Source organism: Maribacter taeanensis (assembly GCF_047345145.1).
Lineage (GTDB): Bacteria > Bacteroidota > Bacteroidia > Flavobacteriales > Flavobacteriaceae > Maribacter_C.
The window spans coordinates 57,672-115,342 of record NZ_JBLFER010000007.1 but is presented as its reverse complement, the minus strand read 5'-3'; the positions used below and the strand labels follow the sequence as shown (position 1 = coordinate 115,342).

Genomic DNA, 57,671 nt, shown 5'->3' with positions numbered 1-57,671 from the left:
ATCGTGTTACTTGTTATTACTTTATTTCAGGGTAACTCTGTAGATGGCACGAATGCTAGTAGGTGGATTCGTTTGCCTTTTGTTAGATTTCAAACATCGACTTTGGCGGCTGTTGTTCTTATGATATATGTAGCCAGGTACCTTACTAAAATCAAAGATGAGCTTATCACTTTTAAAGCAAGTATAGTACCGCTGTGGCTTCCTGTTTTTGCGGTGGTTGGTTTGATTTTGCCTGCAAATTTCTCCACAGCTGGCATCATATTTTCAATGGTACTAATGCTTTGTTTTATCGGGGGATATCCTCTAAAATATTTAGCAGGAATTGTTGGGTCCGGATTATTAGCACTTACCTTTTTCATTCTTGTTGCAAAAGCCTTTCCCGATGCCTTTGCAAACAGAGTAGATACTTGGGAGAATAGATATGAAAATTTCATTAATGGAGAGGATACTGAGGCGGACTACCAAATTGAAAGAGCAAAAATTGCAATAGCTTCTGGAGGAATTGTGGGAAGAGGGGCTGGAAAAAGTGTTCAAAAGAATTTCTTGCCACAGAGCTCATCTGATTTTATTTATGCCATTATCGTAGAAGAATATGGATTGGCGGGAGGAATAATACTCATGTTGTTTTTTCTCTTTCTTCTATTTCGAATAGTAGTAATTGCAAACGGAAGTGCAACAACCTTTGGAACGCTTTTAGCTCTCGGAGTAGGCTTACCCATAATATTTCAGGCGTTGATAAATATGGCAGTTGCGGTAGAATTGTTTCCGGTTACGGGGCAGAATTTGCCTCTAATTAGTAGTGGAGGGACTTCTGCATGGATGACCTGTTTAGCGATCGGAATTGTGTTGAGTGTGAGTAATAAGATGCATAAAAAAAGTAAAGCGAATTTGAATATCGATGAAACCAATCCTTTAGAAATACTAAGTGGGCAACTATAAGTTTATTCTTTCTGGAGGAGGTACAGGCGGGCATATTTATCCCGCGATAGCGATAGCAAATGAATTGAAAAAGAGATACTCTGATGCTGAGTTTCTTTTTGTAGGAGCTGAGGATCGAATGGAGATGGAAAAAGTACCCCTGGCGGGTTATAAAATTGTTGGATTGCAAATTTCAGGGCTTCAACGCAAGCTGACCTTGAAAAATTTGTCATTCCCAGTTAAAGTAATTAAGAGTTTGAGAAAAGCTGGTAAAATCGTTTCTGAATTTAAACCTGATGTTGTTATCGGCACAGGTGGCTATGCAAGCGGTCCAGTTTTAAAAGTGGCATCGGATAGAGGAATTCCATGCGTTTTACAAGAACAAAATTCTTATGCGGGAATGACCAATAAACTTTTGAAAAATAAGGTTGCAAAAATATGCGTGGCTTATGATGGAATGGAGCAGTTTTTTCCTGCAGATAAAATTGTGAAAACGGGTAATCCTGTTCGTGGTAATCTTACGGATATAACCGCCGATAAACATCAAGCTTTAGGGTTTTTTAGACTTAACCTTAGAATGCCAACGGTGTTGATTTTGGGCGGTAGTCTTGGTGCAAGAAAGGTCAATCAACTTATTGAAAATGAACTTCGTTTTTTTAAGAAAAACGGAATCCAGGTTATTTGGCAATGCGGCAAATTATATTATGAGGAGTATAAAAAATACAGCTCAGAAACGGTGAAAGTGGAGGATTTTCTTCATCGAATGGATTTCGCTTATACTGCGGCTGATATAATCATATCCCGTGCAGGGGCAGGTTCTGTGTCAGAATTGAGTATAGTTGGTAAGCCGACAATATTTATACCCTCACCAACAGTAGCCGAAGATCATCAAACGAAAAATGCTAAGGCTTTAGTCAATGAGAATGCGGCGATTATGATTAAAGAGAAAGATTTGGAGGCAACTTTCAAAAGTGTTTTTACAGAAGTTTTTGAATCAGAAAGTAAGCAACAAGAATTAAGTAACAATTTTAAAAAAATGGCCCTACCAAAGGCTACGGAACATATTGTTGACGAGATTGAAAAGTTATTGAATTAAGCGATGAGTTGGTTGCACCTTCCTGGCCCCAAGGGAAGGTAGCTTCTGACTTAGAAAATAGTGCAGAACACTTGATTAAATGAATTTGAAAAATATACATAAGGTCTATTTTATTGGTGTCGGAGGCATAGGTATGTCCGCTTTAGCCCGCTATTTCAAATTCATTAATAAACAAGTTGCTGGTTACGACAAAACGGAAACTCCCCTAACTAGAGATTTGGAACAATTGGGTATTGCGATTCATTATGAAGATAATATTAAGTTGATTTCTTCGGATTATTTTGATCCCAATAGCACTTTGGTCATATACACGCCAGCAGTACCTCAAAGTCATTCCGAATATCAATATTTTTTAGACCAAGGTTTTGCTATCAAAAAAAGATCGGAAGTCTTAGGATTAATTACAAAAGACACATTTTGTTTTGCTGTTGCAGGGACGCATGGTAAAACAACGACCTCTAGTATTTTAGCGCATTTATTAAAAGAAACAGGAACTCCTTTGACAGCATTTTTAGGTGGAATTTCTGAGGATTTTGATTCTAACTTTTTATTAGAAGGGACTGATTTTTCAGTAGTAGAAGCAGATGAATTTGATAGATCCTTTTTACAATTATCTCCAAACGTAGCTTGCATTACCTCAATGGATGCGGATCACTTGGATATTTATGGTAATGGTGATGCGTTGGATAAATCTTTTAGAGATTTTGCAAATCGTCTTAAACCAGGGGGAAAACTATTTATTAGAAACGGATTGCCTATTGAAGGAACCACCTATGGTATTGAAGACGGCTCTGATTATTGTATTGAAAATTTAAAGATTGAACATGGCACCTACATATTTGATTTAAGGACTCCTGAAGCTACCCTATCAGGAGTTAAATTCAACAAGCCAGGAAAGCACAATTTGCTGAATGGTCTAGTAGCTTTTGCGATGGCGGTGGAATCTAATTCCCCCGTACACCGCCTAGCCAAAGCACTCGAAACATTTAAAGGTGTGCAGCGTAGATTTTCCTATAAAATCAAGAACGATGATTTTGTTTTTATAGACGATTATGCGCATCATCCAACGGAAATTAATGCGGTTTACGATGCAATCTCTGAGATGCATCCCGGTAAAAAAGTCTTGGCTATTTTTCAACCTCATTTATTTTCAAGAACAAAAGACTTTGCGGATGACTTTGCAGAAAGCTTATCCAAATTTGATGCAATTGTCTTGTTAGATATTTATCCTGCGAGAGAGTTGCCAATGGAGGGAATTACTTCGGAGTGGTTGTTGGAAAAAATTACAAATCCAAAGAAAAAAATATCCAAAAAAACGGAATTAATAGAAGAAATTAAAAGGCAAAGTCCTGAAATTCTGGTTACTATGGGTGCTGGGGATATTGGGTTAGAAGTACCAAAAATAAAAAGAGAACTAGAGTATGCGAATTAATTGGAATTATATAAAGATAATTGCCTTGCTATTAATAGTGACGGGGCTTTATGCATTTTCAAATCACAGAAGTGAAGGCAAGAAAATTGACGAAATAAACATAGAATTCGTTGGAGATCAGAACCTTTACATAACTGAAGCTATGGTTAATAAATTGTTAATACAAAATTACGGTAGCCTAAAGAATGTGCCTAAAGAAAAATTAGTTTTGAATAAGATTGAGAAGGTCATCGAGACCAATGAAATGGTGAAAAATGCGCAAGTTTATCTTACAATTAATGGTGAGCTTGAAGCTAGGATAGTGCAGCGTAAACCTATCGGACGAATAGAAGGAGATTCAAAATTTTATTTGGACGAGGAGGGAAAACGCATGCCTTTATCTATGAGTCATTCAGCTAGAGTACCCATTATTACGGGTAATATTACAGGTGAAAGTTTAGAGGATGTTTATGAAATTTTGAAGTATATCAATGAAGATCAGTTTCTTAGAAAGAATGTAATTGGAATTCATATTGAGGACATAAACAAGTATCAATTGCGATTTCGTATGGAGCAGTTTGTAGTGAATCTCGGCGGAATTGATGGCTTGGAAGAAAAGTTTAACAATTTTAAAGCTTTTTATACCAAAGCGAACAGAGATAAAACTTTAGACAATTATAACGTCGTTAGCTTAGAATTCAACAACCAAGTAGTGTGCACTAAAATATAAATCAATCAAATGGAACAGGGAAAATATTCAGTCGGTCTTGACATAGGAACTACCAAAATCGTCGCCATCATCGGTAAAGAAAACGAGTATGGCAAAATTGAGGTTTTGGGTATTGGTAAATCCAAAAGTTTAGGAGTTCACCGTGGTGTAGTAAATAATATTACGCAGACGATTAAATCTATTCAACAGGCTGTTGAGGAGGCAGAGATCAATTCTGGATTGAAAATAGGTTCTGTTGTTGTTGGTATTGCCGGGCAACACATAAGAAGTCTGCACCATAGCGATTATATCACTCGTCCAGATTCTGAAGAAGTAATCAATGAAGATGATTTAGACAAATTGTGTAATCAGGTGTATAAACTGGTAATGCTTCCTGGGGAGGAGATTATTCATGTTTTACCACAAGAATATAAAGTTGATGGCCAGGCCGAGATCAAGGAGCCAATAGGGATGTATGGTGGCAGATTGGAAGCAAATTTTCATGTAGTTGTAGGCCAAGTGTCTTCCATTAAAAACGTGGGGAGATGTATTAAAAGCGCTGGATTAGATTTAGGAAATATCACTTTAGAGCCTTTAGCATCATCTGATGCAGTTTTGAGTCAAGAGGAGAAGGAAGCGGGAGTTGCTTTGATTGATATAGGAGGTGGTACTACGGATTTAGCCATTTTTAAAGATGGAATCATTCGTCATACGGCGGTTATTCCATTTGGAGGAGGAGTTATTACGGAAGATATTAAAGAAGGCTGCTCTATAATCGAAAAGCAAGCAGAATTACTTAAAATTAAGTTTGGTTCTGCATGGCCAGGAGAAAATAAGGATAACGAGATTGTTTCTATTCCAGGCTTACGTGGAAGAGAGCCGAAAGAGATTACACTTAAAAATCTTTCGAAAATTATACACGCTCGAGTTGTTGAAATTATCGAACAAGTATATGTCGAGATTAAAAACTACGGGCACGAAGAGCAAAAGAAAAAATTAATTGCAGGTATTGTTTTAACTGGTGGAGGAAGCCAATTGAAGCACCTAAAACAATTGGTTGAATACATCACAGGAATGGATACACGTATCGGTTATCCCAATGAGCATTTAGCCGGAGATTCTGATGAGGTAGTTGCTAGTCCTTTGTATGCAACGGCAGTAGGACTCTTAATGAATGCAGTACGAAGTGGAGCCAAAGGTCAAGTTGAGGAAGAAGAACAGGAGTCATTCGAACAAGAGGCAGTTTTTGCAGGCCACGAAGAAGATACAAGAGGAAATACGAAAGTTAGACAAGAACGCAAATCAGTATTTGACAAATGGTCAGAAAAGTTGAAAGACTTTTTAGATAACGCTGAGTAAATAAAGCATAATAAAAAAGATTCACCATAAACCAGTAATATAAATAGTATGAGCAACAACACAGAATTTGAAGGAATCGCTTTCGATCTGCCCAAGAATCAAAGCAACGTAATAAAGGTCATCGGAGTCGGTGGTGGTGGTAGTAACGCCATCAATCACATGTTTCAAGCAGGAATCAACGGTGTTGATTTTGTAATCTTGAATACAGATTCTCAAGCATTGACGAATAGTTCTGTACCCAATAAAATTCAGTTAGGTGTTTCCCTAACGGAAGGTCTAGGTGCTGGTGCAAATCCTGAAGTGGGTGAGCAAGCAGCGATCGAGAGCACAGAAGAAATAAAAGGAATGTTAGATGTTACCACGAAAATGGTATTCATTACTGCCGGTATGGGTGGGGGAACAGGTACTGGTGCTGCTCCCGTTATCGCTAAGATGGCAAAAGAGATGGATATCTTAACTGTGGGTATCGTTACCATGCCATTTCAGTTTGAAGGAAAAATGCGTTGCCAACAAGCTCAGTTGGGAATCGAAAGACTTCGAAACAATGTGGATTCTTTAATTGTAATAAATAACAACAAGCTTCGGGAAGTTTATGGAAACCTAGGTTTTAAAGCTGGATTCTCAAAAGCGGATGAAGTATTAGCTACCGCTGCTCGCGGTATTGCTGAAGTAATTACGCACCACTATACGCAAAACATAGATTTACGTGATGCTAAAACTGTACTTTCTAATAGTGGTACAGCAATAATGGGTTCTGCAATAGCTACAGGTTCTTCAAGAGCAAACGAAGCTATTATGAAAGCTTTAGATTCTCCTCTTTTAAATGATAATAAAATTCAAGGCGCTAAAAATGTATTGTTGTTAATCGTTTCTGGTTCTCAAGAAATTACCATTGACGAGATTGGTGAGATTAACGATCATATTCAAACGGAAGCTGGTCACGGAGCTAATATTATTATGGGTGTTGGTGAAGATGAGGATTTAGGTGAATCTATTGCAGTGACTGTTATTGCAACTGGTTTTGATGTTGATCAACAAGATGATATTGTAAATAGCGAAGCAAAGAAGATAATTCACACTTTGGAAGAAGGTCAAAAAGCGGTACAAAATTTGACCCCTAAAAATGTAGTTCACCAACTTGTGGAAGATGAAGAGGTGAAAGAGCCAGTTCTAAAACATACTTTGACCGATGATTTAGATGATTTCGATTTAATTCCTACCACTAATTACATAAGAAACTTCAATGTTTTCTATGAAGAAGTTGTTGAAGAGGTAGCAGCAGAAAATGTTTCTGAAGATGATTTTATAATTGTCGATTCATCAGAAGCCATGGATATCGAAGTGGTAGATCCGCAAGTAGTATCTTCTAAGGAGATAGAAGAAGACCAGTTCGCCATGAGTTTTGAGTTGCCTATTGTTACACCAAATGAGGAAGAAGAGGAGAGTGAAAATGTAATTATGTTTGATCTGACGGAAGATGTTAGTGAGATGGATGTAAAAGATCATATTGAAGTGATTCCTGTTTTGGAGTATAATAAGGAAGGGGAAACACGCTACAGTTTGGATGATTACATGGAGTTGGAAAATCAATTGACAGGCGCCAAATCAAAGGCTGAGGAATTCGAGCCAAAAATTGTTGAAGATGAATTGGTTTTTGAAAAGCGGACAGTAGCTGAGAAGCCGAGTGCAGTTCAAAATGAAATCGATCCTATGGAAACTCCGTTGGAGGAATTACTAAAGGAAAGAGCTGATGAAAGAAGAAGAAAGTTAAAAGACTTTAACTATAAGTTTCAAAATAGTTTAAGCAATATTGATGAAATTGAGAAGGAGCCAGCATACAAGCGTCAAGGTGTAGATTTAGATAATACACCTGCGGAAAAAAAGGTCTCAAGAACAACATTAAGTGAAGATAGCAATGATGAGATTCAATTGCGATCTAATAACTCTTTTCTACATGATAATGTAGACTAACTCGACAATTGCTTATTAGTAAACCCGAAAATAGATACTATTTTCGGGTTTATTTTTTATCTTCGCAATCCGAAAAAATAGTAATAACATGAGCTTACAACAGCAAGTAATGGAAAAGATGAAAGAGGCTATGAAAGCTAAAGACAAAGTAGCTTTAGAATCTTTACGTGCTATCAAATCTGCCTTATTGTTAGCAAGCACTGAATCAGGTTCTGATGGAGAAATGAGTGAAGAAGCGGAGATTCAGTTGGTTCAAAAGTTGGTCAAACAACGAAAGGATAGTGCTGCTATCTTTATCGAGCAAGGAAGACAAGATTTAGCCGACCCGGAATTGGCTCAAATCGCGGTCATCGAGCAGTTTTTACCAGAACAGATGTCCGAAGAGGAAGTTGAAAAAATAGTGATTGAAACCATAGCTTCAACTGGCGCAGAAGGCATGAAAGATATGGGTAAGGTGATGGGGATCGTTTCCAAAAAGTTAGCCGGACAAGCTGATGGGAAGACGATTTCTACAATAGTTAAAAGTAAATTGATGTAGAGCATATTTAGTAATTTGTACTGAGTGAAAATTTATTTTTGATTACTGATTACTGATTACTGATTACTGATTACTGATTACTGATTACTGATTACTGAAAATAAGGCCGCGTGGCGCAACTGAATAGCGCATCAGATTTCGGCTCTGAGGGTTGGGGGTTTGAATCCCTTCGCGGTCACAAAAAGGTCTTGCTTTTAGCAAGACCTTTTTAATTTCAGGTAGATGTTTTACGTTAATGTTTTAAGAAACTGGTCGAAGTTCATTCAATTTTTGAAACTTAAAGTCCTCCCCTGCCAAGGGGAGGTGCCCGCAGGGCGGAGGGGTTAGCGTAGGGACACGAATCTTAAATTATTTGTTAGCTATTTTGTGAAAACCCCTCCGGCTATCGCCACCTCCCCTTGGCAGGGGAGGACCCCATGGTTTTGAGCTATTGTTGAAGAGTTAGAATGGGTGTTCCTAGGTTACCCACCCCGCCTGTCGGCACCCCTCCCTGAAAGGAGGGGACTCTATAAAACCCACTTCTTAGAAAACAAAAAGCCTCCTATTTCCAGGAGGCTTTTAACCAAAATAATTAACAACCAAATAGTCCCTTTTGTCATCCTACTGTCAAAAGGGTGATGCTTTAATTCTATAATTTTAACTTTATAAACACTTCATGTGTTCCTTGAGAAGCTGCCTGTACCGGACTGTCATAGGCTGATTCATAGGCATAGCCTAAATCTACCCAATCCGCAGCATTGAAAAGGAATAGTCCTCCAAAGCCTTCATCCAGTCTGTACATTCCACCTAGTTCGATGCGGTCTTTGATTCTAAAGGCGGCGGTAAAGTTGAGCGATAGGGGAGCGTCTTGTACATATTGCAACATCGTGGAAGGTTTGAAGACCAGATTGTCACTGATGTTGAAATCATAGCCAGCGGCAAGATAGATATGTGTTCTACTTTGTCCCAATTTGGCTACCCCGTCATTTTGTTCCAGACGATCTGTGGTGAGGAAGTTGGGAATGGATAGTGCCAAGAAGTAGCTTTCGCCTTTGATATAGGCTCCTGCTCCCACAGTGGGTATGAACCCTCCATCGATACCTGAAAGGGATGGGTCCGACATGATATCGAAAGTTACCAGTCCTGCAGTATTCACGTTATAGGAAGTTGCTCCTGCTTTGATTCCCAAATAGAGATCGGAGTTAGTTCCGAGCTTCAATCGATAGGAGAAATCAGCTGCAATGGCGGTTTGACTCTCGACAAAGGTTCTGTCGTTGATGACGGAGATTCCGAGTCCGACGTTTTTCTTCATTTGTGTGGAGAAGAAGGCACTTTGTGTTTCAGGTGCGCCTTGTACGCTCACCCACTGGGTTCTGAAGTTTACTCCTATTTCAGAACCGTCATGGGCTCCAGCATAAGCAGGATTTACAAGATTCATGTTGTACCTGTAAAAGGCACGGTTAGGGTCTTGCTGAGCAAAAGTGTTGAGGGAACTCAACATAAGTAATGCAAGTATGATTTTGATACTCTTCATGTTTTAGATTTTAGATATTAGTGTTTGGGTTTTATTTATAACAATTTTGACTAAAGCTCTACTCTGGTTAGAAAATGCTGTCTAAAAAGTTGATTTTGTCGTCTTTGCGAGGCACGAAGCAATCTGTAACTTTTTGGTAATAAACCGACGGATTACTTCACTTTGTTCGTAATGACGTTTTGATTTGACTTTTTAGACAGCTTTATTCCACAATTGTTTTAAAAGATTATTTTTCTGTCTTTTTTAGTAATTAATGAACATCCATCCATCTAGAGGTTCTGAACCATCACCAAGGTTGATTACATAGTAATAGGAACCTGGTGGTAGCATTTTGCTATTGTCTTTATAATTTCCACCCCAGTTGTTCTGGTAGCCTTTGGCACCAAATACTTCATGGCCATAGCGATTGTAGACTTTTACAAGGGAGTTCGGGAAGTTCTCGATTCCTTGAATTACCCAAGCATCGTTCATACCATCACCATTAGGTGTAAATGCCGTGGCTATGTTTTTAGCACTTATGCTACATGCATCACCATCCAAGTAATTAGGTACACCGTCATTATCACAATCATCATTGGTAAGGTCACCGTCACCGTTGGCATCTTCCTCATTATTTGGAACACCATCTCCATCATCATCTGAATCTAGGTAATCAGGAATACCATCACCATCTGTGTCACGACAGTTCGGGAAGTCCGGACATTCTTCTGAATCAGGAACACCGTCTCCATCGGCATCTTGGTTTGGTTCACAATTGTAATCACAAACTCCATCACCATCAGTATCAACATTGGTGTCAGGTTCTCCATCACCATCTGTATCACAATTCAGTTCGCAATTTCCATCACCATCATCGTCACAATTCAAGTCACATTGTCCATCTCCATCCGTGTCACAGTTTAGATCACAATCACCATCTCCATCTGTATCACAATTCAAATCACAACTACCATCTCCATCTACGTCGCAATTAATATCGCAATCACCATCTCCGTCAGTATCACAGTTCATGTCACAATCGCCGTCACCATCTATATCGCAGTTCAGGTCACAAGCGCCATCTCCGTCAGTATCACAGTTCAAGTCACAATTACCATCACCATCACTATCGCAATTTAGGTCACAATCGCCGTCACCATTAGTATCACAATTCAGGTCACAGTCTCCGTCACCGTCAGTATCACAATTCAGATTGCAGTCACCATCATCATCAGTGTCACAATTCAGAAGACATACTCCGAACTCGACATCTGCGGTATTTTGAATAGCAACTCCATCAAGTTGACCTGTAATGGTAATTATTTCTTCTACGGTATTGTTAACCGTTGCGGTGTAAGTTCCATCGCCATTATCGACAACAGATGAAATCATTGCCGTTGCACTTGTGGTTGCCAAAGTAACTGTACCACCGCTAGCGGTCAAAAGATTACCATTGGCGTCTGCCAATTGCACTGTAATTGTACTATTTGTCAAACCATCGGCTGGCACAGTACCAGTGGTAGTAATTGTAGTATTTGTATTATATACATCAGGATTTGCGTTGTCAGGTTCAAAAACTACTAGCGCTTCATCTGTTAATGCTACCCCATTTAGTTCTCCGGTAAGTGTTACCGTTTCAGCTGTAGTATTGCTAACCATAGCTGTATAGGTACCATCGCCATTATCCACTACTGATATAACTTGTGCGTTACCAGTGCTCATTATCACGATTGACCCACCACTTGCCGTCAAGGCATTACCATTGGTATCCGCCAAGCGAATGTCTACCGTCGAAGCCGAAGTACCATCTGCTAGTATAGGTGAGGTTGCATCTAAAGTTGTATTGTTATTTGTTGGGTCAGGATTCGCATTATCAGGCGCGAATACAACTTGAGCCGGACTTCCACTTGCTACCATGACTTCCGGAGTTGTACCTCCGTCATTATCCGTATCTACTGTTGCAGTCACATCTACTGTTTCCGCAGCTGTATTGGTTATGGTAATTGTAGCTGTTCCATTTACGTCTGTAGTTGCCGTTGCACTTGAAAGCATTGCACTTCCGGTTACCGCAAATGTTACATTTATACCTGCTCGTTTTACATCAAGTCTATCATCGTCTTTTAATTGTACTGTTATGATTTCCATATCAGCTCCATCGGCAATTCCAGCACCATCAGCAGCGGCTATTGTTGTTCCAGTACCATTTGTACTAATATCGTCGTTGACTAAAGTCACGTCAACGGTTTGATTCGGGAAACCTGTAAAGGCCCCATCTGAAGTAGGATCAACAGATACAGTAATTACTGTTGTGTCCCCTGTCAAAGCACTATCATCAATACCTGTAACAGTAATGGTCTGGGGTTTATCCCAGTCAGTACCATTGAAAGTGAGTTGCGCTATATCAACCGTTGCTTCTAAAACATCCCCAGAAACTAAATTTATCAGTACGTCAGTCGCTGGTTGTGAACCAAGTACTACGGTAAAGGTTGCGGTTCCGCCATTTTCATCGATAACCAATGCTGTATTGGAAACCATTGCTCCAATGGCGATATCGTCATTGTTCAAGGTCACATCAACCATTTGGTCCAAAAGGGGATCAAAGGCATCATCGGAACCTGCATCATTGACTGCAACCGTGAGAGCAACATTATCCGTTGCAACTGTGATATCATCTACTCCTGTTACTGTAATGGTTTGTGGCGTATCCCAGTCAGCGCTTGTAAAAGTCAACTGCGCATTATCTACAGTTGCTTCGTTGGTGTCCGCTGAAGTGATATCAAGCACCACATCGCTAATTGGTTGTGCTGTTAGCACGACCGTAAAGGTATCCGTTCCTCCATTTTCGTTGATGGCCATTGTGGTAGGTGTTACCGTAAATCCAGCGGCATCATCATCAACAATGTTTCCGTTGGCTATGTTGGCTGTTGCGTTTACTGTTCCTCTACTTGGGGCAGATATGGTTGCAATCAGGGTTTCTGTGCCTTCTACCTCTGTATCATCTAAAACGGGAATGTTTATCACTGCAGAACTAGCTCCGTCAGCAATTACAAAATTGGTCATATCAGTATAGTCATCTCCTGCCGTTGCCATACCTGACAAGGCAAGTGTACCCGTAATATCAGCTCCTGTACCATTGATAAGTCCACCATCGATACTTACTGTAAATACAGCCGCCGTTGCCGGTTCTGCACCATCGGATGTTGCAGCAATAGAGATTACCGGTTCATCGTCATCGGTAATGGTATACTCAAATGTTGGGGTAACCGAGGTATCTCCGTTGGCATCTTCTTCACTAAGGCCGTTGGACGGATTCGTGATTTCGAAAACCACCGTTTCATTAGCTTCAATCAACATATCGTCATTCAGACTAAAACCGGTGAGGTTTAAAGCTGTTGCAGTTGTACCATCGAAAGCAGTATTTGCAGGAATGGTTACCGTGGTCGGTGAGGTAAACGTATAGTCTGTTCCACCACCTATTGCCGTTCCCGCTACAGTAACCTGTAAATCAAAAGTAAGGGCAGTAGTACTCTCACCATTGACTAGAAATTGTACAAAGTTGTCAGCAGTGGCCTCGTCGTTAGAAGCTCCTGTGGCCGTTGCAAATTCAATCCCAACTGTATCATCATTGGTTATGGTATACACATGATTATCGATTAGGGCTCCACCAATAATTTCTTGAATTGTCAGACCAGATTGTGCATTTGAAAGTGTCAAATCGATAGTTTCATCGGCTTCGACCAAGTTTTCATCTGTGATGGCAAAATCAATTGGCACTAGGTATTCTAGGTTCATCGTTACATTAGTCATGGTAGTGCCACCTCCTGCTAAACTATACACGTAATACGTCGTGCCTGCAATTAATATAACGTCATACGTTTTTGAGGGTGTTCCGGTATCAATTCGATCTGTACTTCCATTAAACACATCAGAAGATCCATCCGTTACTCCTGAGGTAGTTCCAATTCTCGGAAAACCATTTGGCGTTCCAGCGCTAGAGAAAGTTTCTGCAGCGTAGGTTAGTTGATACGTACCTGAAAACTTTGGTACAAAGGTTTCTTCTCGTTGCGTAGTAGGACCATTGGCAAGACTCGGATAGCTACTACGCAGTCGATCTCCAAAATTCAGACTAGATAAGGCAACTGGTGTTGTTGACGTATAGGTGCCTGCTGGTATATTTACCGAAATTGTTTTAGGTAATGGTGGAACTTCTCCACCTAAGGTATAATCTGTTCCTATTGTGGCAGTCCCTGTTGCATTAATTATGACATCAATTAAAGTATTTTCGTTTAATGTTCCATCGATTAATAGATTTGGAAGATTACCTCCTGTAGCTTCTACATCATTCGCAGTTGCCAATTCAAACTCAATACTAGTAGCTTTTTGTGCAAGCGTAAAATAGGTCGTTCCAGGTAATGCCAAGGCTACCGTTCCCGTTGCGGAAAGGGCTGTTTCTGTGGTTCCTGTTGCAGCACTGAAATCGCCATCCGTGGTTCTGGTCAACAGTACCCAACTATCATCATACCCATCAAACTGAAGGTTCATAGCACCTGCTATGGTTCCCATGTTAACGGACTTCCATTCCCTTGCTGTTCTTGTAAAATATTTACTATCCAAATCAGTACTAATGGCATCGGCAACAGCACCACTGGCACCATCATTACCTATCAATAAATACTGCCCGTCGGTCAGTGAGGTATGTGTGCCATTAGCGCCTGTGAAATTTGTATCTGTGGATACTGTAAGAATAACTTCATCATTAATGGATCTTGAGATTTGTTGGTTCAACGCTTGCTTGGCATCATTGGCAATACCAAAAATATCGCTAGTGTAAGTGGCATCTACTGGCCAAACGTTGTTGCCTTGAGAATCTAGATATGCCGTGGCACCATCGTTTAGCGTGACACCGTATTTGATGGCGAGGTAGGATTCTACTTGTTGCCTTTCTGTTCCTGATAAGGATTTGTTATATGCAATAATTTCGGTAATATCACCAGCATACGCCCGTGAGAAACCAAGTGCAGCCTGAGCGCTGTTTTGACCTATCTCATATAGTAGTGGAGTACCAGTTGATACAGCGGTCGTTTTAGTTCCATCTGATTCGCCGTTAGCGAACAGTTCTAAGCTTGTACTTGTATTAATCAATGAATTTAGAAGTGGCCCAGTATTCGTTGCGGTAGGGTTCGTTCCTGATATCTGTCCGGTTACACCTGATACCGAAGTGGGTCCAGTTGCGCGTATTTCCCGATTGTCACTACCAAGACCAAGCCAATAAGCCGCTGCCATAGATGTGGCACCCCAAAACTCTTGTGATGCGAATGCCGCTCGATATGTTGAATTCCCAGCAGCCTGCGCCGGTCGTGTAAAGACGGTGAATATAGATGCATTATCTGAGAGGCTCAATGTATTCGAGGTTGTTAGTATATCAGCTGTTGCCTCGGCTGTATCTCCCGAAAACGTAATAGACGGGTTAAAGTTTACCATATTGACTGTAGCATCCGGCTGTTTTGCAGCGTCAGCCTGAACTGCATTATTACTATTACCCGAGCGATCATCCCACTGTGAAACAGCACTACCACCAGTTACTCCATCATCTGCTTTTAACCAAAGTGCCAAACTTGGTGCCACTGCTCCGGGAGCTACTTGCGTAAATCCAACACTAAAAATATCACCATCTGACAGTGTAACTCCTGCAAATTCTACGGAGGTACCATTTACAGTACCTGCAATACTACTTGCCGCTCCATTAATAATTAATTCGTAGGTTCTTAGTGTAGAAGCATTGATGTCAAAGCTTAAGTTTACAGCGCCTACGCTTCCTGTATTGGCAGCTTTCCATTGACGTTCGTACCTTGCATCTAAGGTGGCAGGAACGCCTGTAGCTACTGTAGTAGTTGTGCTACCTGCATCATTACCCACTATTAAAAATTGTCCATCAGTCAAGGATACGTGGGTACCATTTGCTCCTGTAAAGTTGGTGTCGTTAGAAAGGGTTAATACCGCTCCTGTATTTACAGATTTTGAGATTTGTTGGTCTAAAGATGAATCATCATCTTTGGCAATACCAAAAATATCACTATCGTAAGTGGCATCTACTGGCCACACGGTTGAACCATCAGAAGCCAAGTAAGCTGTGGTACCACTATTTAAGGTGATTCCGTATTTTATGGCTAAATAACTTTCTATGCGTAATTCGTCTGTACCCGATGGATTATCAGTTCCGTAAACGATGAATTCTGCAATTCTTCCTCCAAAACCTCTCCTTTGTCCACCACTATTGGCACTAGTCCTACCCAACGATACAGACCCTGTTCCGAAATTTACTGTTTGCGTATCTGAGTTAAGCGTTTCCGCGTTGACACGTAAATTTCTAGTTCCTGCTGCAGATATATCTGACGTATACAAATGTGGTATTTCCAAATCAAATGTTGGATCAAACACAAGCCTTCCAGTTTCTCCACTAGTTCTACTTCCAAAACCTTCGTATAGATTACTATCTGAAAACAATACCGTCTCGTTACCCAAGCCCCAGTATCCTCCTTCAGCGTCTGTAACAGCTGGGTCATTATTGTGTACTTTAACAATATAAGCTTGTCCCTCTGTATATGCAGAAGTAAAGTTGACCCATTCCAAATAGTCAGTTGCATCGTTTGCTGTTCCTGGATCAAACACTACTGATGGGTTGAAATTAATCGTATTATCTTCAAATGTTGGTGTTCCTGTTATTGTTTCTGTTCTTATATTTCCACTTTGATCATCCCAACCTGTTACTGTTGTGCCCGTAACTCCAGAATCAGCTTTTAACCAAAGGGCTAAGCCTGGGGCTACATCACCTGGAGAAATTTGAATGACTCCTAAGGTAAAGTTATCGCTATCATTAAGGGTTACGTTGGTAAATTCTATGGTGTTTCCATTTACGGTTCCTGTAATAGGCGTAGCCGCAGAAAAATCTGTAGAATTATTTACTTTTAATAATGAATAGGTTCTTATGGTAGGATCGCTGATTTCAAAACTTAAGTTAACAGCACCCACACTTCCTGTATTTTGTGCTTTCCAAATTCTAGCAATTTGTGCATTTAACCCTGTAGGGATTTGTCCTGCTGCTAAACCTGTAGCACTTTCACCATTGTTTCCTACTACCAAATACTGTCCACCTGTCAAAGAAGCATGTGTACCATTAGCGCCTGTAAAATTCGTATCGTTTGATAATGTTAAAACACTTCCTGTATTTACAGATTTTGAGATTTGTTGGTCTAAAGATGAGTCGTCATCTTTGGCAATACCAAAAATATCACTATCGTAAGTGGCATCTACTGCCCAAACTGTTGCTCCATCTGAACTTAAATAAGCCGTTGCTCCATTATCTAGCGTAATCCCGTACTTAATAGCTAAATAGGATTGTATTTGTTGTTTATTGGTTGCACTATTATCCGTGTCATAGGCGATAAATTCTGCAATGTCTCCGTTAAAGTATTGGAAAGTATCATTATCGGCAGTACCAATACGGGTCTCACCAAGTGCTTGAGACTCTCCACTAGTATCAGACGCAACGTTTGCGCCATTGATGTCTATTGCTTGGTTGTTACCACTGACACTGTTGAAGTAACCAGCGACGTGTGGTGACCCAATGGCAAGCCCAGAAGGACCAGATACTCGATCATCCGTACTAGGATTACCTCCATCAAAGTAGACTGTTCCATCAGGATAAATGTGATGACTCTGATACCTATTTCCGGTTCCATTTCCAGGATTAAACCCAAAGATTGAGTTATTCTGTCGTGCGTCTTCACGTGCTACGAAGAAGATGTTTGTTTCGTCCGACACTCCAGAAGCAAACGGAGATGCGGGATTGGTCATTTGATCATCTGTACCATCAAAGTCCATCACCGGGTTAAAGTTAAGGCTGTTTGTCTCTAGTACTGGTTGTTGTCCTGCCACCGCAGTCACGTAGTGATCGTTTCCGGATTGATCGTACCAAACCTCAGCAGCTTCAGTATCTAAAACAGGATCTTCTATTGCAGGAACTATGGTTACCTTAAAAACAGCATCAAGAGAAGTTGCAAAAGGACCAGCATTACCATACACCCTACCTCCTGCATAGACATCTGTACTAGTAGATCTAAGCTGGGCAGATCCTGAACTAGGAATATATTTAAAAGAATACACACCACTAGTCGTACCTGTAGTGGTAACGGCTTCAGGATTAAAAGAAACGGCATACGTTCCTGCGCCTGCCATAGTAAATGTTTGACTTTGAAGCATCGTTCCTGCACCCGCGCCAGAAAATGGGCCTTCCCAAATCTCTAAGATAGCGCTACCCGTTGGACCATTATTTGTAACGATCTCTACGCCAACTATTTCACCATCTGCTAAAACGGTAAACGTTTGACCAATCTCACCACCACTATCACTAACCGCTGAGCTATTAGTGGTTTGCGCTATACTTGATAATTTTCCAAGCCCACTATCAGCTTTTAGCCAAAGGGCTGATCCTGCAACTCCTCCTGGATCTTGTGCAAAAAGTTTAGAGCTTGCCAGCAAAAGAAGTAGCAAAAATAGAATTCCATTTAAAAAGGTAATTTTTTTCATAGTTTGGGTATTATTTTGTTGGTATGTAGTGCTATGCATTGAAATGTCTGGTTTTGTATAGTTGTGCAATTACTTACTTTTAAATAAGTATTTTCCTACAATTGTTGTGAATCAAATGAAAATTGTTGTGAAATCATCGATTATGTGGGTTGTTGTGTCGGTGAAAGGGTTGGTGGAAGGGTAAAGGGTGAAAGGTGAAGGGTTGTTGGGTGTTTGATGCTTGGTGTTTGATTGTTGGATTTTTGGAAGCCTGTGAAAAGTCCCCTCCCTAGCCCTCCCCGAGGGGAGGGGATAGAATTACGTTGGCGATTTTTTTACTTCCCTCCTTTGGAGGGATTAAGGGAGGTGTTTTTTGTTAATTGGTTTGGGGTTTGTTTTGGAGTTTCGGTTTTTACACACCCCTGACCGCAAGTGGTCGTCCCTCTTTCTAGAGGGGAATTTTATTAGGGGGATGTTGGATGCTCGATGCTTGGTGTTTGAAGTAGGGTGAAGAAAGGAATTAAAGCTCTCCTCCTAATTCTAGGAGGGGAATGAATCCGCCAGCTGGCGGAGAAAGGGGTGGTTACTTCGTCAAGCGGAAGGGTGCCTTTTACTAAGATGGTTGTAAGCGAGAAAAAAAGTACAAAATTGGGTTTGGTTGCTGGGTTAAATTAAACCTAAAAATAAGAATTCAACTCCCGAGTTTACCACCCCGTATTTCATTTCGTGACCTCAATGAAATTGCCAACGCTACAGCTCGCCCACTGCTCTCGCAGCGTCGCCTTGAAAAAGGAGGACCCATGATTTGAGCTATTGCTGAAGAGTAAGAATAGATGTTCCTAGGTTACCCACCCCGCCTGTCGGCACCCCTCCCTGAAGGGAGGGGACCCTATAAAACCCACTTTTTAGAAAACAAAAAACCTCTTATTTCTAGGAAGTTTTTCGCTCATTATTTTCTGGAAAGAATTTCTTAAAAAGCCCTCCCTTTAGGGTTGGGGTAATGACTTTTTTAGTGATACTTTATTTTTATAATTTGAGTTTTATAAACACTTCATGTGTCCCTTGAGATGCAGCTTGCACGGGACTGTCATAGGCTGATTCATAGGCATAGCCTAAATCTACCCAATCCGCAGCATTGAAAAGGAATAGTCCTCCAAAGCCTTCATCCAGTCTGTACATTCCACCTAGTTCGATGCGGTCTTTGATTCTAAAGGCAGCGGTAAAATTGAGCGATAGGGGAGCGTCCTCTACATATTGTAGTATGGTAGATGGTTTGAAAACAAGATTTTCACTTATATTAAAGTCATAGCCAGCTGCAAGATAGATGTGCGTTCTGCTTTGTCCCAATTTGGCTACCCCGTCATTTTGTTCCAGACGATCTGTGGTGAGGAAGTTGGGAATGGATAGTGCCAAGAAGTAGCTTTCGCCTTTGATATAGGCTCCTGCTCCCACAGTGGGTATGAACCCTCCATCGATACCTGATAGGGAAGGGTCGGACATTATATCGAAAGTTACCAGTCCTGCAGTATTCACGTTATAGGAAGTTGCCCCTGCTTTGATTCCCAAATAGAGATCGGAGTTAGTTCCGAGCTTCAATCGATAGGAGAAATCAGCTGCAATGGCCGTTTGATTCTCTACGAAGGTCCTGTCATTGATCACAGAGATTCCGAGTCCGACGTTTTTCTTCATTTGTGTAGAGAAGAAGGCACTTTGTGTTTCAGGTGCGCCTTGTACGCTCACCCACTGGGTTCTGAAGTTTACTCCTATTTCAGAACCGTCATGGGCTCCAGCATAAGCAGGATTTACAAGATTCATGTTGTACCTGTAAAAGGCACGGTTAGGGTCTTGCTGAGCAAAAGTGTTGAGGGAACTCAACATAAGTAGTGCAAGTATGATTTTGATACATTTCATGTTTTAGATTTTAGTGTTTGGGTTTATGTATTCTATTTTTCTCTACTGTCAGTTCGAGTACCTCGGCTGCGCTCGGTATAAACTCCGTCTTATTGTAAATCTCGACGGAGCCTGTCTTGAGCGAAGCCGAAAGGCTCGATGTGACAGATTAGATATTTTAGTAATTAATGAACATCCATCCATCGATAGGCGGTGAACCATCACCAAGGTTAATTTGATAGTAGTATGAACCTGGTGGGAGTTTATCGCCACTATCTTGATAGCCACCTATCCAATCATTTTGATAGCCTCTAGCTCCAAAGACCTCATGACCGTATCGGTTGTACACTTTGACCGTATTAAATGGATAACCTTCAATGCCTAGAATGGTCCAAGTATCATTGATGCCATCACCATTTGGTGTGAAGGCTCCTGCTGAGATAGCACCACAAGGGTCCGTATCTATAAAGTTAGGTATGCCATCTTCGTCGCAATCATCGTTGAACAAATCACCATCATTGTCAGTATCTTCAAACCTATTGGCAACACCATCACCATCATAATCCGCATCTGGGTCGTATGGTTCTAAGAAGTCAGCCATTCCATCACCATCACTATCATCATTGTAAGGGTTTCCATCACCATTAAAATCTTCTATGTAATTTGGAATACCATCCATATCATCATCAGCATCTGGGTCGTATGGTAGTAAAGGTTCTAAATCATCTTCATCAAGAATACCGTCATCATCGGCATCTTCATCGCTATTGTCGCCTTCACCATCACCATCGGTATCCGTATCTTCTGTTTCATCTAATGGGAATGCATCTTCTGCGTCAGGAGTGCCGTCGTTGTCATCATCATCATCTTGACAATCAGGAATACCATCTCCATCGGTATCTAAAGCTGTGTCTGAGCTATCTAATGGATCTGATCCACAGGCAAGCTCATCGAGGTTAGATTGACCATCACCATCATTATCATCATCAAAAACATCTAGAATGCCATCGTTATCGTTATCGTCATCCGCGCAATTCGGAATTCCATCCAAATCATTATCTGGAGAAAGATCTGTGCCATCTAAAGGATCACTTCCGCACGAAATTTCATGTTCATCTGAATGACCATCTCCATCGTCATCTTCATCTAGACAGTCAGGAATTCCATTTCCATCAGAATCTAATGCCACACTTTGGGCATTTGCCGGGTCACTACCACAAGCGATTTCATCTTCATCAGATTGACCATCATTGTCATCGTCGTTATCCAATACATCCGCTACGCCATCATTATCGTCATCTGGGTCAGAACAATTGGGAATATTATCCCCATCATTATCTGCTGCAGAATCTGAGTCATCTGTTGGACTAGAACCACAGGCAATTTCATCAGCATCGCTTTGACCATCTCCATCGTCATCGGTATCGGCATTATCACCGGTTCCATCACCATCTGTATCGGTATCCTCATTCTCATCTAGAGGGAAGTCATCTTCGGTATCAGGAGTACCGTCATTGTCATCATCGGTATCGGCATTGTCGCCAGTTCCATCACCATCTGTATCGGTATCCTCATTCTCATCCAGTGGGAAATCATCCTCCGTATCGGGAGTACCATCACCGTCATCATCGGTATCGGCGTTATCTCCGGTTCCATCACCATCTGTATCGGTATCCTCATTCTCATCTATAGGGAAATCATCTTCGGTATCAGGAGTCCCGTCATTGTCATCATCGGTATCGGCATTATCACCAGTACCATCACCATCGGTATCGGTATCCTCATTCTCATCCAGTGGGAAATCGTCCTCGGTATCGGGAGTCCCGTCATTGTCATCATCGGTATCGGCATTGTCGCCAGTTCCATCACCATCTGTATCGGTATCCTCATTCTCATCCAGTGGGAAGTCATCTTCGGTATCGGGAGTACCATCACCATCATCATCGGTATCTCCATTATCACCGGTTCCATCACCATCTGTATCGGTATCCTCATTCTCATCTAGAGGGAAGTCATCTTCGGTATCGGGAGTCCCGTCATTGTCATCATCGGTATCGGCATTGTCACCGGTACCATCACCATCCGTATCGGTATCCTCATTCTCATCCAGTGGGAAATCGTCCTCGGTATCGGGAGTCCCGTCATTGTCATCATCGGTATCTGCATTATCACCAGTACCATCACCATCTGTATCGGTATCCTCATTCTCATCCAATGGGAAATCATCTTCGGTATCGGGAGTTCCATCGTTATCATCATCGGTATCTGCATTATCTCCGGTTCCGTCTCCGTCAGTATCTGTATCCTCATTCTCATCTAGAGGGAAGTCATCGTCCGTATCAGGGGTACCGTCACCATCGTCATCGGTATCGGCATTGTCACCGGTACCATCACCATCGGTATCGGTATCCTCATTCTCATCTAGAGGGAAGTCATCTTCGGTATCGGGAGTCCCGTCATTGTCATCATCGGTATCGGCATTGTCACCGGTTCCGTCTCCGTCAGTATCTGTATCCTCATTCTCATCTAGAGGGAAGTCATCTTCGGTATCGGGAGTACCATCACCATCATCATCGGTATCGGCATTGTCACCGGTTCCGTCTCCGTCAGTATCGGTATCCTCATTCTCATCCAATGGGAAATCGTCTTCGGTATCGGGAGTACCATCATTATCATCATCGGTATCGGCATTATCTCCGGTTCCATCACCATCTGTATCGGTATCCTCATTCTCATCCAGTGGGAAATCATCTTCGGTATCAGGAGTCCCGTCATTGTCATCATCGGTATCGGCATTGTCGCCAGTTCCATCACCATCTGTATCGGTATCCTCATTCTCATCCAGTGGGAAATCATCCTCAGTATCGGGAGTACCATCACCGTCATCATCGGTATCGGCGTTATCACCGGTTCCATCACCATCCGTATCGGTATCCTCATTTTCATCCAGTGGGAAGTCATCTTCGGTATCGGGAGTCCCGTCATTGTCATCATCGGTATCTGCATTATCACCAGTTCCGTCACCATCTGTATCGGTATCCTCATTCTCATCTAGAGGGAAGTCATCTTCGGTATCGGGAGTTCCATCGTTATCATCATCGGTATCTGCATTATCTCCGGTTCCGTCTCCGTCAGTATCTGTATCCTCATTCTCATCTAGAGGGAAGTCATCGTCCGTATCAGGGGTACCGTCACCATCGTCATCGGTATCGGCATTGTCACCGGTACCATCACCATCGGTATCGGTATCCTCATTCTCATCTAGAGGGAAGTCATCTTCGGTATCGGGAGTCCCGTCATTGTCATCATCGGTATCGGCATTGTCACCGGTTCCGTCTCCGTCAGTATCTGTATCCTCATTCTCATCTAGAGGGAAGTCATCTTCGGTATCGGGAGTACCATCACCATCATCATCGGTATCGGCATTGTCACCGGTTCCGTCTCCGTCAGTATCGGTATCCTCATTCTCATCCAATGGGAAATCGTCTTCGGTATCGGGAGTACCATCATTATCATCATCGGTATCGGCATTATCTCCGGTTCCATCACCATCTGTATCGGTATCCTCATTCTCATCCAGTGGGAAATCATCTTCGGTATCAGGAGTCCCGTCATTGTCATCATCGGTATCGGCATTGTCGCCAGTTCCATCACCATCTGTATCGGTATCCTCATTCTCATCCAGTGGGAAATCATCCTCAGTATCGGGAGTACCATCACCGTCATCATCGGTATCGGCGTTATCACCGGTTCCATCACCATCCGTATCGGTATCCTCATTTTCATCCAGTGGGAAGTCATCTTCGGTATCGGGAGTCCCGTCATTGTCATCATCGGTATCTGCATTATCACCAGTTCCGTCACCATCTGTATCGGTATCCTCATTCTCATCTAGAGGGAAGTCATCTTCGGTATCGGGAGTTCCATCGTTATCATCATCGGTATCCGTTGTATCATCTATACCATCATCATCATTATCTGCTAATGTGGTAAATGCTATCGGTCCTGCATAACTGCTACTCGCAGTTGGAGAACAGACAGATCTAACATAAAAATCATAATCTGTAGCTTTTACTAGGGTACCTGCATTATCTACTGTTATTACAGGAGCAGTTGTGCTTCCTGATATAACTATGGTTCCGGTCGGGCCATCACCTGATGCAACGACTATCCAATCATAGGTAATTACACCACCTGCAGCGGGCTGTGTCCAAGCAAGATCCGCAGTAGTAATTTGCACATCTGATACTGCAAGATTAATAGGGTCATTACAAGCATCATTATCAGTAATATTCAAGGTTGTCGGAGTCGTATTAGCAGTAACGGAAGCATTGTTCGTTGCTGCCGTTAAGGTTGCTATTATAGTTTCGGTAAGCTCAACAGCGGCATCATCAACGACAGTTAAATCTATGGTTCCTGTAGTCGCGCCTGCTGCAATGGTAACTGTTCCGTTTACTGTTGTCGCATCCGTATAATCCGCAGGATTGGCAGCGGTACCCGTTAAGGCGTAGCTTACTTCTACATCTGTTGATGCAGCTGCGCTCATGGTGAGTGTAAATGCTCTACTAGCCGTAGCCTCATCTGCATCTGCATCGGCTGCTATACTAACGGTAAGACTATTGTCATTATCCGTGATATTTAATGTAGCCGGAGTAGTGGTGGCCGTTACGGAAGCATTGTTCGTTGCAGCCGTTAAGGTTGCGATTACAGTTTCACTTCCTTCGGAAAGGGCGTCATCGACAACTGTCAAGTCTATGGTTCCCGTAGTTGAGCCTGCTGCAATGGTGACTGTTCCGTTTACGGTAGTAGCATCCGTATAATCCGCAGGATTAGCAGCGGTACCCGTTAAGGCGTAGCTTACCTCTACATCGGTTGATGCAGCTGCGCTCATGGTGAGTGTAAATGCTCTACTTGCGGTAGCTTCATCTGCATCTGCATCGGCTACTATACTAACGGTAAGACTATTGTCATTATCGGTAATATTCAAAGTAGCAGGTGCTGTACTTGCCGTTACGGAAGGATTGTTCGTTGCCGCTGTCAAGGTTGCGATTACAGTTTCAGTTCCTTCGGAAAGGGCATCATCGACAACTGTTAAATCTATTGTTCCTGTAGTCGAGCCTGCTGCAATGGTAACTGTTCCGTTTACTGTAGTGGCATCCGTATAATCCGCAGGATTGACAGCGGTACCTGTTAAGGCGTAACTTACTTCTACATCTGTTGAAGCAGCTGCGCTCATGGTGAGTGTAAATGCTCTACTTGCCGTGGCTTCGTCTGCATCTGCATCAGCGGCTATGGTCACTGTTGCTGTGTCATTATCCGTAATATTTAAAGTAACAGGTGATGTACTGGCAGTTACCGAAGCATTATTGGTAGCAGCAGTCAATGTAGCAATCACGGTTTCAGTTCCTTCGGAAAGGGCGTCATCGACAACTGTTAAATCTATGGTTCCTGTAGTCGAGCCTGCTGCAATGGTGACTGTTCCGTTTACTGTAGTTGCATCCTTATAATCCGCAGGATTGGCAGCTGTACCTGTTAAGGCGTAACTTACTTCTACATCTGTTGAAGCAGCTGCGCTCATGGTAAGTGTAAATGCTCTACTTGCGGTAGCTTCATCTGCATCTGCATCGGCTGCTATACTAACGGTAAGACTATTGTCATTATCGGTAATATTCAAAGTAGCAGGTGCTGTACTCGCCGTTACGGAAGCATTGTTCGTTACAGCCGTTAATGTTGCGATTACAGTTTCAGTTCCTTCGGAAAGGGCGTCATCAACAACTGTTAAATCAATCGTTCCCATAGTCGAGCCTGCTGCAATAGTAACTGTTCCCGCAACTGTTGTAGCATCCGCATAATCTGCAGGATTGGCAGCTGTACCTGTTAAGGCGTAACTTACTTCTACATCTGTTGAAGCAGCTGCACTCATGGTAAGTGTAAATGCTCTACTTGCGGTAGCTTCATCTGCATCTGCATCGGCTGCTATACTAACGGTAAGACTATTGTCATTATCGGTAATATTTAAAGTAGCGGGAGTAGTGTTAGCTGTGACCGAAGCATTGTTCGTTGCGGCAGTCAAGGTTGCGATTACAGTTTCACTTCCTTCGGAAAGGGCATCATCGACAACTGTTAAGTCGATAGTTCCTGTAGTTGCACCAGCTAATATGGTTACTGTTCCGTTTATCGTAGTTGCATCCGTATAATCCGCAGGATTGGCAGCGGTACCCGTTAAGGCGTAGCTTACTTCTACATCCGTCGATGCAGCTGCGCTCATGGTGAGTGTAAATGCTCTACTTGCGGTAGCCTCATCAGCATCTGCATCGGCTGCTATACTAACGGTAAGACTATTGTCATTATCGGTAATATTTAAAGTAGCGGGAGTAGTGTTAGCTGTGACCGAAGCATTGTTCGTTGCGGCAGTCAAGGTTGCGATTACAGTTTCACTTCCTTCGGAAAGGGCATCATCGACAACTGTTAAGTCGATAGTTCCTGTAGTTGCACCAGCTAATATGGTTACTGTTCCGTTGACCGTAGTAGCATCCGTATAATCCGCAGGATTAGCAGCGGTACCCGTTAAGGCGTAGCTTACTTCTACATCTGTTGACGCAGCTGCACTCATGGTGAGTGTAAATGTCCTGCTCGCCGTAGCTTCATCGGCATCTGCATCGGCTGCTATACTTACTGTAGCTGTGTCATCATTGGTAATGGTAGCGGTTGCACTGTCCGTAATATCTATAGTGAGTGTAGTGCCTGCTAGGTTCCCCATGGAAAGGGTAGCTATCTCATCTGTCTCTAATTTTGTGTCCGCAGTAGGGGTAAAGGTAAAGGTCTGTGTTTCCCCTGCTGTACCGGTAAAGGTAAGTTTCTCACTAACTATTGCCGTATAATCGTTATCGGCAGTAGTCGCCGTACCATCTGCTGAGGATACATCGACTGTAAACCCTCCTTGAACTGCATTGTCAAGGGTAGCTGTAAAGGTAATGTTACCATCGTTTTCGTTACCCGATACATCTTCTATGGTCACTGCCGCGGTATCATCGTTTGTGATGGTATACACATGATTATCTATTAGCGTTCCCCCGGATACTTCAGCAAGTAGAATTCCGTCTTGTCCATTGCTAAGTGTTAGGTCAATAGTTTCATCAGGTTCTACAGTTGTATCACCAGTTATTGAGAAATCGATTGGAGGCGTATAGTCTAGAACCATGGCGACATCTAAACCCTGAGATGTTCCGCCAGCAACTGTTGTTATGTGATAGGTTGTACCCGCGGTAAGTGAGAAGGTGTAGGTCTTTTTCGGAGTAGCTGCATCTATTCTGTTTGTTGTCGCTGTAAAGGTATCGCTTGCTCCTGGTGTTGTACCCACTATCACGTGTATATTCGGTGTGCCCGGAACTTCAGCCTCAAACGATTTTGCCGATAGGGTTATTCTATATGTTCCGGTCGATGGTGCGACAAGTGTTTCTGCTTCGGAGATGACATCTCCTATGTAGTTTCTGATGACTGGATATTGTTCATCCAGTTGATTGATACTCAGATTTAAGGTGTTCAAAGCCAAAGTAGAGGCGTTGTAAGTTCCGGCTGGGATTATTGCCGTTGCGGTAGTTGGTGATGTCGTTGCAGATGCAAAAGTAAAGTCAGTCCCAACTGTTGCACTACTTGCAGCATTTAGTGTGACATCGATAGATGCCGCCTGGTGTAATGTACCGTTTACTAGTAGGTTTGGCAGATTAGCACCTGTGTTTTCGGCATCGGAAGCTGCAGCTAATTCAAACTCTATATTGGTAGCTAGTCTTGCCAGTGTGAAGAAGGTAGTTCCTGTAAAGGTAGTAGCAACGGTTCCTGTTGCTGAAAGAGGCGTAGACGTAGTTCCCGTGGTGGCGCTAAAATCACCATCTGCGGTTCTAGTCAACAACACCCAGGTATTGTCGTACCCATCAAATTGTAAGTTGACTGCTCCTACGCTTCCGGTATTGACCGCTTTCCATTCGCGAGCGGAGCGCTCAAAATAAATTGCTGTATTTAAATCGGTATTTACGGCATCAAAAGGATGACTACTATTACCATTATTACCGATAACTAAATACTGTCCGTTCGCAAGTGACGTGTGAGTTCCGTTTGCTCCTGTAAAGTTAGTGTCTGTAGAAAGTGTGACGATTGATCCTATATTTACCGATTTTGAGATTTGCTGGTCTAGGGCTTGGTCATCATCTTTGGCAATACCAAAAATATCTGCTGGGTAGTTGGTGTCTGCTGTCCAAACATCGGTACCTGCTGAATTTTTGTAGGCTACTGTTCCATTGTTCAGGGTGATTCCGTATTTGATGGCTAAATACGATTGTACCTTTTGTGCATCCGCTGCACTCAATGCTTGGTTGTAGGCTATAATTTCAGTGATTTCTCCTGTAAAGGCTCTTGGAAAACCTCCACCAGTTGAAAGCGTATTCTCTCCTATCTCATAGATAAGGGGTGTACCTGTTGCACTTGCATTTGTAGTTCCTGTTGCATCTCCACTAGGTATCCCTCCATTACCAGACAAGGCTAAAGCTGTACCTGTATTAATTAATGAATTTATAACCGCTCCTGTATTTGCAGCAGCTGGCCCAAATAGATGACCTGGATTCACAATACCCGTATTCGTAATAGCATTAGCTCTTGGCTCAAGATTACTGTTACCATATCCTAGCCAATATCCATTGGTAGCACCAGAGGTTCCCCAACCTTCTCGAGAAGCAAATACAGAACGAAAGGATGTAGAAGTAGAGGTATTATTTTGTACTGGCCTTGTAGTTACTGTAAATATTGATGCATTGTCTGATAATGATAAAGTACTAGAAGTACTGTAATAATCTGCTGTAGCTGCTGCTGATTCTCCTGAAAAAGTTACCCCTGGGTTAAAGTTCACCGCACTTGTCGTAATACTTGGCTGATTTGCCGCAGTTGCTTGTACTGCATTATTAGAAGTACCCGATTGATCATCCCATTGTGCTGGTGCTGAACCTACATCTGCTTTTAACCAAAGGGCTAAACCTTCTGTAACTGCTCCCGGTGCTTCACCAATAGCTAAGGTTATAAAAGTATCATCAGCTAGCGTTACTCCTAAAAGTTCACCAGCTGTATTTAACCTTCCTAAAGAAGTGGCTCCTGAAGAGAAATCTCCTGTTGTACTTGTTAATACAATATAATTATCATCAAAATTGTCAAATTTTAAATTAACGTTACCTACATTACCAGTGTTTTGAACTTTCCACTCTCTGTTAATCCCTGAAATAATATTTGTACCTATCTCTGAAGTTTGTACGCCTGTTGTTAATCCGTTATTACCAAGCACTAAATATTGCCCATCGGTTAAGGATACATGTGTACTATTAGCGCCGATAAAGTTAGTATCTGTAGAAAGGGTGAGTATCGCTTCTGTATTTACTGACTTTGAAATCTGTTGGTCTAAGCCTTGATCATCATCTTTGGCAATACCAAAAATATCTGCTGGGTAGTTGGTGTCTGCTGTCCAAACATCAGTACCTGCTGAATTTTTGTAGGCTACTGTGCCGTTGTTTAGGGTAATCCCGTACTTAATAGCTAAATAGGATTGTATTTTTTGTTTATTGGTTGCACTATTATCCGTGTCATAGGCGATAAACTCCGCAATGTCACCATTAAAGTATTGTTGACCGCCAGAAACGGAAGTACCAATACGTGTGATGCTCAGTGATTGAGACTCTCCACTAGTATCAGACGCGACAACACCCCCATTAATACTTATTGCTTGATTGCTATTATTAATGCTGTTAAAATAGCCAGCGATGTGTGGTTCCCCTACTGTAAGCCCAGAAGGACCAGACACTCGATCATCTGTACCAGAATCACCTACATCAAAGTAGACTGTTCCATCCGGATAAATGTGGTGGCTCTGATACCTATTTACGTTATTGGCTCCATCATTAAACCCAAAAATTGAGTTCTCCTGTCGTGCGTCTTCACGTGCTACGAAGAAGATATTTGTTTCGTCCGACACTCCAGAAGCGAACGGAGATGCGGGATTGGTCATTTGATCATCTGTACCATCAAAGTCCATCACCGGGTTAAAGTTAAGGCTGTTTGTCTCTAGTACTGGTTGTTGTCCTGCCACCGCAGTCACGTCATGATCGTTTCCGGATTGATCATCCCATTGTGCTGCTGTAGCACCTGCATCTGCTTTTAACCAAAGGGCTAAATTCGCTCCCACATTACCGGGTATTTTATCTACAATGGTAATGGTTGCCGAATCGTCTACTGTTTGAGGTACTATCGATAAATCATCAAAAATTAAACCAACGGTATTTGTATTTGTTGTTGTAAATGATATTCTAGTGGTAGTCGAGGCTGCGGTAAATGAAAAGGTTTCCTCGTCTAGGCTAAAGGTTGGGTTGGCTGCACTTGTTTTTGTTACCGTTAGACTGTTCAAGATAGAAGCTCCGTTAGCTGCTCTGACCGTCACATTAGCAGAGGCTGGACCTCCAGATGTTCTGCGGGATGCTTTAAAAACAACGTCATACGTAACTCCTGCTATTGTGGTAATATCTTGATATCCTTGTGAGCCTCCATCAACCTCTAAAACGGTATTTGCCCCATTAGGGCCTCCATAAGTCGTTTCAGGACCCGTTTCAAAACCTATGGTTCCGGTAGATGTCCAAAAAGTAGTTGCATTGTTAAATCCTGAATCATTTGCCAAATCCGTTGACACACTAATCGAAAAATCTTCGAGATCTTCTGTAGTAGTATCCCCAATAATTGGAATTAATATGGTTCCTGTTGAGCTCCCTTGTGGAATTAAAATTCGGTCTCCAGGAACGATATAGTCTGTCCCTCCTGTTGCAGTGTTTGCCGTAATAGCATACAGTACCGTTGTTCCTCCGACAGGCGCAGCACTGGGCAGAGTAACCGTTACAACCGCATTAGAGGTGCCAGAATCCCCCTCGATTGTCGAGATATCTTCAACTGTTGCTTGTGCAAAAAGTGCGTCGTTTCCTAAAAAGAGTATAAAAATTGTAAGTACTAGCAGCTTGTAAAATTGCTTCATAATGGTAAATTTGGGTTTTCTTTGAAAGTCTAATAAAGAAGCAATAACCTACATTAATGTAATATAATTCCTACAAATGTTGTGTAATGATTGTGTTTTGTTGTGAAATCATCGATTATGTGTGTGGTTGTTTGGGTGAAAGGGTGGATTGGATGGTTAGATTGTTGGATTACTGGATTGTTGGAAGAACTATAGGTTAAAGGTGAAGGAGATGGAGGCTTGATGTTGGATGCTCGGTGCTTGAAGTTTGATTGTTGGATTGTTGGATTTTTGGATTGCTGGATTGTTGGAAGGTAGCTTGTAGCTTTTAGATATTTTCGACAGAACCTCTCCGCCCTTTTCCATGCATACAGGGCTCTGTCCAATTAAATGTATTTTTCCAAAACTGGCTGGAATCTAGAAAAAGCCCTCCCTTTAGGGTCGGGGAAAAGACTTTTTCGACGTCAATGTTACTCACTGTTTTTTGTTGGAAACCTATGAAAAAGTCCCCTCCCTAACCCTCCCCGAGGGGAGGGGATACAATTGGGTTGATAGTTTTTTACTTCCCTCCTCTGGAGAGATTGAAGAGGACTTTTAGGCAAATTCCGCTACAACGGCTATTTCTACCTTTTTAAATACTGAAAACCGCTTCAGTATGGCATCAATTTGTAGGATGTCTTTTTGATTTGTTTCTCCAATCAACGATACAGTTTTGGAGGCGTCTATTCTTAATTTTATGAGTCCGTTTGGCGCTGATAAGATTGCGCACAATTGATGCTCTTTCCAAATGTTTTGTTGGTCTTTTAGAATGAAATTATACATGCCTAAAATCTGTAAGAGTTCTTTTAGGAATTCGGTATTTTGATGTATTGGTTCAAACTTAATGAATAGATAGTCATTATGGTCCGGTAAAAGCGAGTAGGGGTATGCGGTTGTCATGAGATTGGAATTTTGATTGTTTAAATTCCGGCAAGGGTATTGTCTTTGATTTTTTGATAGTCTAAATCATCAACAAAGAAACCATCTACTACCTCCCGAATGTGTACCGCTTGTAGTGTAGAATTTGCGGTTTTGTATTCCGTTTGGATTAGTTCTTTTGCAGGAAAATTTTCGCAATATAATTCTGCTCCATTGGCATTGACAACTTTAAAGGTGGCTGTACTCTCTAAAATGGTTTTTCCCGAAAGGGTAAGGTAGGCCAAATCACCTTGATGCATTCCTGAAAAAGGTTTGATAGCAGAACTCTGTAAAAGTACATCGGACTTTAAAGTTGATACTTGCTTCGGAATTTCTGTGGTTTTTTTATCATTGCTACAAGCGATAAAAAATACTGCAGTTGCGAATAAAAGGGCTTTTAGTTTCATAGTGTATAGTTGTTTTATTGTCATTCCCTCGAAGGAGGGAATCTGTTGTTGTTTACACTACAAAGATGAAGTAAAGGCTAGGGTAGGAGTAGGCTTGAATTGGTGAAAATTGGGGCCCTGTTTTCAGGGGGGCATTAGGAACTAGTTTGAATCCATACAGGGCGGTCCCCTCCCTAGCCCTCCCCGGAGGGGAGGGAATACATAAGTTTATTCTTTATAGGAACTAAGAAGGACTTTTCGTATTAGCTTCGCAAACCTTTAAAATTACGAATCCAAAAGCCCCATTTTGATGGCGTGTTTGGTGAGGCCGGCTAGGTTTTTTACTTGTAGTTTGGAGATGAGGTTTTTACGGTAGCTTTCGATGGTGTGTTTGCTTAAGAAAAGTGTATCTGCTATTTCTTGGGTCGTGTTCTCTTCGGCGATGAGTTTTAATACTTCTTTTTCACGTTCGGTCAGGTTGACTTCTTCTTGTTTTTTATTTTCGAACATCGCATCGGTATAGGCTCTTTTGATTTCAGAAGAAAAGTATTTTTCACCTTTTACGATAGTTCGTATGGCATCTAAAAGCTCATCTTTCTCTGCATTTTTTGGTACATAGCCATCCACATTATTTCGAATTAGTTTATCAATCATTTGTCCGTCAATGTGCATGCTTACGACTAAAGTTTTTAAAGAAGGGTATTTCTCTTTTACAATCTTGTTCAATTCAATACCGTCCATCTCTGGCATGGTTAAATCGGTGACTAAAAGGTTTAAATCATCAACCCCGTTGATGTCTAAATATTTTACTACTTGTGCACCATTTTTAAAGGTAGTAGTTACTGAGAATTCAGGTGCATCTTTTAAGATGCTCATGAGTCCGTCAATAAACATTTTATGGTCGTCGGCGATTATTAGATTGTATTTCATGATTCTTTGGTTTTTATGGGAATTTCTATAGACACCACCGTTCCACGTTCTAGCGTAGAATCGATATGCAAAATTCCGGATAATTCTTTTATTCTGTTTTTTATATTTTGAAAACCTATTCCGTCGGAAGAATTTGCTGTTTCAAATCCCTTTCCGTTATCCTCAAACAAAAGGGAAAGTTCGTTCTCGATGAGACTCAAATGAATATCCACCCTTGATGCGGCAGCATGTTTTAAGGTATTCGTCATTAACTCTTGAATAATCTTATAGATTTCCATCTGATGCTTTTCGTCAATAGCATTGATTTCCTTTTCCGGATGCGGATGGAAAGCTACTTCCAATTCCCCAGTATTAGAAATGGATTTGATGTATTCCTGAATTAATTGGGTAAACACATTTTCCTTAAATTTCTTCGGAATTAGCGTATGTGAAATATCGCGAACTAGCTGATAGGTTTCATCTATTTGTCCAGTTAAGGATTTTAGTTTTTCGGAATCACCTTCCATACTAGCGAATTGTAGTTTTATGCCTGCCAGATTTCCGCCAATACTATCATGTAGTTCTTGGGCAATTCGTTTGCGTTCTTCGTCTTGTCCTTCAATAGAAGCTTTGATTAAATTCAGTTCTTGCTCTTGCTTTAAAGACTCTACTTTTTGGGTGTTGATTTCTTCTTGTTTTTTTGCTAACTCACTCTGTGCTTGAATCTTTTGATAATAAACATAGAGCAAAGCCATCACTGGAATAAGGATAATCAGAAAGCCAATTAAAAAGGCATTTTTAATTGTTTTTTGTCTTTTTAGTTCTGCCTCTTTTTTTATTTGACCTTCCTCCAGTTTTGAAATTTCCTTTTCTTTTTCGAGAGTTTCATACTGCACTTCAAGCTCTTTAATTATTGCCTTTTTTTGTTTTGTATTTATCTCGCCTAACACCTGAAATAATTGAGTTATGACAGCATAGCCGTTTTTGTAGTCATCTTGTTTGGCAAAAGCTCTAGCTTGCATTTCTAAGGCTTCTCTTTGAAAAAGAAGGTTTTCTCGGTCAATAGCATTTACTTGGGCGAACATCAATGCGATATTGGCAGTCTCATACATTTCTTCTTTAAAATAATACTTTGCCAATAGTAATGAGCCTTCAAAATATATAGCTGTATAGCCTTCTTTTAATGCCCGGTTTCTAGTTTCTTCATATCCTTGAAATGCCTTTCCAAATTCTTCTTTCGCTTCTGCTAGTTTAGCTTTTTCTAGACCTACTGTCAACTCCATTTCCACATCATTAAACTTGGTAGCCATTTCAGCCGCTTGATTGAAAAAGTTATCGGCTTTTTCATACTCTTGCTTTTTAAGGTGTGCATTACCAAGTACAACCAGTGCTTTGTTCGTAATTGTGGAGAATTGGGTAGAAAATTTTGGGAGTGCCTCTTCTAAAGTAGAAATAGCTTTGTCTGGGTCATCTTTTAGTAAATAGGTTTTAGCAAGTCCGATCTTGTTCTTGTACTCGTATTTTTGAAAATTGGCCAACTGAGCTTTTTGAACCCCTTTTATAAACCACTCAGTGGATTTTTCATGAAGGCCATTAAAAATATAGCCAAAGCCCATGATGTAATTTGCTTTTGCGTAATGGTAATTTTTTTCTTTATTCGACTTGTCCCAATTGCCTAGCTCTTTTTGATAGAGATTACCATATTTTAAAATGGAATCAGTATCCCCTTTTTTCATGTGTTCTTCAGCCAACTGTTCGAAAATGGAAAAACGCTGAACGCCAAAAGCTGCTTTTTTTAATTCTTTATAAAAGGGGTCAAGTGATTTTTGTTTGTCATTAGGAATTGTAGAAAAGGTTATGCGCTGTGAGTCGTCATCCTTTAGGGTATCTTTTTCAACATCTTGAGAAAATACAAGGCTTGTGATAAGGAAAAGCAGCGCTAGCATATCCAATTTATGACTTCGCTTTTTAGTAAATGAAGAATGTTGTTCCTTTCTCAGCGGTGTATTTTTTATTCGGTTATTAATTTGGTTTGTATTGACGAAACGCTATACCCTTTCAATGTACAAAATTAGCCTTTTAGCTATAACGCAAATACGCACATAATAGTGAATACGCACCCCCTGAAAACCGTGATATTCTAAAATTAGGGACTTTTTCTTAGGGTTGTTTACTCTGAATATGCTTCACAATGATTTTCGCATGAATGCGGGAATTCTCAATAAACCATTTATGAGTCTCCATTCCACCACAAATAACGCCGGCTAAATAGAGTCCGGTAACATTGCTCTCCATGGTATCCGGATTGTAATTCGGAAGCCTTTTTTCATCTTCGGATAGTTCGATACCTAGTTTTTCCAAGAAGTCAAAGTTGGGTCTATATCCCGTTAGGGCCAAAACAAAATCATTTTCAAGCGTGGTTTCTCCCTCAGGGGAGACAATGATAATCTTATCTTCCTTAATTTCTTTTACTATGGAATTGTAATATGCTTTTATACTACCTTCTTCGATACGATTGATAATATCAGGACGCACCCAATATTTCACACGTTTACCAACTTCAGGTCCACGGATAATTAATGATACGTCCGAACCTTTTCGGTAACATTCTAAAGCAGCATCGATTGCCGAATTGCTCGCTCCAATAACAGCAAGTTTTTGACTCGCATAAAAATGCGGATTACCATAATAATGAGAAACCTTGGGCAAATCTTCTCCTGTAACATTTAGATGGTTTGGTAAATCATAAAAACCGGTAGCTAAGACGATATTCGAAGCGGTGTACGTTTCTTTGTCTGAAACAATTGTAAATAAATCGCCTGATTTATTAACGCTTTCTACTTTTTCAAAAAGATGAATGTTCAGCTTGTTTGAAGTGACAATCCTGCGGTAATATTCGAGAGCTTCGTCACGTTTTGGTTTTGCTTCCTTGCTAATAAAGGGAATATCATCGATTTCCAATTTTTCCGAAGAAGAGAAAAATTGCATGTTAGAAGGATAGTTGAAAAGAGAATTTACTATCGGTCCTTTTTCGATAATAAGATAGTTAAGTCCTTTCTTTTTTGCTTCAAGGCCGCAAGCAATTCCGATAGGGCCTCCTCCAACGATGACAAGGTCAAATGATTTCATTACCCTGCTATTTCTTTTAAATCTTTAATAGTTTGGGTTGGATTGGCGCTTTTGAAGACGAAACTTCCAGCAACTAATACATCGGCGCCGGCATCGGTCAAAGATTTCGCATTTAAGGAAGTAACGCCGCCGTCAATCTCAATTAAAGTACTTGCACCTTTTCGTTGAATAATAGCTTTTAGTTGCCTTACTTTTTCATAAGTGTTTTCAATGAAGGATTGTCCGCCAAAACCTGGGTTTACGCTCATTAAACAAACGACATCAATATCTTGAATGGTATCTTCTAAAAGAGAAACACTCGTATGTGGATTCAAAGCTACCCCAGCTTTCATACCCTCTGCTTTTATAGCCTGTAGTGTTCTATGTAAATGCGTACATGCCTCGTAGTGCACACTAAGGACATCAGCGCCTAACTCCGCAAAAGTCTTGATATAGCGGTCAGGGTCTACAATCATCAAATGTACGTCCAAGGGCTTGGTGGCGTGTTTGGCTATTGCTTTTACGACAGGCATTCCATAGGAAATATTCGGAACGAAAACACCATCCATGACGTCAATATGATGCCAATCCGCATCACTTTGATTGACCATTTCAACGTCGCGTTGCAGATTACCAAAATCGGCGGCTAGGAGGGAAGGAGCTATTTTTGTACTCATTATATAGAATCTTCAGAATTCAATACAAAAGTAGTGAAATGAGGTATCTTAAATAGACCATTAATTCTCAAAATCAGTTTACTTTTTAATTTCTGAGCCACCAACTTTTGTTAATACCTCATTAACCTTGGGTAATTGCTGATTTAAGATTCCCGTTAGGTTACCGAGATGATTTTCAAGTTCCTTTGATAATTCCTCAAAAACCTTATATGCTCCATCTGTTGGTTTCGCTTCGCCATTTTCCATACTGCGACGCAGCGAAGCCAATCGGTTGTTCAGTTTGATGGGAAAATTCAATGGGTCTTGATTGGATTGATTTTTCACCTGATACAGTTCTTCTTCCACTCCTGAAATTTTTTCTAAAAAGGGAGAAATGATTTTCTTGAAATCAGGACTGGAAATCTTTTGCTTGGCGGAATCAATAGTTGCTTTCATTTCTCGAATACGAATTACAGTTTCGTTTGCCGTGCTTGTTTTTTGCATAATCTTGTTGGCCAAATCAAACTGCTCATCCAAATCTTCTTTTGTAATCCCTTTTAAATTAGGATTCATTTGAACCTCAAAAGCATAAGTATTTTCATAATCTTTGGTTTTCATTCGGACTTTGTATTTTCCAATCGGAGCTTTCGGACCACGTTGTGGTCTTGCGCTCCAAATAATCATTCCGTCAAATTCCGTAGCGCCCGGATATCTTAAATCCCAGCTAAACGTATTGATGCCTTTTGCCGTAGTGGGTTTTGTAGAACCTCCTTTTTGCCACCAGGGTAAGTCTGGGTCAACTTCATATTTTGGTTTACTTCCCGTAAAAGTATTTATCAATTTATCGTTCGCATCTAAAACCTCGAAGGTGATGGTATCTTGCTGCTCCTTCAGATAGTATTGAATTGACGCATTGCCAATGCCCCGAATCGCATTTGCTGGTTCAAACAATACCCCGGATTGATTTTTCATTTCAGGTTTGTATTGCCGAAGCGGTTGTATATCATCTAAAATCCAGAATCCTCGTCCATGCGAACCTAAGACTACATCATTGTCTTTGACCACTAAATCTCGAATTGGTGTATCAGGAAGTTTCAATTGTAAGCTTTGCCATAGTTCCCCATCGTTCATGGAAAAGTAAACTCCATGCTCGGTAGCTAAGAACAATAATCCTTGGCGAACGGGGTCTTCTCGGACGGCTCTTGCAAAATGACCGTCTTCTATTCCGTTGATAATCTTTGTCCATGTTTTTCCAAAATCATGTGTTTTGAAAACGTAGGGTTGACGGTCGTCTACTTGATAGCGATTTGCCGCGACAAATAATGTTCCTGGGCGATGTTTTGATTCATCAATGATACTAACTCTCGAAAATTTAGGCAGGTTTTTCGGGGTGATGTCTTCCCAATTTTTCCCGCCATCTCTGGTAATATGAATTTTGCCATCATCAGAACCCGCCCAAATCGTATTGATATCATGGAAAGAGGGCGCTAAAGCAAAAACGGTAGCATAAATTTCAGGACCATTCATATCCATAGTAATGATACCACCTGTTTTACCCAATGTTTCAGGGTCCGCATAAGTCAAATCGGGACTGATTTTCTCCCACGATTGTCCATCATCAGTTGTTTTCCAAACATGCTGAGAACACGTATACATCACTTTTGAATCTTGTGGAGCGAACATGATAGGGAAGGTCCATTGCCATCTTTCAGGAAGTGCACTTGCTGGCTCTCCAGAAAAGAAACGAGGATATACCTGAATATCTCTAGTTTGCCCATTACTTCGGTCGTATCGTGTTAGGAGTGCACCTTGACTTCCCGCATAAAAAATATCCTTGTTTTCAGGATGCTGGGTAATCCAACCACTTTCACCACCACCCACAGCGTAGTACCAACCATGATTGGGTCCGCGCGCTTGTCTATGGCTCCAACCATCACTGGGCATGGCCAAAGTACTGTTGTCTTGTTGTGCGCCAGCCACATGATAAGGAACATCACTTGTAGTCATGACATGGTAAAACTGCGTGGTTACATAATCCTGTTCTGTCCAACTTTTTCCGCCATTGATACTCACATTTCCACCTCCATCGTTAGAATTAATCATACGGTCGGGATTGTTTGGGTCTATCCATAAATCGTGATTATCACCATGAGGTACTTTGATGGTTGTGTCGAATGTTTTTCCTCCATTGGTGGATTTGTAAAAACCGGTATTTAGGCAATAGACGGTTTCTTTGTCCCAAGGGTCTGCATAAATTCTCGAATAGTAGAAAGCACGCTGTCTTAGTTTGCGTTCATCATTGGTGCGTTCCCAAGTCTTACCGCCATCATCGGAACGAAAAACACCACCTTCATTGGCTTCTACAATCGCCCAAACTCGATTGGAATCTGCAGGAGAAACGGTAACTCCTATTTTTCCAATAGGTGGCGCTGGCATTCCAGAGTTGCTTGTTAAATCGGTCCATGTATCACCACCATCAACAGATTTCCATAATTTTGAATCGCCACCGCCACCCCACATTTTCCAGGCTTTACGCTGTACTTCCCAGGTACTTGCATACAATACTTTTGGATTGTTTCGGTCGATGATAAGGTCAACCGCTCCAGCTTTCGGACTTACGTATAAAACTTTTTCCCAAGAATTTCCACCATTTGTACTTCGGAATACTCCACGTTCTTCATTTTCGCCATACGGATGACCCAAGGCCGCTACATAAACAATTTCTGGATTGGTAGGATGTATACGAATTCGTGCAACCGCTTGTGTTTCTTTCAAGCCAAGATGCCGCCATGTTTTTCCGCCATCCTTTGTTTTGTAAACACCATCACCTTGGGTAATACTTCCACGTAATTGAACCTCTCCCATACCAATGTAAACTATATCAGGATTGGTTTCTGCAACCGCCACAGCTCCGACGGATGAGCTTGTTACTTGTCCATCAGTAACGGCTTTCCATTCGGTTCCGCCATCTACGGTTTTCCATAGTCCACCACCAGTGGCTCCGAAGTAGTATTCGTTAGGTCTTTCGGGACTTCCAGCAGCTCCTAAAGAACGTCCCCCGCGATTTGGACCGATATTTCGCCATTCCAATCCTTCATAAAAAGACTTTTCAATGGTCGAGACGGTATTGGTCTTAGCTTTTGATTTTTTTTGAGATGTTGCAGATTGAGCACTCCCGAGAAATACAGCAATCAGCAGTATTTTAAAATATGTTTTCATACGATGTTTCTTTTGGTTGGTGTTGAAGTAGAACTATGGAAACCTTCTTAAAAGTAGTAAAACAATAGTTTATTTAAATCATATTAGAGTTAATTTGTGCCTTGGTCAAAGTATTCGATAAGGTCACTTTCAGCTGCTATATAACCAAAGGAACTCCAAGACTTGCTCTCAACCAAACTGCTCATCATTTCCTTTGCTTTTTCCTTATCATCATTATAGAAATACCAATTGGCAACTCCATAAAGTACCGCATTGTTGGAAGGACTTCCTGTTTTTGTCTGTAAAAGAGAATCCACAGGAATCAAGCCTTTATATAGTTTACAGAGTTCATGATAGCTTTGATTTTCAATGACATCCATTTCAGCTTCAATAGGGTCTAGCATTTTAGTGGCCAATATTGAATCTCCGAGGCGTTGTTGTATCATATAAAGCCAATGCGTACTCGAAACGATATTATCAGGAAGCCTTCCTGAAGCTCTACATTTAGTATAAGCTTCAAAAGCTTTTTCATAATCATGTGTCAGGTAATAAGCCAATCCCAAGTGATACCAGATATTACTATGCAAAGTGCTTACAGGAATATTCATTGCATTGGGCATTCCGTCAGGTTCGATTTCATTTTCAGTCTCTTCGATTAGTTGGCCAGCTTTTTCTAAATCAGCAATAGCCTTATCGAACTTTCGGAGAGAGATATAACGGTGTCCTCGATGTCGATACAACCTTGCATCCTCTGGAAACTTCTTGATTCCCCCGGTGTATATGGCTATGGCATCTTCGTACTTTCCTAAATAGGCAGTTCTTCTTCCATACCAGATGACCTTATCGACATCATCAGGATTTGTCTCATAATCCTCTTTGGCTATAGTATATTGACCCAATAATTTTTCGGAAGGTTCTGGCAAGATGATTTCCTTTCCCAAAGGAGTAAGAAAATCTATCTGAGGTTCAGCGGAAGCGACCTCCTCTTTTTTTGCCTCCCGACAGCTAGACAGAATAAGCACTACTAGTAGAACAATTCCAAGCTTTTTCATGTGAGTTTTGATTACATCTTTTCTGCAATGACTTCCACCATCAAACAGGGGCATATGGTAGCACCATCAATTTTTTCTAATTCTTCCAATTCAAGAAGTGCTGCGTTAACTTCTTCTAGAGTCAGATATTTTCGGGGGATGAGTCGTGGAAAGTAGCTTTGAAAGAAGGTTTTAGGCCATTGCCAAACTCCATTTTTTGGAGTGGCCATTTTTGCCATGGGTCTTATACCGAGGACTTTCATTCCAATTTCAGGCAGTATAGTTGGTAAATGTCTTCCTATATCAATTTCATTATCTGAATCTTTAAAACTTTTTAAAGCCATACGAATAGCTTTAGCTAGCGCTTCTTTTCTGGGTTCAGTTTGCAGCAACCCCCATTCATAGTATTCTTGAATAACCATTCTACCGCCAGGTTTTAATGCCGTAGCGACTTTTTCAAGTATTTCCTTTGGATTTGGAATCCAGGCCAAGGCCCACCTACAATACATGGCATCAATGCTATTTGGTTGCAATTTCATTTCGTCGAAATCACCATGAATTGTTTCAATATTGAGATTGTATTGTTGGGCAATGGAATCTAAAAATTTGATGTACTTCTCTGATTTATCGATTGCGATTACCTTTCCTTTCTCACCTGCGAGAAATGAAAGTTCTTTGGTGCAATAGCCTGGTCCACAACCTAAATCAAGAAATGTTTGTCCTGCACTAAAATTTGCCAAGCGCCAACCTCGTTGGGCTTCTTCGGCCCAGACTTGGTGTTGAACACCTAGCCTGAAAAGTTCTTCTTCATCTGCGCCTAAAATGTATGCGTTATTTTCTTTCAAAGTTTAGGTTCCTTTTATGTAAACAATTAGTAGTTTCTTATAAAAGTAGTGAAAACAGGGTTATAAAATTTCCATGAATCAAATCATGAAAAATTCCCTAGTATTATTGTCGAATGGTTTTTAATCCTTCATAGACTACAATGCCAACAGAATTTGCCAAATTTAAACTTCGAATGTGTTTACTAAATAAAGGGATTTTATAAAGCTGGCTCGGATTACTTTCAATGATTTCTTTCGATAGTCCAACCGATTCCTTTCCGAATACTAAGAACATACTGTTTTTAAATTCAATTGACCAATGCTCTTGTTTTCCATGGCTCGAAAAGTATACTAAATTTTTGTCACCATGGGTGTTGAAAAACTCAGCTTTGCTTTCATACATATGTACTTCGAGATGCTGCCAGTAATCCAAACCGGCTCGTTTTAGGCGAGAATCACTTAATTCAAATCCGAAGGGTTTAACCAGGTGTAAAGTAGAGCCTGTAGCTAGGGCAAGTCTTCCAATATTTCCGGTGTTATTCGGAATTTCAGGTTCAATAAGAACAATATTAAATGCCATTATTTCTTGATAGATTGTAAGTATAAATATTCTACTTTCTCTCTTGCCCAAGGCGTTTTTCGAAGAAACTTTAAACTAGATTTTATGGATGGATCGCTTTTAAAGCAATTGATATTTACTTGACCTGCTAAGTCTTCCCATGTGTATTTTTGAGTAAGATGTTCTAAGATGTCTGCCAACTTTACACCATGGAGTGGGTTATTGGGTTGTTCTTGTTTTTTATCCATGGAATTGAAAATACATAAAATAAAGCTTTCGCTAACTATTAATTGTATCTTAAAAGTGTCTACTTTCTTTACAAGTCTCGTTAAATCTATAAAATGAAAAAACTCCGGTAATCAGCCGGAGTTTATTCATCAATCAAAAAACGAACAGTCATGATAAACTGTTGTTATCTTCAAAATTACAATTTATATGCCATAAATCCAATTTAAGGAGATTTTAACAGATAAACCGTTGTAATTCTATGTTATTCTGGATTATCCAAGATATGTTTTCAAGATTTTACTTCTTGAAGTATGCTTTAATCTACGGATTGCTTTCTCTTTAATTTGACGAACTCTTTCTCTTGTAAGGTCAAAAGTTTCGCCAATTTCCTCTAAAGTCATAGAATGTTGACCTGCCAAACCGAAGTATAAGCGAATCACATCTGCCTCTCTAGGCGTTAAAGTTTCTAAAGCACGTTCGATTTCAGTACGTAAAGATTCATGTAATAATTCACGATCTGGGTTTGGAGATTCACCACTACGAAGTACATCGTACAAGTTTGAATCTTCACCAGCAATTAATGGAGCATCCATAGATACATGACGACCTGAATTCTTTAAAGATTGCTTTACATCTGCAACCGTCATATCTAATTCTTTTGCAATCTCTTCGGCAGAAGGCATACGTTCATGCGCTTGCTCTAAAAATGCAAAGGTTTTGTTGATCTTGTTAATTGAACCAATTTTGTTCAATGGTAAACGAACAATACGTGATTGTTCAGCTAAAGCCTGTAGGATAGATTGACGAATCCACCATACGGCGTAAGAGATAAATTTGAAACCACGGGTTTCATCAAAACGTTGTGCCGCTTTAATCAATCCTAAGTTTCCTTCATTGATTAAATCTGGCAGAGTAAGGCCTTGGTTTTGGTACTGCTTTGCAACCGATACTACGAATCGAAGATTGGCTTTTGTAAGTTTTTCAAGAGCGATCTGGTCGCCTGCCTTGATACGTTGTGCCAATTCTACTTCTTCATCTGCAGTAATCAAGTCAACCTTGCCGATTTCTTGCAAGTACTTGTCCAAAGATGCGGTCTCTCTATTAGTGACCTGTTTTGTAATCTTAAGCTGTCTCATTTTCGGGGATTAAATTTATAATTTAATAGACTGCATATACTTATACGTACAATTCTTTGAAATGTTACAAAAGCGTAAAAAAAATGTTTATTAATCGGTTAAACTGCATAAAAAAAGCCTCAACTTTTCAGTTGAGGCCTTTATCTTTAAGTTGAAGAAATTAATCTCTTCTTGGTTTGCGATCTCTATTATCTCTTCCACGACCACGATCTCTATCGTTGCTACGTGGCGGTCTTTCAACATAACCTTCAGGTTTTTCTAAAAGCGCTTTGCGCGATACTTTTTCCTTACGAGTACGTTTGTCTAGACCGAAGTATTTCACATCAAATACATCGCCCATGTTCACAACATCAGAAACATTTTCTGTGCGTTCCCAAGCTAATTCAGATACATGTAATAAGACTTCGTTTCCTGGAGCATCCATATATTCAACAACAGCACCAAAATCAAGCATTTTGATTACTTTCACTTCATATACACTGCCAACTTCTGGCTTGAACATTACAGAATCTATCTTAGCAATTACTGCATCAATACCTTCTTGACCTGTGCCCAAAATTTCAACAATACCTTCTTCTGTTACAGGATCCTCGTTAATGACGATAGTCGTTCCTGTTTCTTTCTGAAGTTCTTGTATCACTTTTCCACCAGGACCAATCATAGCTCCGATAAATTCATTAGGAATACGTCTCGTTACCATTTTAGGAGCGTAGCTCTTAACATCTGCATTAGGAGCAGGGATGGTATCTGTTAGTTTCTCTAAAATATGTAAACGTCCATCACGAGCTTGTTTCAATGCATTTACAAGAATCTCGTACGACAATCCTTTTACTTTGATATCCATCTGGCAGGCCGTAATTCCATCAGCAGTACCAGTTACTTTAAAGTCCATATCACCAAGGTGATCTTCATCTCCTAAGATATCCGAAAGAACAGCGTACTTACCAGAATCAGCATCTGATATTAATCCCATTGCGATACCAGAAACTGGTTTTTTCAATTGCACACCAGCATCCATAAGAGCCATAGTTCCTGAACAAACTGTTGCCATAGAAGAAGAACCGTTAGATTCTAATACTTCAGATACAACCCTTACTGTATAAGGACAATCTTCAGGGACCATTCCTTTAAGTGCACGTTGTGCTAAGTTACCGTGACCAACTTCTCTACGAGATGTTCCACGAATAGGTCTTGCTTCACCTGTACAGAAAGGAGGGAAGTTATAATGTAAATAGAAACGCTCTTCACCTTCTTGCGATGGCATATCTATTTGATTAGCATCTCTAGATGTTCCTAAAGTTACCGTAGCCAAGGCCTGAGTTTCCCCACGGGTAAAGATAGATGAACCGTGAACAGATGGTAAGTAATCTACCTCACACCATATTGGTCTGATTTCATTTGTTTTACGACCATCCAAACGCTGACCTTCATTTAAGGTAAGGTCACGAATCGCAGCTTTTTCAGCAGCACGGTAATACTTGGAAACCAATCCACCGTAGTCTTCTAATTCTTCTTCAGAAAAAGTAGCCTTAATTTCTTCTTTTATTTCAGAGAAAGCAGCACTTCTTTCGTGTTTTGCAGAACCAGCTTTTGCAATGGCATATACTTTGTCGTATGCCATGTCATGAACTTTTTTAGCCAAATCTTCGTCTGACCTTTCCTCAGGATATTCACGAACTTCTTTCTTTCCGAAAGCTTCAGCCAATCTCAATTGAGCAGCACACTGTACTTTAATAGCTTCGTGAGCGAACTTGATGGCTTCCGTCATTTCCTCTTCAGAAATTTCATCCATTTCACCTTCAACCATCATCACAGAGTCAGCAGAAGCACCAATCATCATATCGATATCAGATTCTGCTAACTGCGCTAAAGTTGGATTGATGATAAATTCACCATTAACACGCCCTACTCTTGCTTCAGAGATAGCACACTCGAAAGGGAAATCTGATAATTGAATCGCAGCAGAAGCAGCCAAACCAGCCATTGCATCTGGCATAACGTCTGGGTCATGAGACATTAACTGAATCATCACCTGAGTTTCAGAGTGATAATCTTTTGGGAATAATGGACGTAATACACGATCCACCAAACGCATTGTTAGTACTTCGCCATCACTTGGTCTTGCTTCTCTTTTGAAGAATCCTCCTGGGTAACGACCTGCCGCGGCAAATTTTTCGCGGTAATCTACGGTTAATGGAAGGAAATCAACATCTTTTTGGTCGTAGTTAGAAACTACGGTACACAAGAGCATACATTTTCCTGATTGAACAACAACAGAACCGTGCGCCTGTTTTGCTAATTTTCCGGTTTCGATAGAAATTTCCCTACCGTCACCAAGGTCTATGACCTCTCTAAATACTTTTGGAATCATAAAATTGATTTGTATCCGCCAACGGGCGGACTGTTAAACAATGGTCATCCGGATGTTGAGACCGGAAGGTTGTGTTGTTGTATGTGCCGAAAGCACTTGACCAATGAAAAACTGTGTGCAGCTTTTAGTTTTGCCTTAAACTGATAAGGACTTTATATAAAAATAGGGGTTGAAAAATTTTCAACCCCTATGAATATTATTTTCTAATGCCTAGTTCTTTGATGAGTTCACGATACTTTACGATATCCTTTTTCATCATATAATCAAGAAGGCTTCTTCTTTTACCTACCAATTTTACCAAAGAACGTTCTGTGTTAAAATCTTTGTGATTTTTCTTCAAATGCCCAGTCAGGTGATTGATACGGTGTGTAAACAATGCGATTTGACCTTCGGTAGAACCTGTGTTCTCTGCTTTTCCGCCGTGTTTCTTAAAGATTTCGGCTTTTACTTCTTTTGTTAAGTACATGCTAATATTATTGTAAATGATTATTATGTATCTGACTGTTTTTCAATCAGGCTGCAAAGGTAAAAATATTTTTTTGATGCGGAAGTATTGTCACGGTATTATTTTAAGGCTTGATAAGCACCTAAAATGCACAGCCAGTGTGCAATGGTTCAGCTTCTTCTAAATCTTTGGCAAACTCAATGCTTAAATTCTCTGGAATAAATCCACTAGAAACTGTACCTCTAAAAACTCTGCTGCCGTAGCTAGTAGTATTCATATGAGCCCTGATGTAAACCTCGGTATCAGCTGAAATGGATACAGGACCACCAGAGCGAGTAAAAGGTTGTTCCTCTACATGGCTATGCCCAAGAATTCTGCGGTACAAAAGATTTCCATCCAAATCAATGACTTCCCACCAGTTTGCATATTGATTGCAACCCAAATCAGGACTAGAAATCGTAACACTAAACGTGTATTGATCGTCGGTCCCTGAAACGGAAACATTTGTAACTTGAGCAACCCCATCTGTAGTTTCTTGCATTTCCTCTTCTTCCATGCCGATATTAGGGTCCGCAGTTTCATCAGAGGAAGAACAACAACTCAACCAAAGGACTAGTACTATTAGAAAAGAAGATATGGAAAGCTTCATATGTATACTTTAAATAATTAATCGCTATTCGTAACACTTCATTACAAATAGCGATTAAAAATATTTTGAACTGCGACTACACTAGCTAGCCGAACGAATTGGGTTGTTTTGAATCAAATCAATGTACAAATTGATTTTCTTTTTCAAATCTCGACGATGTGAGATAAAATCCAAGAAACCATGTTCTTTTAAGAATTCTGAAGATTGAAAACCTTCTGGAAGGTCTTTTCCTGTGGTGTCTTTTACAATTCGTGGCCCGGCAAAACCTATCAGGGCACCTGGTTCGGCAATATTAATATCGCCCAACATAGCATAAGATGCAGTTGTTCCGCCGGTAGTTGGATCGGTACAAAGTGATATGTATGGCAGTTTTGCTTCAGCTAATTGCGCTAATTTTGCAGACGTTTTTGCTAATTGCATTAGAGAAAGAGCAGCTTCCATCATTCGGGCTCCTCCTGATTTAGAAATCATTACAAAAGGAACTTTCTTTTTGATAGCATAGTCTATACCGCGAGCTATTTTTTCACCGACGACGCTTCCCATTGAACCTCCAATAAAATTAAAATCCATACAACATATGACAAGGTCTTTGCCAAAAGATTTTCCGAAGCCGGTTCGAAGTGCATCTTTCAGACCTGTTTTCTTTTGTGCTGCAACTAAACGTTCTTTATATTTCTTGGTATCCTCAAATTTCAAAGGATCTTTAGATGTGAGTTTGGCATCTAGTTCTTTGAATTTATTGTCATCAAAAAGAATTTCAAAATACTCTTTACTTCCTATACGAACGTGGTAATCGTCCTCTGGACTTACATAAAAATTCTTTGCTAAATCTTCAGATTCTACAATCTTACCCGTTGGAGATTTATACCAAAGACCTTTGGGTGTGTCTTTCTTTTCCTCTGTCGCTGTTTGTATTCCTTTTTCCTTGCGCTTAAACCATGCTGACATAAGTAATCAATTTAGATTTGGAAATTTACAAAAAAATTAAAGTGTATTGACATTGTTTAAGTCTTCGAAAGCTTTTTTCAAACGCTCAACGAATGATTGCTCTCCTGCCCGTAACCAAACTCTAGGGTCGTATTTTTTCTTGTTAGGTTCATCAGCCCCTTCTGGGTTACCGATTTGAGATTGCAAGTAGTCTTTATTTTCTTGAATATAATCTCTAACTCCTGCAAGAAAAGCATATTGCAAGTCAGTATCGATATTCATTTTAATTACTCCGTAACTAATACCTTCTCTAATTTCTTCGACTGTAGAACCAGAACCACCATGAAAAACAAAATCGATATGATTATGTTCTACTCCGTATTTCTTGGAAACATATTCTTGAGAATTCTTTAAGATTTTTGGTGTCAGTTTAACATTGCCTGGTTTGTAAACTCCATGCACATTACCGAAAGCAGCTGCAATAGTAAACCTAGGACTTACTTTTGAAAGTTCTTCATAAGCATATGCCACTTCCTCAGGTTGTGTATACAATTTAGAATCATCAACATCTGAATTGTCAACGCCATCTTCTTCACCGCCCGTTATACCAAGCTCAATTTCAAGAGTCATGTCCATTTTGGACATTCTTTCCAAATATTCTTTGCATATTGCGATGTTCTCTTCAATAGGTTCTTCAGAAAGATCAATCATATGAGAGCTGAACAATGACTTGCCTGTTTCGGCGAAATGTTTTTCACTTGCGTCTAATAAACCGTCAATCCAAGGAAGTAATTTTTTAGCGCAATGATCTGTATGTAAAATAACTGTTGCACCGTAAGCTTCCGCTAACTGGTGTACGTGTTTGGCCCCAGCAACAGCACCTTGGATAGCCGCATTTTGATTTTCGTTTGATAAGCCTTTACCAGCGTTGAACTGTGCTCCACCGTTGGAAAACTGAATTATCACAGGGGCACTTAAAGCAGCTGCTGTTTCTAGAACACCATTGATGGTGTCTGAGCCGATTACATTTACTGCAGGAAGTGCAAAGCCTTTTTCTTTCGCATAGTTGAAAATTTCTTGAACTTCATCTCCGGTTGCAACTCCTGGTTTTATATTGTGAGCCATAATATTCTGATTGATTAATTTTTAAAATAACGGTGCAAAAATAGTGAAAATAGAACTGTTAGTTTAAAGGTAGGTTTAAAAATTAGGGAGTTCACGATTTATCTTAGCTATGTTATTTTATTGATGGAATAGACCTTGCTTTTCTATTAAATTCACAAAATATTTACAATTCTCCAACCTTAAAGGCTTTAGATTAAGCTTTGATGCAATTCTCAAACAAATGGAATTGATCATTCTCTTTGTGTCTAGAAAGGGTAGTTGATACCAATTTGAAGTTCAGACTTGTAATCATTAAACCATCTTTGAGAGTCTGTAAGAGCAGGATTGTATGCTTTGAAACCTAAGTCGGCACGAAGAACAAAATATGTAAAATCATAGCGAATACCGAAGCCAGTACCAAGGGCCAAATCTTTGAGTGATTCAATACCATTAAAAGTTGCCTCTGGGTCATCTACATTATCAAAGACATTCCAAATGTTTCCAGCGTCAGCGAAAAAAGCTCCTTTGAAACTACCGGCAATCGGAAATCGGTATTCTAGGTTAAAAGCTAATTTTAAATTTGCTTCATTGAAATCATTTGCTGCATTGGTTCTGCCAGGGCCAAGCTCATAAGGTCTCCACGCGCGGTTATCGTTTGCTCCCCCAGCAAAATAACTCCGAACAAAAGGAATGTTATCTGAATTTCCATATGGAATTGCTATACCCAGAAAACTTCGAAAGGCGAGAACGTTAGAACCTGAGAGGTCCCAGTATTTGACATAATCAAACTCTGTTTTTATATATTGAGAGTAGGGTACGCCAAAGATTAAAAGATCATTGTCATCTACTGCAGGGTCGTTATTCTCTTCATCAAATGGAATTATATATGATAAAGCGGAAAGTAGATTTCCAGCACTTTCTATCTTAAACCTGAATTGGGAAAAACTATTATCTGTTACTCCTGTTCTATTGGTCGTATTAAAAGAATAGTTGCTGGCAAAAATCAAATTATTTTCAGTTAGCCTTCTTTGACGTTCGTTAATACTTCGAACATTGCTAATATTTTCTTGACTGGCTGGAATGTCACCGCCAAGAATAGAATCTATAAAAGTACTAGTGCCACTTGGTATGATTAAATTATCTCCGTTGAAAGAATTCTCTAAAATGGGATTGTTTTTAAAATCTTCATCACCATCATTTGCAATTTCATTTAAACGATCATAGGTGTTACCGTAGACAATAAAGAAACGTTCTTTATTTAGATTACGAACAAACTGAATATTCAATAGTTCAAGATTATTTTTTTTTGACTCTTTAGGTGTCCAATTATACCCCAGAATGGTATTGAAGGTTTGCTTGTCTAAACCAATATTTTTTTGAAAACTAGTTCCGATAGATAGGTTTGTTTGCGGCAGCATGTAATTGGGTATTACTCTGTCTGTATTTAAAATGGGAAACCAAATTCTTGGAAAACTTAAATTAATATCCGCACCGATCTCGGAGAAAGTGTCTTCCGTTTCTGTCTCGTTACTTAATAAGCCAAAAGAGCCATTTGCCGAAATACTAAGATTTTCAGCACCTTTAAATACATTTCTAATTAGTAAAGAAGCACTCGCACCAATACCAATTTTTCTTCTACTTGAGGTGGTAACCTCCAAACTCGGCGCAAAAGAATATTTTGGTTTTGTAGCTAAATAAATATCGGCAGATAAATTTGTTCTTGTACTGTCTTCGACAAAATTTAGAGAGGGATATTTGAATACATTCAAATTCGTTAATTGGCGCAGGGTTCTCAATCTATCAGTATCACTATAAATACTGTCCTTTTCAAAGAAAATAGCATTGGTTAAAGTCTTGGGTTTAAATCGTAATTTATTTCTATAAAAAACGGTGTAATCACCAAATCGCTCGAATTTCAATTCTCCCTCACTGTCATCACTAAGATAATCGGTATATACGTTGATCTTATCAAATTTGAAAACTTTGTATTCTGATGTAGTTACAGAATTTTCATCACGTTTTTTTAGGTTGTCAATATTTAACTCGATATCCATCAGGCGATCGTTGCCTACTTGGGTTGTATCACTTATGACATCATATTTTATAGCACTTTCTTGAAAATTATATACTCCACTATTTCTGAAAATAGTAGTAAGTCTCTCTCTTTCGCTATTGAAATTTTCAAGATCGAATTGCTGCCCAGCTTTGACGAAGGAATTTTCTTTTTCTAAATTGTAAATCGAGTCAATAGCACTAGATGCGATGTTATGGGAAACAGAATCGAGCTTATATGGGTCACCGAGATTAATATGATAATTAACAGCCACTCTTTGTTTCCGCTTTAAAAAGTCAATATCATATGAGGTTGTATTGTTAAAGTATCCTTTTGTACTGTAATATGCTTTTAAGCGCTCTAAGGTTCTTCTAGTTTGCGTTGTGTCTAGAATTGCCGGAGCTTCACCAATTTTTTTTAACCACTGACTAAGGCCTTTCACCATAAATGATTCCCCTAATCTATTCACCTGTTTTTCTGATAAAAAATTGGTTAAGCGTTCTTTTCGCTTGGGTTTTTTGTGTAGCCAATTTTGATAAGAAGAATCAGGATTTACCTTTGCAAGGTTATATAAGTTTAAACGTAGAGGATAGCCTAATAAATCACTATTTGGTTTTTGTATGATTAAACTTTCAATATCCTCACTAACTACTTTGGTACTATCCGTCCAAATGGTATTGCGCTTTATCAAAAGGTCGTTATCATCTACTCTTTTCAAAGAGTTACAAGACACAATTACCGTGGCTATCAATAATAAGCTTATTTTAGCGCGACAAGGTTTACCTGGTAAAAGGGTCTTCATAGGAATCAAAAATACGTTAAAAAACACATTAAATAAATGGTTGCTAAAAGCGAATTAAAACTAATACGGAGCTTACAGCAAAAAAAGTACCGAAATCAACATCAACTATTTTTTGTAGAAGGAAAAAAGACAATACAAGAACTTTTAAATTCAGATTTCAAACCCCACAGTGTGTTTTATTCTGACCAGAATATCCTTGATTTTTCAGCTCCTTTTCTTCATGAAATTTCCGCTTCAGAGCTCCAGCAAATAAGTATGCTCAAAAAGCCTAATGGTGTTTTAGGGGTTTTTCATATTCCGAAGCCAAAAGAAATAAATAACAAAGATTGGATTGTAGTGCTTGATGATGTTCGTGATCCTGGAAATTTAGGCACTATAATTCGATTATGTGATTGGTTCGGAATTCAAAATTTAGTTTGCTCCAGGAATACGGTTGATTGCTATAATCCAAAGGTGCTTCAGGCCACGATGGGTTCTATTTCAAGAGTGAATATTACTTATTTAGATCTCGCTAATTTTTTAAAGGGTGCAAATAGTATAATTTATGGTGCTTTCATGGATGGAAAATCAGTTTATGAAAGCGAACTTTCAGATAAGGGAGTTATTATTCTTGGCAATGAAGCTAACGGAATATCTGCACAAATAGAAGCTTTGGTTTCTCAGAAAGTAAGTATTCCGCAATATGGAAACAAAACCACAGAAAGTTTGAACGTGGCCACTGCATCTGCTATTTTATTGAATGAAATTAGGAGGCGTTAGTAAGTGTAATATGTTTTATTTTTAAGGCAGTATTCCGAGATTTTGACTTTGGCAATGTCTATTATTCAAATGTAAAATTGATAAATAAACCTCTCGTTCGCATGGCATCAATATTACCAGTCCATGGACTACTAGGGTTATTGTCAGGAACCAATTCATCAGTTATCGCGAAAACACCTCGAATTGAAGGAGTGAACTTGAAATATTCCAAGTAAAAATCTATTCCGAAGCCTAGCTCATAATTATAAACCCACTTTTTCATTCGAAAAGTACCCGAAGAATTATCATCAAGAGCGGTTTCATTGCTGCCTAAATTTAAAGAAGTAGAAGCACCTCCAATCAGAAAGGGTTTGAAGTTTCCAAAACGTCGCGTACCAACTTTTAAAAGCAAGGGGAAATTGATGTACGTTGATTTTACTTCGCGTATTGATTGTCCCTCTCTAAGTTCGGGGCTAGAAGAACTTAGTAGCTCTGGAAAACGTAATGTCCTTAGGTTATAAGCTAAGCCAGGTTCAAAACGCAAATCTAAAAATTCGTTAATCCGCATTTCACCTATGAGACCTACGGTGAATCCAAAAGATTTAGCAACCCAAATATCGGTCAAATCGTTTCCCTGAGCATCTGTCCCTTGATTATCTTTGTAGTCAAATTTAAAATCGTACTGATTCAGCCCTAAATAATAACCATAGTTTAAGAATTTTTTATCCTTATTCTCAATATTAAGAACTGGTTTTTCTTTAAACTGAGCTGACAATGGAGAACTTAGAATAAACATCCCAAGAAGAAGAAATACTAATCTATTCATTTAGTTAAATTATAAGGGTCTTTGCTTACACTGAATTTGGTTAGGCTTTCGTTGCAACATATATAGAAGCAACTCCAAAAGTTTGGGGTTTATTCTCTACCTCTATAAACCCGATTTTACGCAAAATATTGTTGAAGTTTTCGCCGTGTGGAAAAACCGCCGCAGATTCAGATAAATAAGTGTATGCGGAACGATCTTTTGAAAAAAGTCGCCCGACCAAAGGAAGAATATAATTACAATGAAAATAATACCCTTGCTTGAATGGAGTTTTAGTTGGTACTGACGTTTCGAGTACAACAAAGGTTCCAGAAGGTTTTAAAACACGATAAATTTCTGCTAGTCCTTTATCTAAAGTTTCAAAATTACGAACTCCAAAAGCTACAGTTATAGCATCAAACGTGCTATCATCGAAGGGAAGATTTTCACTGTCTCCCACTACCATTTCGATAGTTTCATGAAACTTTTTTTCATTGACTTTCTTTTTTCCAACCTCAAGCATTCCAGGCGAGATATCTAATCCGACAATTCTTTCCGCTCCGGTTTTGATCATATTTATGGCTAAATCGCCAGTGCCCGTGGCAATGTCAAGAATAGATTTAGGTTGTTTTTTCTTTAGAATAGCTACCACACGTTTGCGCCATTTGATATCAATACCAAAAGAAATAACACGATTTAGTCCATCATAATTACCTGAAATGGAATCGAACATCTGGGTGACTTGTTCCTTTTTGCCAAGTTCAGAATCTTTATAAGGAGTTACTTTTTTCGACATTATCAGCAAATTTTTGGCAAAGATACGATATAAGCCTGCATATAAGGTTCTTATTGAGATACAATAAAGTGACTGTGCCTTAGTTTAATACTTGTGTGAAATCGGTGGTAAGGTGACAAAAATTGTGTAGTTTTGCTCCGCAAATCTTTGCAAATTTTTCTTGAAATGAGCTGTAAAAAAGCCAAAATGTCTCAAGCGACATTTCTTTCTGAGTTGAGGTGGTTGTCAAAAACCGTTTCTAAACAACAATAGTGGTATTCGATGAAAATTATAATTGCTGGCGCTGGTGAGGTAGGCTTTCATTTGGCAAAACTACTTTCTTACGAATCTCAAGATATTACCTTGATTGATACAGACAAGGAAAGTCTAACTTATGCTGACAATCATTTAGATATTAGAGTGCTGCGTGGCGATGCAACTTCTATTGCTGTCCTAAAGGATGCTCAGGTACAGAATTCGAATCTAGTAATTGGTGTAACCTCTTCTGAAACAACGAACATAACGCTATGTATGTTGGCAAAGCAGTTAGGGTGTGAACGAACGATAGCGCGTATTTCGAATACAGAATTTGTTGATTGCAAAGACACTATCAAGTTTGATGAGTTGGGTATTGATGAACTGATTTCTCCTGAGGAACTGGCGGCAACTGAAATTCAACTGCTTTTAAACAAATCTGCATTTAACGATACTTACGAGTTTGAGGAGGGTGAATTGATCATGGTGGGTGTTTCTCTGCCCAAATCTGCCCCATTTGTTGGCAAGATGGTAAAAGAGGCGGCAACAATTTTTCCAGAATTGCATTTTATGCCTATTGCTTTAAAACGCATGGGCACTCAATATACAGTAATTCCCAGAGGTGATACGGTTTTTAAAGAAGGAGATCAAGTGTATTTCATCACAGTGAAAGAAGGAGTCGATGAACTTTATAAACTTACTGGTAAGAAAAAAGAGGAGATTAAAAATGTAATGATTCTTGGTGGCAGTAAAGTCGGATTTAAGGCGGCAAGAGATCTTTGTGCTAAAAAATTCAATGTAAAACTGATTGAAAAGAATAAAGAAAAGGCCTTTGACTTAGCAGATGACCTGCCAACAGCCTTAGTTATAAATGGAGACGGTCGAAATGTTGAACTTCTTGAAGAAGAGAGTCTTGAATCAATGGATGCCTTTATAGCGGTTACAGGAAATTCAGAAACCAATATCATGTCGTGTTTAGTGGCAAAGTCAAAGCACATTAAAAAAACAATCGCCTTGGTTGAAAACATGGATTATTTTCAACTATCTCATTCAATAGGTATTGATACTTTAATCAATAAAAAACTTTTGGCTGCCAATAATATTTTTAGACACATTAGAAAAGGTGATGTGGTTGCATCAATGCGTTTGAACAATCTAAATGCTGAGATTTTGGAATTTGTCGTTAAACCAGGTTCTAAGGTTACAGGTAATAGTATTCGCAACCTAGACTTTCCAAAAGAGGCCACTATTGGGGGAGTTGTTCGAGATGGTGTGGGCGTTATTGCTCTTGGTGGATACGAAATACAGGCGGGAGACCGTGTTGTTGTTTGTTGCTTACCTGAAGCAATTTCTAAAATCGAAAGACTGTTCTTGTAACATGCGACTAAATTCCAGAATTATTCTTCACATCATGGGTCTGCTATTATTAGTCAATGGCGGTTTTATGTTGGTGGCTGCTGCAGTTAGTTTAATCTATAAAGATGGTGCTACACTAGATATTTCTTTGGCCGCGCTGAGTACTATGTTTACGGGAATGCTACTCATGTTTGCTACGAGAAAGCATAAGAAAGAAGTACAGCGTAAAGAAGGCTATATAATTGTAACTTTTGGCTGGATTGTGATGTCCCTTTCGGGGATGTTACCCTATCTTTTTTCAGGTGCAATACCTGGAGTAACTAATGCTTTTTTTGAGACTATTTCTGGTTATACAACTACTGGAGCCTCAGTCGTTGATAATATTGAAGCCCTCCCGGAAGGAATTTTACTTTGGCGAAGTCTGACCCATTGGATAGGTGGAATGGGTATTATCGTTTTAGCAATAGCAATTTTACCGCTATTAGGAATAGGAGGTATGCAGCTTTTTGCTGCCGAAGCACCGGGCCCCAGTGCGGATAAACTTCATCCTAGAATTACAGATACAGCAAAAAGGCTTTGGTTGATTTATGTGGGTTATACCGCAGCTGAAACACTTCTATTAAGTATTGCGGGAATGTCCTTTTTTGATGCCATTAATCATGCTTTGGCTACATTGTCAACTGGTGGGTTTTCTACAAAGAATGCAAGTGTCGCTCATTGGAATGATACCCCAGCGATTCAGTATATCATAATGTTATTTATGTTCTTAGCTGGAAGCAATTTTGTCTTAAGCTACTTCGCTTTTAAAGGTAAAATACAACGAATCTTAAAAGACGAAGAGTTTAAGTTCTATGCCGGCTTTATTTTACTATTTACAATACTAGCCGCCGTGGTTATCTATTTTCAGGCAAATGTACCTGTTTCAGATTTTCATCCAATGGTTTTGGGTGAAGCGGAAAGTTCCATACGTCATGGGCTCTTTCAAGTTATCGCAATAGTTACTACGACAGGATTTGTAACTGCAGATTTCACAAGTTGGACACCCTTTTTAACCATCTTTTTCTTTGGTTTGTTTTTCTTAGGAGGTTCAGCTGGTTCCACTGCAGGAGGTATCAAAGTTATGCGTCACTTACTTATTATTAAGAATGGAATATTAGAATTTAAACGAACCTTGCACCCCAATGCAATTATTCCTGTGCGTTACAATGACAAAACAGTAAAGGAACATATTGTTTATAATATCATAGCCTTTTTTGTGCTTTATATGTTACTCTTTATAATAGGGGCATTAGTCTTAGGAATTCTAGGGCTTGACTTTGAATCTGCTATAGGAGGGGCGGCTTCATCCTTAGGCAATGTGGGTCCAGCTTTGGGTAGCCTTAATCCAGTAAGTAATTTTAATAGTTTGCCCAATGCTGGCA

Annotated in this window: 34 protein-coding genes and 1 tRNA gene (2 of these 35 cut by a window edge); 11 read left to right on the top strand and 24 right to left on the bottom strand. The window is 40.1% G+C overall.

From position 1 onward, the window contains the following. The 8 genes from ACKWCD_RS18335 to ACKWCD_RS18300 form a co-directional block, all read left to right on the top strand. Positions 1 to 939 carry the 3' portion of an FtsW/RodA/SpoVE family cell cycle protein gene (locus tag ACKWCD_RS18335; protein ID WP_413985422.1) on the top strand. It extends 255 nt beyond the left edge of the window, so the window shows 939 of its 1,194 coding nt (coding positions 256-1,194); the start codon falls outside the window, past its left edge; its stop codon occupies positions 937 to 939. After that, entirely contained in the window at positions 926 to 2,014 is a 1,089-nt protein-coding gene (gene murG / locus ACKWCD_RS18330) for an undecaprenyldiphospho-muramoylpentapeptide beta-N-acetylglucosaminyltransferase (RefSeq protein ID WP_413985421.1), read from the top strand. The genes ACKWCD_RS18335 and murG overlap by 14 nt, the downstream gene beginning before the upstream one ends. Before the next feature lie 79 nt (positions 2,015 to 2,093). Beyond that, positions 2,094 to 3,446 (top strand): UDP-N-acetylmuramate--L-alanine ligase, encoded by a 1,353-nt coding sequence (gene murC, locus ACKWCD_RS18325; protein ID WP_413985420.1) that lies wholly within the window; start codon positions 2,094 to 2,096, stop codon positions 3,444 to 3,446. Next, positions 3,436 to 4,155 (top strand): cell division protein FtsQ/DivIB, encoded by a 720-nt coding sequence (locus ACKWCD_RS18320; RefSeq protein WP_413985419.1) that lies wholly within the window; start codon positions 3,436 to 3,438, stop codon positions 4,153 to 4,155. Before murC ends, ACKWCD_RS18320 begins: the two co-directional genes overlap by 11 nt. A 9-nt stretch (positions 4,156 to 4,164) precedes the next feature. Then, entirely contained in the window at positions 4,165 to 5,493 is a 1,329-nt protein-coding gene (ftsA, locus tag ACKWCD_RS18315) for a cell division protein FtsA (RefSeq protein ID WP_413985418.1), read from the top strand. Positions 5,494 to 5,541: 48 nt separating this feature from the next. Beyond that, the gene (gene ftsZ / locus ACKWCD_RS18310) at positions 5,542 to 7,464 is read left to right on the top strand and encodes a cell division protein FtsZ (protein WP_413985417.1); all 1,923 of its coding nucleotides are present in this window, start codon (positions 5,542 to 5,544) and stop codon (positions 7,462 to 7,464) included. Between the two features lie 88 nt (positions 7,465 to 7,552). Then, entirely contained in the window at positions 7,553 to 8,002 is a 450-nt protein-coding gene (locus ACKWCD_RS18305; protein ID WP_413985416.1) for a GatB/YqeY domain-containing protein, read from the top strand. A gap of 104 nt (positions 8,003 to 8,106) precedes the next feature. Further along, positions 8,107 to 8,180: transfer RNA gene (locus ACKWCD_RS18300), tRNA-Arg, on the top strand. Between the two features lie 450 nt (positions 8,181 to 8,630). On the opposite strand, the gene ACKWCD_RS18295 is transcribed toward ACKWCD_RS18300, so the two are convergent. From ACKWCD_RS18295 to tamL, 22 genes are all read right to left on the bottom strand, one after another. Then, positions 8,631 to 9,515 (bottom strand): PorP/SprF family type IX secretion system membrane protein, encoded by an 885-nt coding sequence (locus ACKWCD_RS18295; protein ID WP_413985415.1) that lies wholly within the window; start codon positions 9,513 to 9,515, stop codon positions 8,631 to 8,633. Positions 9,516 to 9,758: 243 nt separating this feature from the next. Continuing rightward, on the bottom strand, positions 9,759 to 18,080 hold the full coding sequence (locus tag ACKWCD_RS18290) for an invasin domain 3-containing protein (RefSeq protein ID WP_413985414.1): 8,322 nt from the start codon (positions 18,078 to 18,080) through the stop codon (positions 9,759 to 9,761). A gap of 1,005 nt (positions 18,081 to 19,085) precedes the next feature. After that, entirely contained in the window at positions 19,086 to 19,970 is an 885-nt protein-coding gene (locus tag ACKWCD_RS18285; RefSeq protein WP_413985413.1) for a PorP/SprF family type IX secretion system membrane protein, read from the bottom strand. A gap of 157 nt (positions 19,971 to 20,127) precedes the next feature. Next, complete coding sequence (locus ACKWCD_RS18280) at positions 20,128 to 31,002, bottom strand: Calx-beta domain-containing protein (RefSeq protein WP_413985412.1); 10,875 nt, start codon at positions 31,000 to 31,002, stop codon at positions 20,128 to 20,130. A gap of 573 nt (positions 31,003 to 31,575) precedes the next feature. After that, positions 31,576 to 31,920: a hypothetical protein gene (locus ACKWCD_RS18275; RefSeq protein ID WP_413985411.1), complete on the bottom strand. Its 345-nt coding sequence runs from the start codon at positions 31,918 to 31,920 to the stop codon at positions 31,576 to 31,578. Positions 31,921 to 31,940: 20 nt separating this feature from the next. Continuing rightward, positions 31,941 to 32,345, bottom strand: a complete 405-nt coding sequence (locus ACKWCD_RS18270; RefSeq protein WP_413985410.1) for a hypothetical protein — start codon at positions 32,343 to 32,345, stop codon at positions 31,941 to 31,943. Positions 32,346 to 32,609: 264 nt separating this feature from the next. After that, the gene (locus ACKWCD_RS18265) at positions 32,610 to 33,254 is read right to left on the bottom strand and encodes a response regulator (protein WP_413985409.1); all 645 of its coding nucleotides are present in this window, start codon (positions 33,252 to 33,254) and stop codon (positions 32,610 to 32,612) included. Next, positions 33,251 to 35,179 carry a tetratricopeptide repeat-containing sensor histidine kinase gene (locus tag ACKWCD_RS18260; protein WP_413985408.1) on the bottom strand — a complete coding sequence of 643 codons (1,929 nt, stop codon included), beginning with the start codon at positions 35,177 to 35,179 and terminating at the stop codon, positions 33,251 to 33,253. The genes ACKWCD_RS18265 and ACKWCD_RS18260 overlap by 4 nt, the downstream gene beginning before the upstream one ends. Before the next feature lie 214 nt (positions 35,180 to 35,393). Then, positions 35,394 to 36,362 carry a YpdA family putative bacillithiol disulfide reductase gene (locus tag ACKWCD_RS18255; protein ID WP_413985407.1) on the bottom strand — a complete coding sequence of 323 codons (969 nt, stop codon included), beginning with the start codon at positions 36,360 to 36,362 and terminating at the stop codon, positions 35,394 to 35,396. Next, complete coding sequence (rpe, locus tag ACKWCD_RS18250; protein WP_413985406.1) at positions 36,362 to 37,018, bottom strand: ribulose-phosphate 3-epimerase; 657 nt, start codon at positions 37,016 to 37,018, stop codon at positions 36,362 to 36,364. Before rpe ends, ACKWCD_RS18255 begins: the two co-directional genes overlap by 1 nt. A 78-nt stretch (positions 37,019 to 37,096) precedes the next feature. Beyond that, positions 37,097 to 40,216, bottom strand: a complete 3,120-nt coding sequence (locus ACKWCD_RS18245) for a WD40/YVTN/BNR-like repeat-containing protein (RefSeq protein WP_413985405.1) — start codon at positions 40,214 to 40,216, stop codon at positions 37,097 to 37,099. 89 nt (positions 40,217 to 40,305) lie between these two features. Next, positions 40,306 to 41,247 (bottom strand): tetratricopeptide repeat protein, encoded by a 942-nt coding sequence (locus ACKWCD_RS18240; RefSeq protein ID WP_413985404.1) that lies wholly within the window; start codon positions 41,245 to 41,247, stop codon positions 40,306 to 40,308. A gap of 11 nt (positions 41,248 to 41,258) precedes the next feature. Next, positions 41,259 to 42,071 carry a class I SAM-dependent methyltransferase gene (locus ACKWCD_RS18235; protein ID WP_413985403.1) on the bottom strand — a complete coding sequence of 271 codons (813 nt, stop codon included), beginning with the start codon at positions 42,069 to 42,071 and terminating at the stop codon, positions 41,259 to 41,261. 103 nt (positions 42,072 to 42,174) lie between these two features. Next, positions 42,175 to 42,630, bottom strand: a complete 456-nt coding sequence (locus ACKWCD_RS18230; protein WP_413985402.1) for a tRNA (cytidine(34)-2'-O)-methyltransferase — start codon at positions 42,628 to 42,630, stop codon at positions 42,175 to 42,177. Next, positions 42,630 to 42,857 (bottom strand): VF530 family protein, encoded by a 228-nt coding sequence (locus ACKWCD_RS18225; RefSeq protein WP_413985401.1) that lies wholly within the window; start codon positions 42,855 to 42,857, stop codon positions 42,630 to 42,632. Before ACKWCD_RS18225 ends, ACKWCD_RS18230 begins: the two co-directional genes overlap by 1 nt. 252 nt (positions 42,858 to 43,109) lie before the next feature. Next, positions 43,110 to 43,973, bottom strand: a complete 864-nt coding sequence (locus ACKWCD_RS18220; protein ID WP_413985400.1) for a sigma-70 family RNA polymerase sigma factor — start codon at positions 43,971 to 43,973, stop codon at positions 43,110 to 43,112. Positions 43,974 to 44,133: 160 nt separating this feature from the next. Continuing rightward, positions 44,134 to 46,344 (bottom strand): polyribonucleotide nucleotidyltransferase, encoded by a 2,211-nt coding sequence (locus ACKWCD_RS18215; RefSeq protein ID WP_413985399.1) that lies wholly within the window; start codon positions 46,342 to 46,344, stop codon positions 44,134 to 44,136. Positions 46,345 to 46,540: 196 nt separating this feature from the next. Continuing rightward, complete coding sequence (gene rpsO / locus ACKWCD_RS18210) at positions 46,541 to 46,810, bottom strand: 30S ribosomal protein S15 (protein ID WP_138659043.1); 270 nt, start codon at positions 46,808 to 46,810, stop codon at positions 46,541 to 46,543. A 121-nt stretch (positions 46,811 to 46,931) separates the two neighbouring features. Beyond that, positions 46,932 to 47,438: a hypothetical protein gene (locus ACKWCD_RS18205; RefSeq protein ID WP_413985398.1), complete on the bottom strand. Its 507-nt coding sequence runs from the start codon at positions 47,436 to 47,438 to the stop codon at positions 46,932 to 46,934. Between the two features lie 81 nt (positions 47,439 to 47,519). Continuing rightward, complete coding sequence (gene accD, locus ACKWCD_RS18200) at positions 47,520 to 48,386, bottom strand: acetyl-CoA carboxylase, carboxyltransferase subunit beta (protein ID WP_413985397.1); 867 nt, start codon at positions 48,384 to 48,386, stop codon at positions 47,520 to 47,522. Between the two features lie 36 nt (positions 48,387 to 48,422). Next, positions 48,423 to 49,490, bottom strand: coding sequence for a class II fructose-bisphosphate aldolase (gene fbaA / locus ACKWCD_RS18195; RefSeq protein ID WP_413985396.1), 1,068 nt, complete (start codon positions 49,488 to 49,490; stop codon positions 48,423 to 48,425). Between the two features lie 245 nt (positions 49,491 to 49,735). After that, positions 49,736 to 52,324, bottom strand: a complete 2,589-nt coding sequence (tamL, locus tag ACKWCD_RS18190) for a translocation and assembly module lipoprotein TamL (protein WP_413985395.1) — start codon at positions 52,322 to 52,324, stop codon at positions 49,736 to 49,738. Between the two features lie 36 nt (positions 52,325 to 52,360). Between tamL and ACKWCD_RS18185 the strand changes: the two genes are divergently transcribed. Continuing rightward, positions 52,361 to 53,083, top strand: coding sequence for a TrmH family RNA methyltransferase (locus tag ACKWCD_RS18185; protein ID WP_413985394.1), 723 nt, complete (start codon positions 52,361 to 52,363; stop codon positions 53,081 to 53,083). A 61-nt stretch (positions 53,084 to 53,144) separates the two neighbouring features. On the opposite strand, the gene porT is transcribed toward ACKWCD_RS18185, so the two are convergent. Both porT and ubiE read right to left on the bottom strand, forming a co-directional pair. Beyond that, complete coding sequence (gene porT, locus ACKWCD_RS18180) at positions 53,145 to 53,888, bottom strand: type IX secretion/gliding motility protein PorT/SprT (protein ID WP_413985393.1); 744 nt, start codon at positions 53,886 to 53,888, stop codon at positions 53,145 to 53,147. Between the two features lie 40 nt (positions 53,889 to 53,928). After that, positions 53,929 to 54,660, bottom strand: coding sequence for a bifunctional demethylmenaquinone methyltransferase/2-methoxy-6-polyprenyl-1,4-benzoquinol methylase UbiE (gene ubiE, locus ACKWCD_RS18175; RefSeq protein WP_413985392.1), 732 nt, complete (start codon positions 54,658 to 54,660; stop codon positions 53,929 to 53,931). A gap of 261 nt (positions 54,661 to 54,921) precedes the next feature. Here ubiE and trkA point away from each other — a divergent pair, with 261 nt between their 5' ends. Together trkA and ACKWCD_RS18165 are read left to right on the top strand one after the other, a co-directional pair. Further along, a complete protein-coding gene (gene trkA / locus ACKWCD_RS18170; protein ID WP_413985391.1) occupies positions 54,922 to 56,271 on the top strand; it encodes a Trk system potassium transporter TrkA in 1,350 nt (449 codons plus the stop codon). Position 56,272: 1 nt separating this feature from the next. Next, positions 56,273 to 57,671 carry the 5' portion of a TrkH family potassium uptake protein gene (locus tag ACKWCD_RS18165; protein ID WP_413985390.1) on the top strand. It continues 92 nt past the right edge of the window, so only the first 1,399 of its 1,491 coding nucleotides appear in the window; it begins with the start codon at positions 56,273 to 56,275; its stop codon lies beyond the right edge, outside the window.

What these genes read in the sequence shown, in the direction of transcription:
- murC (WP_413985420.1), top strand. Translation starts at nt 2,094, where the DNA reads ATGAATTTGAAAAATATACATAAGGTCTATTTTATTGGTGTCGGAGGC.
- ACKWCD_RS18320 (WP_413985419.1), top strand. Translation starts at nt 3,436, where the DNA reads ATGCGAATTAATTGGAATTATATAAAGATAATTGCCTTGCTATTAATA.
- ftsA (WP_413985418.1), top strand. Translation starts at nt 4,165, where the DNA reads ATGGAACAGGGAAAATATTCAGTCGGTCTTGACATAGGAACTACCAAA.
- ftsZ (WP_413985417.1), top strand. Translation starts at nt 5,542, where the DNA reads ATGAGCAACAACACAGAATTTGAAGGAATCGCTTTCGATCTGCCCAAG.
- ACKWCD_RS18305 (WP_413985416.1), top strand. Translation starts at nt 7,553, where the DNA reads ATGAGCTTACAACAGCAAGTAATGGAAAAGATGAAAGAGGCTATGAAA.
- ACKWCD_RS18295 (WP_413985415.1), bottom strand. Translation starts at nt 9,515, where the DNA reads ATGAAGAGTATCAAAATCATACTTGCATTACTTATGTTGAGTTCCCTC.
- ACKWCD_RS18290 (WP_413985414.1), bottom strand. Translation starts at nt 18,080, where the DNA reads ATGAAAAAAATTACCTTTTTAAATGGAATTCTATTTTTGCTACTTCTT.
- ACKWCD_RS18285 (WP_413985413.1), bottom strand. Translation starts at nt 19,970, where the DNA reads ATGAAATGTATCAAAATCATACTTGCACTACTTATGTTGAGTTCCCTC.
- ACKWCD_RS18280 (WP_413985412.1), bottom strand. Translation starts at nt 31,002, where the DNA reads ATGAAGCAATTTTACAAGCTGCTAGTACTTACAATTTTTATACTCTTT.
- ACKWCD_RS18275 (WP_413985411.1), bottom strand. Translation starts at nt 31,920, where the DNA reads ATGACAACCGCATACCCCTACTCGCTTTTACCGGACCATAATGACTAT.
- ACKWCD_RS18270 (WP_413985410.1), bottom strand. Translation starts at nt 32,345, where the DNA reads ATGAAACTAAAAGCCCTTTTATTCGCAACTGCAGTATTTTTTATCGCT.
- ACKWCD_RS18265 (WP_413985409.1), bottom strand. Translation starts at nt 33,254, where the DNA reads ATGAAATACAATCTAATAATCGCCGACGACCATAAAATGTTTATTGAC.
- ACKWCD_RS18260 (WP_413985408.1), bottom strand. Translation starts at nt 35,179, where the DNA reads ATGCTAGCGCTGCTTTTCCTTATCACAAGCCTTGTATTTTCTCAAGAT.
- ACKWCD_RS18255 (WP_413985407.1), bottom strand. Translation starts at nt 36,362, where the DNA reads ATGAAATCATTTGACCTTGTCATCGTTGGAGGAGGCCCTATCGGAATT.
- rpe (WP_413985406.1), bottom strand. Translation starts at nt 37,018, where the DNA reads ATGAGTACAAAAATAGCTCCTTCCCTCCTAGCCGCCGATTTTGGTAAT.
- ACKWCD_RS18245 (WP_413985405.1), bottom strand. Translation starts at nt 40,216, where the DNA reads ATGAAAACATATTTTAAAATACTGCTGATTGCTGTATTTCTCGGGAGT.
- ACKWCD_RS18240 (WP_413985404.1), bottom strand. Translation starts at nt 41,247, where the DNA reads ATGAAAAAGCTTGGAATTGTTCTACTAGTAGTGCTTATTCTGTCTAGC.
- ACKWCD_RS18230 (WP_413985402.1), bottom strand. Translation starts at nt 42,630, where the DNA reads ATGGCATTTAATATTGTTCTTATTGAACCTGAAATTCCGAATAACACC.
- ACKWCD_RS18225 (WP_413985401.1), bottom strand. Translation starts at nt 42,857, where the DNA reads ATGGATAAAAAACAAGAACAACCCAATAACCCACTCCATGGTGTAAAG.
- ACKWCD_RS18220 (WP_413985400.1), bottom strand. Translation starts at nt 43,973, where the DNA reads ATGAGACAGCTTAAGATTACAAAACAGGTCACTAATAGAGAGACCGCA.
- ACKWCD_RS18215 (WP_413985399.1), bottom strand. Translation starts at nt 46,344, where the DNA reads ATGATTCCAAAAGTATTTAGAGAGGTCATAGACCTTGGTGACGGTAGG.
- rpsO (WP_138659043.1), bottom strand. Translation starts at nt 46,810, where the DNA reads ATGTACTTAACAAAAGAAGTAAAAGCCGAAATCTTTAAGAAACACGGC.
- ACKWCD_RS18205 (WP_413985398.1), bottom strand. Translation starts at nt 47,438, where the DNA reads ATGAAGCTTTCCATATCTTCTTTTCTAATAGTACTAGTCCTTTGGTTG.
- accD (WP_413985397.1), bottom strand. Translation starts at nt 48,386, where the DNA reads ATGTCAGCATGGTTTAAGCGCAAGGAAAAAGGAATACAAACAGCGACA.
- fbaA (WP_413985396.1), bottom strand. Translation starts at nt 49,490, where the DNA reads ATGGCTCACAATATAAAACCAGGAGTTGCAACCGGAGATGAAGTTCAA.
- tamL (WP_413985395.1), bottom strand. Translation starts at nt 52,324, where the DNA reads ATGAAGACCCTTTTACCAGGTAAACCTTGTCGCGCTAAAATAAGCTTA.
- ACKWCD_RS18185 (WP_413985394.1), top strand. Translation starts at nt 52,361, where the DNA reads ATGGTTGCTAAAAGCGAATTAAAACTAATACGGAGCTTACAGCAAAAA.
- porT (WP_413985393.1), bottom strand. Translation starts at nt 53,888, where the DNA reads ATGAATAGATTAGTATTTCTTCTTCTTGGGATGTTTATTCTAAGTTCT.
- ubiE (WP_413985392.1), bottom strand. Translation starts at nt 54,660, where the DNA reads ATGTCGAAAAAAGTAACTCCTTATAAAGATTCTGAACTTGGCAAAAAG.
- trkA (WP_413985391.1), top strand. Translation starts at nt 54,922, where the DNA reads ATGAAAATTATAATTGCTGGCGCTGGTGAGGTAGGCTTTCATTTGGCA.